Annotated in this window: 44 protein-coding genes and 2 pseudogenes (1 of these 46 running past the window's edge); 13 read left to right on the top strand and 33 right to left on the bottom strand. The window is 73.2% G+C overall.

Going from position 1 to position 57,671, the window contains the following annotated elements; genetic code table 11:
- From ACFVIU_RS12225 to ACFVIU_RS12165, 13 genes are all read right to left on the bottom strand, one after another.
- Positions 1-934 carry the beginning of a glycosyltransferase family 4 protein gene (locus ACFVIU_RS12225; RefSeq protein WP_385842270.1) on the bottom strand. Its footprint begins 1,379 nt before the window's first position, so 934 of the gene's 2,313 nt are visible here — the first part of the coding sequence; it begins with the start codon at positions 932-934; its stop codon lies off the left edge, out of view.
- On the bottom strand, positions 931-2,193 hold the full coding sequence (locus ACFVIU_RS12220) for a polysaccharide pyruvyl transferase family protein (RefSeq protein WP_385842269.1): 1,263 nt from the start codon (positions 2,191-2,193) through the stop codon (positions 931-933). The genes ACFVIU_RS12225 and ACFVIU_RS12220 overlap by 4 nt, the downstream gene beginning before the upstream one ends.
- The gene (locus tag ACFVIU_RS12215) at positions 2,190-3,323 is read right to left on the bottom strand and encodes a glycosyltransferase family 4 protein (RefSeq protein ID WP_385842268.1); all 1,134 of its coding nucleotides are present in this window, start codon (positions 3,321-3,323) and stop codon (positions 2,190-2,192) included. The genes ACFVIU_RS12220 and ACFVIU_RS12215 overlap by 4 nt, the downstream gene beginning before the upstream one ends.
- The gene (locus tag ACFVIU_RS12210) at positions 3,320-4,657 is read right to left on the bottom strand and encodes a lipopolysaccharide biosynthesis protein (RefSeq protein ID WP_385842266.1); all 1,338 of its coding nucleotides are present in this window, start codon (positions 4,655-4,657) and stop codon (positions 3,320-3,322) included. The genes ACFVIU_RS12215 and ACFVIU_RS12210 overlap by 4 nt, the downstream gene beginning before the upstream one ends.
- Positions 4,654-5,124 carry a hypothetical protein gene (locus ACFVIU_RS12205; RefSeq protein WP_385842265.1) on the bottom strand — a complete coding sequence of 157 codons (471 nt, stop codon included), beginning with the start codon at positions 5,122-5,124 and terminating at the stop codon, positions 4,654-4,656. Before ACFVIU_RS12205 ends, ACFVIU_RS12210 begins: the two co-directional genes overlap by 4 nt.
- On the bottom strand, positions 5,112-6,266 hold the full coding sequence (locus tag ACFVIU_RS12200; protein WP_385842264.1) for a glycosyltransferase family 4 protein: 1,155 nt from the start codon (positions 6,264-6,266) through the stop codon (positions 5,112-5,114). The genes ACFVIU_RS12205 and ACFVIU_RS12200 overlap by 13 nt, the downstream gene beginning before the upstream one ends.
- Complete coding sequence (locus ACFVIU_RS12195; RefSeq protein WP_385842263.1) at positions 6,263-8,593, bottom strand: hypothetical protein; 2,331 nt, start codon at positions 8,591-8,593, stop codon at positions 6,263-6,265. Before ACFVIU_RS12195 ends, ACFVIU_RS12200 begins: the two co-directional genes overlap by 4 nt.
- The gene (locus tag ACFVIU_RS12190) at positions 8,590-9,681 is read right to left on the bottom strand and encodes a glycosyltransferase family 4 protein (protein ID WP_385842261.1); all 1,092 of its coding nucleotides are present in this window, start codon (positions 9,679-9,681) and stop codon (positions 8,590-8,592) included. Before ACFVIU_RS12190 ends, ACFVIU_RS12195 begins: the two co-directional genes overlap by 4 nt.
- On the bottom strand, positions 9,678-10,406 hold the full coding sequence (locus ACFVIU_RS12185; RefSeq protein ID WP_385842260.1) for a polysaccharide deacetylase family protein: 729 nt from the start codon (positions 10,404-10,406) through the stop codon (positions 9,678-9,680). Before ACFVIU_RS12185 ends, ACFVIU_RS12190 begins: the two co-directional genes overlap by 4 nt.
- Positions 10,403-10,768 (bottom strand): hypothetical protein, encoded by a 366-nt coding sequence (locus tag ACFVIU_RS12180; protein WP_385842258.1) that lies wholly within the window; start codon positions 10,766-10,768, stop codon positions 10,403-10,405. The genes ACFVIU_RS12185 and ACFVIU_RS12180 overlap by 4 nt, the downstream gene beginning before the upstream one ends.
- A 158-nt stretch (positions 10,769-10,926) precedes the next feature.
- Positions 10,927-11,679 (bottom strand): glycosyltransferase family 2 protein, encoded by a 753-nt coding sequence (locus ACFVIU_RS12175; RefSeq protein ID WP_385842257.1) that lies wholly within the window; start codon positions 11,677-11,679, stop codon positions 10,927-10,929.
- An 808-nt stretch (positions 11,680-12,487) separates the two neighbouring features.
- Entirely contained in the window at positions 12,488-13,909 is a 1,422-nt protein-coding gene (locus ACFVIU_RS12170; RefSeq protein ID WP_385842256.1) for a DEAD/DEAH box helicase, read from the bottom strand.
- Between the two features lie 284 nt (positions 13,910-14,193).
- Positions 14,194-14,826: a TetR/AcrR family transcriptional regulator gene (locus ACFVIU_RS12165; RefSeq protein WP_385842254.1), complete on the bottom strand. Its 633-nt coding sequence runs from the start codon at positions 14,824-14,826 to the stop codon at positions 14,194-14,196.
- Between the two features lie 36 nt (positions 14,827-14,862).
- Here ACFVIU_RS12165 and ACFVIU_RS12160 point away from each other — a divergent pair, with 36 nt between their 5' ends.
- Complete coding sequence (locus ACFVIU_RS12160; protein WP_385842253.1) at positions 14,863-15,663, top strand: alpha/beta fold hydrolase; 801 nt, start codon at positions 14,863-14,865, stop codon at positions 15,661-15,663.
- Positions 15,664-15,674: 11 nt separating this feature from the next.
- On the opposite strand, the gene ACFVIU_RS12155 is transcribed toward ACFVIU_RS12160, so the two are convergent.
- The 19 genes and pseudogenes from ACFVIU_RS12155 to ACFVIU_RS12065 all read right to left on the bottom strand — a co-directional run bounded on the left by ACFVIU_RS12155 (position 15,675) and on the right by ACFVIU_RS12065 (position 34,697).
- Positions 15,675-16,892 (bottom strand): VWA-like domain-containing protein, encoded by a 1,218-nt coding sequence (locus ACFVIU_RS12155; RefSeq protein ID WP_385842251.1) that lies wholly within the window; start codon positions 16,890-16,892, stop codon positions 15,675-15,677.
- A 140-nt stretch (positions 16,893-17,032) separates the two neighbouring features.
- Complete coding sequence (locus ACFVIU_RS12150; protein WP_385842250.1) at positions 17,033-18,247, bottom strand: AAA family ATPase; 1,215 nt, start codon at positions 18,245-18,247, stop codon at positions 17,033-17,035.
- Positions 18,244-20,037 (bottom strand): ankyrin repeat domain-containing protein, encoded by a 1,794-nt coding sequence (locus ACFVIU_RS12145; protein ID WP_385842249.1) that lies wholly within the window; start codon positions 20,035-20,037, stop codon positions 18,244-18,246. The genes ACFVIU_RS12150 and ACFVIU_RS12145 overlap by 4 nt, the downstream gene beginning before the upstream one ends.
- Positions 20,034-21,167: a gala protein gene (locus tag ACFVIU_RS12140; protein WP_385842248.1), complete on the bottom strand. Its 1,134-nt coding sequence runs from the start codon at positions 21,165-21,167 to the stop codon at positions 20,034-20,036. Before ACFVIU_RS12140 ends, ACFVIU_RS12145 begins: the two co-directional genes overlap by 4 nt.
- Before the next feature lie 109 nt (positions 21,168-21,276).
- Positions 21,277-21,349 (bottom strand): annotated as a pseudogene (locus ACFVIU_RS12135).
- Between the two features lie 132 nt (positions 21,350-21,481).
- Positions 21,482-21,766 carry a hypothetical protein gene (locus ACFVIU_RS12130; RefSeq protein ID WP_385842247.1) on the bottom strand — a complete coding sequence of 95 codons (285 nt, stop codon included), beginning with the start codon at positions 21,764-21,766 and terminating at the stop codon, positions 21,482-21,484.
- Complete coding sequence (locus tag ACFVIU_RS12125) at positions 21,763-22,389, bottom strand: SigE family RNA polymerase sigma factor (RefSeq protein WP_385842246.1); 627 nt, start codon at positions 22,387-22,389, stop codon at positions 21,763-21,765. Before ACFVIU_RS12125 ends, ACFVIU_RS12130 begins: the two co-directional genes overlap by 4 nt.
- A gap of 34 nt (positions 22,390-22,423) precedes the next feature.
- Entirely contained in the window at positions 22,424-23,980 is a 1,557-nt protein-coding gene (locus ACFVIU_RS12120; protein ID WP_385842244.1) for a sodium:solute symporter, read from the bottom strand.
- Positions 23,981-24,128: 148 nt separating this feature from the next.
- Positions 24,129-24,245, bottom strand: a pseudogene (locus tag ACFVIU_RS12115) (3-oxoacyl-ACP synthase); the annotation flags it as partial.
- Positions 24,246-24,298: 53 nt separating this feature from the next.
- Positions 24,299-25,078 carry an enoyl-ACP reductase FabI gene (gene fabI / locus ACFVIU_RS12110; protein ID WP_385842243.1) on the bottom strand — a complete coding sequence of 260 codons (780 nt, stop codon included), beginning with the start codon at positions 25,076-25,078 and terminating at the stop codon, positions 24,299-24,301.
- Between the two features lie 4 nt (positions 25,079-25,082).
- Positions 25,083-27,041: an anthranilate synthase family protein gene (locus ACFVIU_RS12105; protein WP_385842242.1), complete on the bottom strand. Its 1,959-nt coding sequence runs from the start codon at positions 27,039-27,041 to the stop codon at positions 25,083-25,085.
- Positions 27,038-27,661, bottom strand: coding sequence for an isochorismatase family protein (locus ACFVIU_RS12100; RefSeq protein ID WP_385842241.1), 624 nt, complete (start codon positions 27,659-27,661; stop codon positions 27,038-27,040). The genes ACFVIU_RS12105 and ACFVIU_RS12100 overlap by 4 nt, the downstream gene beginning before the upstream one ends.
- Positions 27,662-27,697: 36 nt before the next feature.
- Positions 27,698-28,468, bottom strand: a complete 771-nt coding sequence (locus ACFVIU_RS12095) for a 2,3-dihydro-2,3-dihydroxybenzoate dehydrogenase (RefSeq protein WP_385842240.1) — start codon at positions 28,466-28,468, stop codon at positions 27,698-27,700.
- A 26-nt stretch (positions 28,469-28,494) separates the two neighbouring features.
- The gene (locus ACFVIU_RS12090; RefSeq protein WP_385842472.1) at positions 28,495-29,676 is read right to left on the bottom strand and encodes a 3-deoxy-7-phosphoheptulonate synthase; all 1,182 of its coding nucleotides are present in this window, start codon (positions 29,674-29,676) and stop codon (positions 28,495-28,497) included.
- Between the two features lie 49 nt (positions 29,677-29,725).
- Positions 29,726-30,508: a 3-oxoacyl-[acyl-carrier-protein] reductase gene (gene fabG, locus ACFVIU_RS12085; RefSeq protein WP_385842238.1), complete on the bottom strand. Its 783-nt coding sequence runs from the start codon at positions 30,506-30,508 to the stop codon at positions 29,726-29,728.
- A complete protein-coding gene (locus ACFVIU_RS12080; protein ID WP_385842237.1) occupies positions 30,505-30,765 on the bottom strand; it encodes an acyl carrier protein in 261 nt (86 codons plus the stop codon). The genes fabG and ACFVIU_RS12080 overlap by 4 nt, the downstream gene beginning before the upstream one ends.
- A gap of 31 nt (positions 30,766-30,796) precedes the next feature.
- Positions 30,797-31,768 (bottom strand): beta-ketoacyl synthase N-terminal-like domain-containing protein, encoded by a 972-nt coding sequence (locus tag ACFVIU_RS12075; RefSeq protein WP_385842236.1) that lies wholly within the window; start codon positions 31,766-31,768, stop codon positions 30,797-30,799.
- Positions 31,769-31,800: 32 nt separating this feature from the next.
- Positions 31,801-32,928, bottom strand: coding sequence for a beta-ketoacyl synthase N-terminal-like domain-containing protein (locus ACFVIU_RS12070; RefSeq protein WP_385842235.1), 1,128 nt, complete (start codon positions 32,926-32,928; stop codon positions 31,801-31,803).
- The gene (locus ACFVIU_RS12065) at positions 32,925-34,697 is read right to left on the bottom strand and encodes an AMP-binding protein (RefSeq protein ID WP_385842234.1); all 1,773 of its coding nucleotides are present in this window, start codon (positions 34,695-34,697) and stop codon (positions 32,925-32,927) included. Before ACFVIU_RS12065 ends, ACFVIU_RS12070 begins: the two co-directional genes overlap by 4 nt.
- Before the next feature lie 333 nt (positions 34,698-35,030).
- Here ACFVIU_RS12065 and ACFVIU_RS12060 point away from each other — a divergent pair, with 333 nt between their 5' ends.
- From ACFVIU_RS12060 to ACFVIU_RS12040, 5 genes are all read left to right on the top strand, one after another.
- Positions 35,031-36,587: a class I adenylate-forming enzyme family protein gene (locus ACFVIU_RS12060; RefSeq protein ID WP_385842232.1), complete on the top strand. Its 1,557-nt coding sequence runs from the start codon at positions 35,031-35,033 to the stop codon at positions 36,585-36,587.
- Complete coding sequence (locus ACFVIU_RS12055; RefSeq protein WP_385842231.1) at positions 36,584-37,045, top strand: PaaI family thioesterase; 462 nt, start codon at positions 36,584-36,586, stop codon at positions 37,043-37,045. Before ACFVIU_RS12060 ends, ACFVIU_RS12055 begins: the two co-directional genes overlap by 4 nt.
- Entirely contained in the window at positions 37,042-38,517 is a 1,476-nt protein-coding gene (locus ACFVIU_RS12050; protein ID WP_385842230.1) for an MFS transporter, read from the top strand. Before ACFVIU_RS12055 ends, ACFVIU_RS12050 begins: the two co-directional genes overlap by 4 nt.
- Positions 38,518-38,782: 265 nt before the next feature.
- Positions 38,783-40,594 (top strand): LuxR C-terminal-related transcriptional regulator, encoded by a 1,812-nt coding sequence (locus ACFVIU_RS12045; RefSeq protein WP_385842229.1) that lies wholly within the window; start codon positions 38,783-38,785, stop codon positions 40,592-40,594.
- 229 nt (positions 40,595-40,823) lie between these two features.
- Positions 40,824-41,744, top strand: a complete 921-nt coding sequence (locus ACFVIU_RS12040; RefSeq protein ID WP_385842228.1) for a BTAD domain-containing putative transcriptional regulator — start codon at positions 40,824-40,826, stop codon at positions 41,742-41,744.
- Between the two features lie 199 nt (positions 41,745-41,943).
- Here ACFVIU_RS12040 and ACFVIU_RS12035 read toward each other — a convergent pair whose 3' ends face one another.
- The gene (locus ACFVIU_RS12035; RefSeq protein ID WP_385842227.1) at positions 41,944-42,714 is read right to left on the bottom strand and encodes a thioesterase II family protein; all 771 of its coding nucleotides are present in this window, start codon (positions 42,712-42,714) and stop codon (positions 41,944-41,946) included.
- Positions 42,715-43,523: 809 nt separating this feature from the next.
- Between ACFVIU_RS12035 and ACFVIU_RS12030 the strand changes: the two genes are divergently transcribed.
- The 7 genes from ACFVIU_RS12030 (at position 43,524) to ACFVIU_RS12000 (ending at position 57,575) form a co-directional block, all read left to right on the top strand.
- Positions 43,524-44,750, top strand: a complete 1,227-nt coding sequence (locus ACFVIU_RS12030) for an MFS transporter (RefSeq protein ID WP_385842225.1) — start codon at positions 43,524-43,526, stop codon at positions 44,748-44,750.
- Between the two features lie 173 nt (positions 44,751-44,923).
- Positions 44,924-51,472 carry an amino acid adenylation domain-containing protein gene (locus ACFVIU_RS12025; RefSeq protein WP_385842224.1) on the top strand — a complete coding sequence of 2,183 codons (6,549 nt, stop codon included), beginning with the start codon at positions 44,924-44,926 and terminating at the stop codon, positions 51,470-51,472.
- Complete coding sequence (locus ACFVIU_RS12020; RefSeq protein ID WP_385842223.1) at positions 51,472-52,197, top strand: thioesterase II family protein; 726 nt, start codon at positions 51,472-51,474, stop codon at positions 52,195-52,197. Before ACFVIU_RS12025 ends, ACFVIU_RS12020 begins: the two co-directional genes overlap by 1 nt.
- Positions 52,194-53,861 carry an acyl-CoA dehydrogenase family protein gene (locus ACFVIU_RS12015; RefSeq protein WP_385842222.1) on the top strand — a complete coding sequence of 556 codons (1,668 nt, stop codon included), beginning with the start codon at positions 52,194-52,196 and terminating at the stop codon, positions 53,859-53,861. The genes ACFVIU_RS12020 and ACFVIU_RS12015 overlap by 4 nt, the downstream gene beginning before the upstream one ends.
- Before the next feature lie 35 nt (positions 53,862-53,896).
- Positions 53,897-55,231: a crotonyl-CoA carboxylase/reductase gene (gene ccrA / locus ACFVIU_RS12010; RefSeq protein WP_385842221.1), complete on the top strand. Its 1,335-nt coding sequence runs from the start codon at positions 53,897-53,899 to the stop codon at positions 55,229-55,231.
- Between the two features lie 20 nt (positions 55,232-55,251).
- Positions 55,252-56,598: a crotonyl-CoA carboxylase/reductase gene (ccrA, locus tag ACFVIU_RS12005; protein WP_385842471.1), complete on the top strand. Its 1,347-nt coding sequence runs from the start codon at positions 55,252-55,254 to the stop codon at positions 56,596-56,598.
- 107 nt (positions 56,599-56,705) lie between these two features.
- On the top strand, positions 56,706-57,575 hold the full coding sequence (locus ACFVIU_RS12000; protein ID WP_385842220.1) for a hypothetical protein: 870 nt from the start codon (positions 56,706-56,708) through the stop codon (positions 57,573-57,575).
- Positions 57,576-57,671: the final 96 nt, after the last annotated feature.

Genomic DNA, 57,671 nt, shown 5'->3' with positions numbered 1-57,671 from the left:
TGACGACGGGGCGACGGGCGGCCATCGCTTCCACCAGAACGCTGGGGAAGCTGTCGTAGGACGTGGGCAGAGCCAGGACCCGCGCGCGCCGATAGGCCGCGGCCAGGTCCGCCCCGTGTAACCGCCCGCTGAAGGTGACCGTGCCGCCGAGTCCGAGCCGGTCGGCGGTGCGCCGGTAGCTGCCCGCCGCCGTGCCGTCGCCGACGACCTCCAGCCGTACGGGACTCCCCTGCTTCTTCAACTCCGCGACGGCGGCGAGAAGTTCGGAGAGGCCCTTGTAGGCGGTGTGCTGCTCCAGTGAGCCGACGAAAAGCACCCCGGGCTCGGCCGGTACCGGACCTGGTGTGAACAGGTCCAGATCCGCGCCGGGCTGGATCGTTGTCGCGCGGCCCGCGAAGAGGCGGGCGAGGTCGGCCACCACGTAGTCGGACGAGCAGATGACCTCGCGGGCCCGTCGCGCGGTCCCGGCCAGCACGGTCCGTTCGTACGCGACCAGCACGGCGTCGGTCGTGGGCCTGCCCTTGCGCATACGCCCGGTGTGGTAGGTCAGGACGAACGGCCGGCCGGTGTCCCCGGCGGCCCGGGCCGCGGCGTCCGCGAACAGCGGCACCGGTGCGTGCCCGTTGACCAGGTCCACGCCCTCCCGTTCGATGATCCGCCGCAGCTGCCGCCGCCAGCCCGCGCCGACGGGCGTGCGCGACAGAATCACAGGGGCCTCCAGTCGGTACACGACGCAGCCGCCGGGCCCGTCCTCGGAGCGGCCCGGCCGACCGCCCATCGGCCCGCCCGTCGTCGCGATGACGACCCGGTACCCGTGATGGGCGCCCAGTTCGCGGGCGAGGTGCCAGACGTACTGCTCCACCCCGCCGAGGGACGGCGGCAGGTACGGCGTCGCCAGCAGCACCGTCGGTGTGGTGGGCGCGTGCGCGGTCACCGGGCCACCGCCGTGCGCAGTACGCCGACGAAGTCCCCGGCCTGCGCGGTGTAGGCGGGCAGAACCGCCCGCAGACGCTTGCTGTAGTCGTCGCCGGACAGCAGGAGCCGGTCGAGCAGGTCGGCGACGACCGCGCCCTGTGCGTCGGACATGCGCACCACCCACTCCTCCAGTCCGAGGTCCGCCATGATGCCGCGCGTCTTGTGGTCGTACTCGACAGCGGCGCACGGCACGCCCGACGTCAATCCGAAGATGACGGAGTGGAAGCGGGTGCCCAGGATGAAGTCGGCGGTGCCGTACAGGGCGTGCACGTCGTGGTGGTCGATTCCGGCGTCGTCCAGGACGTGCAGGGCCGGGTGCGGGCCCACGTGCGCGGCGATACGAGCGTTGACCGGCCTGTCGTCGTCGCCCTGGAAGGCGCAGGTGACCTGCGGGACGAGTACGACGTGACTGCCGTCGTCGAGAACCCGCCGCACGGCGCCCGCCATGGCCGCCTCGTAACGCTCCTGCTGACGGCCCGGCAGGTGTCGGCGCGCCGTGACCAGGACGAGCCGCGCATCCCCGGGCACGCCCAGCTCGGCCCGCCACGGCCGCCGGGACCGGCTGTGGAAGGCGAAGGCGCTGTCCACGCCGCGTCGGACGGTCGGCTCGGTGACCCCGGCCTCGGCCAGCCGGGCCACGCTGATGTCCTCTCGGGCCACGGCCGCTACGGCCCGGCCCACCACCCGCCGGACCATCCACCGCTGCCGTCGGCGCGGGAACGGCCCGAACGACTGCGGCCCGAGCACCGTGGGGACCCCCGCTCGCTGGGCGAGCCACAGCGGCAGCAGGAGGAAGGCGATGTTGAGGTCGGAGGGGAGGTCGGGGCGGGCGTTGAGGTGACCTCCGCCCACGGACAGCACGAGATCGGCGCTCATGACCGCCCGGATCTCGGTTCGCATCTCCTGTGGCAGCAGCACGGCAAGACCGGAGGCCAGCCGCCCGCCACCCGGTAGCGCGGCGACCGCACCCAGGCCCAGGACCGCTACCTTGCGTGCGACCCTCGCCGCACGTCCCGCGGTCTCCTCACCGACGTAGCGGCGCACCGAGCCGATGTTGCGCACGCCCTCGAACTCCGGCCATGTGGCGGGGTCCTCGAACGCCGCCACGAGCACATGGGCACCGGGAAAAGCCTCCTGCACCTGCTGGACGGCCACGCTCAGCAGAGCCGCGTCGCCACGATTCCCCCGGTCGAAAGCGTCCACTATGACGACCTTCATTCCCCGACCACCTCTTCGTAATGCCGTTCCAGCCCGTCGAGGAACACCTCGACGGTATAGCGATGCGCCCGTGCCGCCGACGCCGCGCCCATGCGGGCGAGCGTCTCGCCGTCGCCGAGCAGGCGGTCCAGTACGGCGGCGAGCGCGGCCGCGTCCCCGGCGGGGAACAGTGCCCCGTTGTCGTCCCCGACCAGTTCGGGAAGGCCGCCGACTCGAGAGGCGACCAGGGGGCGTCCGGTGCGCAGGGCCTCCAGGGCGACGGTGGGGAAGTTCTCCGGCCACACCGACGGCACCGCCACAACGGACGCCCCCACCAGATGCCGGGCCACGGCGTCGGCCGCCTGCCAGCCCGTGAAGGTGACGCGGGGACCGGCGAGTGCCTCCAATCGCGCTCGGTCGGGGCCGTCGCCGACGACGGTCAGCCGACCGCGGCCGAGCCGCGCGAAGGCCTCCAGCAGCACGTCGACGCCCTTGACGCGGTCCAGGCGCCCGACATACAGCACATGGTCAAGCTCGCGCAGCGGCTGTGCGACGACCGTGCCGGGGACCCCGTTGGGCAGCACGTGCACAGGGACGCGGGGGCCGACGTCGGGGCGAACGGCTGCGGCGAAGTACGCGCTGGGGGCCAGGACCCGGTCCAGGCGGCGCAGTCGTGGCAGGTACGCCGGACGCTGCACGTACCGCAGGTAGGCGTAGCGGGCGGTGTCGGCGGGCGAGAGCCGGCCGTCGGGGGCGCTGGGCAGGTTCCACCGCAGCAGGTCGCGGGTCCAGTCCTCCGGGCCGTGCACGGTGAGCACGCGCCGGGTGCGGGCGGTGGCGTCCAGGACGGCGGGGCTGAACTCGCCGATGGTGTGCAGATGGACACAGTCGGGCGCGAAGTCGCGTACGACGGCGCTCACCTGGCGGTGGGCGCGCTGGTAGAACAGCTTGCGGGCGAAACGGCGTGGCGCGGTGCCGGTAATGGCCGGCACGAGGTGGTCCGCGAACACCTCACGGTCCTCGGCGAGCAGGTCGGTGGCGACGACGTGGACGCGGTGGCCGCGCGCGCCGAGGCCGTCGGCGATGAGGCGGACGCTCTTCTCGGCGCCCCCCGCCTCGTGGCCGATGTTGACGATCTGAAGGATCTTCATGCGGTGCTCCGTTCCTTCCCGGTGCGCCGGTGCCGTCCGGTGTGCAGTGCGCGCCTGCGGGTCAGCAGAGCGACGCCCGCCGCGGCTCCGGAGGCGAGGTTGCCGACGCCCCAGGCGACTCCGGCCCACGGCAGGCCCTCGTGCAGCCGGGTCAGGGCGACCGCGAGGACGACGGCGACGAGGACCACGTTGGACACGACCATGGCGACGAGTTGCCGGGTCAGTTTCAGCAGGAAGCTGACCCAGGTGTTGAAGGCGACGGCGAGGGAGCCGAGCGTGAAGACCGTCAGCGTGGTGGTGCCGTGGGCCTCGTACGCGGATCCGAAGACGTGCAGGACGGGCCGGGCCAGGACGGTCACCAGTGCCACGGCGGGGACGGTGGCCAGGGCGATGGCCTTGCCCGAGCGGACGGCGACCGGGCCCAGGGCGACGCCGTGCTGGGAGCCCTCGGCGAACAGAGCCTCGCCGATGGCGTAGGAGGCCGAGTTGACCAGGTTGGCGATCTGGAAGGCGACGAAGTAGGTGGCGGCGGGGACCGGTCCGAGGGTCTGGAGGACGACGATCGGCAGCACGATCTGCGGGATCAGGTTGAGGCTGCCGGACAGGTAGTTGCCGAGCGAGTAGCCGAGGGTGGCGCGGAAGGCGCGCCAGGAGAACCTCGGCCGGACCTTCAGGCGCAGGCCGCGGCGGATGGCGAGCACACTGGCCGCGGCGGCGACCGTGGAGGCAACGGAGCTGGCGGCGAAGATCCCGAAGGGGCCCGCGGAGACGAACAGCACCGGCAGGGCGAGCTTGACCAGACTCATCAGCACGCCGTTGACGGCCAGGTTGACGCGGGACGCGCGAAAGGCGACGAAGACGGAGTCGGTGAGCAGGTTGACGGCCGCGCCGGCGGCGAGCACGACGAAGCCTGCCGCGTACCAGAACGAGGCGTGCAGGAAGCCGAGTTCGGGCGCCACCCACGGCACCAGCAGCACGAAACCGCCGGAGATGGCGCAGGAGCATACGACGACGGTGCTGAGCGCGGTGCTGACCTCTTCCACCCGCCGGTCGCTGGTCGGCAGGTGCCGGACCAGAGTCGAGCTGAGCCCGAACAGGCTGAAGTACGACAACAGGGACAGGCTCGACAGCAGCGACGAGGCGCGGCCCACGTCGGCGGCCGGGTAGAGACGGGCGACCAGGATCCAGAAGACGAATCCGGCACCCGCGCCCAGTGCGGTCGTGGCCATGAGGAAGAGGGAGTTGGCGATCAGTGGGTCGCGCACCATGGCCCGGGCGCGGGCGAGGCGGGCCACGACCTGCTGGGGCGGGGCAGGGCGGGCGGTCAGACTCATACGGGCTCTCCTGCCGGGCGGTCGAGCCGGGCCTGCGCCCGGGCGAGCAGCAGGGTCACCGCCGTCACGGCGAACGTCCACGACGCGGTCTGCCCCTCCCGGGGCACGTCGGCGAAGTGGGTGAGCGGGCGGGCGAGAGTCTCGGGGTGGGTGAGGGAGTTAACGCACAGGTACGCCCACATGAGCAGGCCGTAGACCGTGCCGGTGCGCAGGAGTGCCGCCCGAAGGCCACGCCGGGGGCCGGTCCGCAGCCACCAGCGTCCGGTGGTCGTGTGGAGCAGCGTCGCCGACAGCGCGGACAGCGCGAAGCAGGCGGCGCCGAACGTGTCGCGCCGCACCGGCACCAGCGAGCTGATCGGCACGGTCAGATCGGACGGCCGTACGGCGGCGACGGCGGCGACGTACAGCCAGCCCAGCAGCCCGTGGACGAGCGCGGTCTCCAGCGCCGCCCGGCTCACCCGCCGCACGCCGCCGCCTCCCGGGTCGGCGATCCGTCGGCGCCCATGTAGTGGGCGCGGAGCCGGACGGTGTGCTCCGGCCAGGCGAAGCCCTCCGTGGCACAGGTACGGGAGTAGCGGCCCATGGCAGCGCGCAGCTCCTCGTCCCCGGTCAGCTCCGACAGGGCGGAACGCAGCGCGGGCACCTCCCGCGGCAGCAGCCGGACCCGGGTGCGGTCCAGGCCGTAAGGAGCGTATCCGGGGTCGTCGGTGGTGACGACAGGCAGGCCGGAGGCCATCGCCTCCTGGACGGTGAGCGGGAATCCCTCGGCGGCGGACGGCAGCGCGAAGACATCCGCCGCGCGATACAGCTCGGCCAGCTGTTCCGGCGGCAGGGCGCCGAGGTGGTGTACGCCGGGCCGGTCGCTGGTGGAGACGCTGCCGTCGCCGGCGAAGACCAGGTCGTAGGCGGGGTCGGCGGCGGCCAACAGCAGGTCGTAGCCCTTCTTGGGCACCAGCCGGCCGACGAACAGCACCAGGACACGGTCCTGGGGCAGGCCGAAGCGCAGTCGGGCGGCCCGGCGTTCCTGGTCCGAGGCGGGCGGCCGGAACGTGTCGGTGTCGACTCCGTTGGCGAGGAGACGAACGGTCGAGGGGCGTGCGCCGTGGTCGGTGACGAATTCGGCGACTCGGTCGTTGACGACCAGCACCCGCCGCGCCCGCCGCAGCAGGCCCCGTCCGGCCAGCCGGTACACGCCGTGCTGCACGGCGCGCACGACGCGGGAAGGGTGTTCGACCACCGCGACATGCTGGGTGAGCACATGAGGAGTGCGGGTCAGCCCCGCCGCCAGGCCCGCCGCCCACGAGGTCACGTACAGGCAGTCGTGCACGTGGACGACGTCGGCCCAGCCGGCCCAGCGCACGGCGGTCGGCCACACCCGCGGCGACAGCAGAGGGAACGGCACGCCGGCCCGCGTCTCCAGGAGGTTCCAGGCGGCGATGCGCACCACCCGCACCCCGTCGTCGTCCTCGGTGACGGTCCTGGCACCGCTGGTCAGCACCGTCACCTCGACGCCGGCCCGGCGCAGGTGACCGGCCTCGTTGCGGACGACGTTCTCGATGCCGCCGATGTGCGGCGGATAGTAGTGGCTGACGAGCAGCACGCGCTTCATCGGTAGATCTCCGCTCCCCCGTTGCTGTACAGCTTGTTCTTGGTGACGTCCAGCAGCCCGATCGGATAGCGGTACGTCACCAGGTCCCCGCGGTAGAACGTGGTGGCCTGGTCCTTGGTCACCGTGGTCGTGCCGAGGAAGACATAGGTGCGCGAGCCCACCAGCACCGGGAAGATGTCGTTCTGCGCGCGGCCCCGGATCAGCGACTGGAGACGGCTGAAGGTGTAGCGGTCGGTCTGCACCTCGGACTGGACGTCGGCCCGCTGTGCCTCGGTGGCGCGGGACTGCACCCAGCGGATGGCGGTGCGCTCCTCGGGGTGGACGTAGTAGATGTCGTAGTACTGCCCGGAGTCGGCCAGGTGCAGTTGCGCCGGGTAGCCGCCCAGCACCTTGGGTACGACCCCGGTCAGGTCCAGCAGCAGGCCGAGAGCCAGTACACAGGCAGCCGGAACCGCCCATCGACGCGCCCAGCGGAACAGCCACAGCGAGGCGCCGGCGACGAAGGGCGCGAAGAAGAACAGACCCTGCTGGAAGGCGCGCAGCACCCCGTAGTCGACGGAGAGCTGGGGCAGCGCCGTCAGCAGGGCGATGACGCCGAGCATGCCCAGGGACAGCGTGATCTGGTCACGGCTCGGCCGGAAGCCGGGCCGGGCACGCAGGCGTCCGGTGCGCCGGGGCCACAGGACCAGGGCGAGACCGACCAGCAGCAGTACCTGGAGCAGGGCGGCGGCGCAGGCGCGCAGCAGACCGTTGGCCGCCGCCACGTCGACGCCGGCGGCCCGCAGGGCACGTCCGACAGCGGTCAGGGGAAGCCTCGCCTGCTCGGAGACGACGGGGACGGCATACCGGTCGATGGTCTTCAGGGGCAGGTAGACGCCCTGCTCCCGACCGCTCTCGGTCTGCCGCACGACGTCGGCCCGGTAGTCGACGAGCCGCTGCTCGGCACTGACCGACGCGCCGCTGAACAGGCTGTAGGACACGTCCGAGGACGCGGTGTCGGTACGCTGTCCGGTCAGCTCCCGCGCGGTCAGCGACAGGGTGCTGTGCAGCTGCCCGGTCGTATGCGTGACGGGTCCTGACCACACCAACGCCGCCGCGGCGGTGGCGGCCACCATCCACCACGTCAGGAATCCGCGCCCGGCCGGCCGCCGACGGCGCAGTCGGGTGAGGAGCCGCCAGGCCAGATCGGCGGCGAGCGCCAGGGCCAGGACGGCGACCAGGACGTAGGTGGTGGAGTAGTGCGACAGCACGATGCCGACCACCAGCACCGTGAAGAGGGCACGACGTCGCGCGAACGGCCGGGCGGTGTCGGTGACCACGACCGTCGCGCAGCCCATGAGGAAGAACGCGACCTCCTGCCGGCCCAGGAAGGTCATGTCCGTGAAGAAGGTCGGGAACATCATCAGGTACACCGCGGACAGCAGCGCGACGATCTGCGGCGCCGTGTTCCGCACGGACCGGTACACCAGTACGGGTGTCAGCGCGAACAGCAGCGGCAGCAGCACCTTGAAGACGTAGGTGCCCTCTACGCCGGTCAGCCTGGTGAGCGCGGCCGGCAGCAGGGTGATGCTCAGGCAGGCGTTGTACGGGTCGCGGAAGGTGCCGATGTTCCAGCGCCCGGCGTCGGCGGCCAGCCGGAAGACCTCGTACTCGCGCTGGATGTCGTGCCCGGTGATGTACCAGCCGCGCAGACTGGTCAGCAGCAGGATTCCGGCGGCCGCGCACCACAGGCCCAGCTCCAGAACGCCGGTCGTGTACCGGCCTCGCCGCGCGATGAGCAGCGCCAGCAGCGCGGTGACCACGACCAGCGCGGTGACGGCGACGCCGCCACCCAGGCCGTTGTTGAGGCGGACGGGACCGGCGACGCACAGCGCCAGGACGAGCGCGCCCAGGCCGCCGACAGGGGCCAGCCCCACCGGTCGGGAGACCGGCGGGCGGTCGCCGCGCAGGGGCGCCCCGGGCAGCAGTGAGCGCCATCCGACGGAGGCGCGCCACGCCGACACCCCTGCGAGCGTCACCACGTACAGCGCCGCCGCCAGGACCAGCGGCACCCGTTCCAAGGGCCGGTCCTCGCCGAGAACGGGCAGCAGCGTGTTGAGCGCCAGCAGGAGCGCAAGGGCTCCGACGACGCTCAGACCCAGTCCGACGAGCACGCGGCCGTCCCGGGTCGACAGCGCCCGCTCGGTGAGCGCGGTGAACAGCAGGGTGGGTGCTCCCAGCAGCAGCCACAGCCCCGCAGGGACCAGCAACACGACCGGGGTGCCCGGCACGCATTCCAGCAGGGCCGCCACCAAGGCCGTGGTGACGGACCAGGAGCGTATGTTCACGACAGCACCTCGGTGTAGATGTCCTCGACCTGGCGGACGACCGCGTCCCACCGGTGGCGCCGGGCGGCCTCTGCGCTGCGCCGCCCGAGGTCCGCCCGGAGCCCGAGGTCGGCGGCGATCGCGTCGATGGCCTCGGCGAGCCGGGCCGGGTCGGGCTCTGCCAACAGGCCGACGCCGTCGAGGAGTTCGATGGTGCCGGGAACGCGCGTGGCGATCACCGGCAGGGCGGCGGCCATGGCCTCCAGGGCGACGAGCGGCATCCCCTCCTTGTCGGACGGCAGCACGAACGCCTCGGCATCGGCATAGGCGCGCACCAGGTCCGCGCCCAGGGCCGGCCCGTCGAAGCGGACGTTCTTCAGACCCAACCGGTCGGCATGGGCCGTGAGTTCGGCACGGTCCTCGCCGTCGCCCACGATGCGCAGCCGCACCGGCCGCGTCACCAGGGCCATGGACTCCAGCAGCCGGTCGACGCGCTTCTGGGAGCTGAGCCGGCCGACGTAGAGCAGATCGAGGGTGCCTTCGGCGGGCTCGCGTACGGGCATGAAGTACTGGGCGCCGACCCCGTTGGGAACGACGAATATGCGCTCGGCGGGCACCCGGTAGGTGGCAGTGACGAAGTCGGCCTGGGCCGGGGTGAGCACCAGCACGGCGGCGGCGGCGCGCAGCACCCGCCCGAAGACGTGCCGCTTGTAGGCGGGGAGCAACCAGCCCAGCCGACCGGAGGCGTCGACGTCCAGGTGGAAGTGGAGCACGAACCGCTGTCCGCGCAGCCGGGCCAGCAGGGCGACCATCTCCGGCAGCAGTGCGTGCGCGGAGTGCAGGTGCAGCACCGAACGGCGCGGGCTGCGCAGCAGAGTCCGGGCCATGCCGGGAGCGATCGGCGTGTGGGCGACCTCGAGCGACCGATGGCGTACGACGCCGACCCCACCCTCCCGGCTCAGGCGCGGGGCGCCCTCGGAGCCGATGGTGGTCGTGACCACGCGCACGTCGTGCCGCTCGGCGAGGCCCGCGGCGAGGCTCTCCACGACCCGTTCGAGTCCACCCAGGTGAGGCGGGTAGTAGGGGGTGATCTGTAGCACCGTGCTCATGCGACACCTGCCCCGGTCAGCGCTCCGTTGGTGACATAGCGAACGTCCGACCGGCCGCCGATGTGGTCCAGCACCCGCTCGAGCCGGGCCCAGTCGCCTCGCGCCTCGACCTCCCAGCTGTGCCCCCACAGATGGTAGACACCGCCTCGCTCCAGGCACAGGTCGAACCAGTGGATCGCCAACTCGTCCCAGTGCAGGTACAACTGGGCCGCGCGGCCGGGTCTGCCGCCGGCGAGACGCAGGGCGAGCGGGACGTCGACCCGGTGGGCGTAGGCATTGACCGTCGTGGTCATCTCCAGCAGCGGACCCGTGGCCAGGGAACTGCGCCGCACGGTGCGGGCGAGGTGGAAGCCGGCATCGGCGACGTGCCGTACGTGCACCGGACGGTACTCGCCGCGCGGGTAGCAGAAGCTGACGACGGGGCCCCCGAGTATGCCCTCCAACTCGGCCTTCCCTGCGCTGATCTCCTCGCGAGCCGCTGCCTCTTCGATCAGCGGCAGCCTCAGGTGGCTGAGGGTGTGCCCGCCGATCTCGACGCCGTCGCGCGCGGCCAACTCCCGTATGCCTTCGGCGGGGAGCCGGTCGGCGGGAGCGAACTCGATATTGCGGGGCGCGATGTAGAACGTTCCCGGTATTCCGTACCGGGCCAGCAGGTCCGCCAGGCGCGGGTCGAGCCGGTGTCCGTCGTCCCAGCTCGTGGTGACCACCATCTGGCGCTGCGTCACGAGGTGCCCTCCGGTGTGTCGTCCAGGGTGTAGTGAAGCGTCTGAGGCTGCCCCAGGAGGGCGACGTGCACCACGGTGCGCGCCGCCGCGCCGTGCCCCGCGCGGGGGTACGGCAGCCGGACTGTCGTCCGCAGCGGCACCTCGGGGCGCGAGGTGAGGCCGACTGTGCGGGAGATCTCGGTACGGCCGGACGCCGTGGCCAGCCATACGCGCAGCCGGTACGTCCGCGGGGCGGCTCCGTGCGCGACCACGGTGACCGGCACCACGGCCGTGCCGTGCACGACGTCCGGGGTGCCGTCGAAGTACAACTCCGTGTAGGTGCTGGGCAGGCGGGTGAACGAGGCGCGCAGCTCATGTCGCACCCACGGCACGGTGCACGCGGCCGTCACCAGCACGAACAGGGCAGCTATGGCAGCGACGGCGCGGTTCCGGCGCCCTCGCGCGGCACGCGTCCGCCGACGGCGGCGGTGCCCCGCGGGGGGCACCGCCGACCGCCGGACGGGCGCGTCGACCAGTCGGCTCATGCGATGGTCCCGAGTCCCTCCACGCCGGAGGGCTGCGGGGGCAGGGAGACGGTCGGCACGACAAGGGATCTGCGGAAGCGGTGGTGGAACAACTGGCGCAGGTTGGCCATGCCGTCCGGCAGTGCGTTGAGCTTCACCTCGCCGCCCCGCTTCCGGTATTCGATCGGCACCTCCAGGGTGCGGTAGCCGGCCAGCGTGGCGGCGTTCTTTATCTCCTGCGAGAAGGCCATACCGGTGGACCGCACGTCGATGCCCTGCCACACGTGACGCCGGAAGACCCACATGCCCGACTGCGAATCGCGCAGCCCGTTGCGGAACAGCATGCGGCTCACCCCGCTGAGGGCGCGGTTGGCGATGGTGTGCGAGCGCTTCATCGCCGCGGCGTTCTCCCGGCCCAGCCGGTTGGTGGTCATGAACTCGATGTCGTGCTCCTCCAGCGTCGCCAGCAGCTCCGGCAGTGCGTCGAACGGGTACGTGCGGTCCGCGTCTCCGGTGGCGATGACGTCGCCGGCCGCCGCGTGGAACCCCGCGTGGTACGCGTTCCCATAGCCCCGGGCCGGCTGATGCACCACTCGGGCGCCCAGCTCGCGTGCCACGTCGCCGGTGCCGTCGGTCGACGCGTTGTCGACCACGACGACCTCTGTGCTCCAGCCGGCTGCGGCGAGTTCGGCGACCGGGACGGTCTCCATCACCGCAGGCAGATTGGCCGCCTCGTTGAGTGCGGGTATGACAATGGACAACGCCTTCATGAAAGCCCCCCTAGGCATAGAAGAACGGAGTCTGCGGGCAGCCTGAACAAGCCCGTCGCCGCAGGACGGAATGCCGTTTCCGGGCAACCCGAAAATGGCGTCGTCGAGCGTGCGGACTCTGCCGCGCGGATATGGGTGCTCCCCAGCACCCGGAATGTCAGAAAGAATTCAGTGAAGCCGACCACATCGCCTGAATCGATGCGGACGCCGTCTCAGCCGAGCCGCGCTGAACGCGGGCCGGATGCCAGCGACTTGATGTCCCCCTCTCGGCGCTCCGGCATCCCCTCATCGCCGAAACGGAAGGTGACCATATCAATGTGCAGGGGGGAGGGAAGATGTGTGACCAAGATGTGAATACGGTGCCCGGTGGCCGGTTACGTCGTGCCGCAGGCACCCGCCCCGTCGAACGCCCCACGGGCGCAACCGGAACGAACACACCCCGCGTGTCGGCACGCGTCACGTTGTCGCAGGTCGGGTTCCAATTCCCAAGGTGACATCAGAACCCGCCACCACTCGTGGTCCATACCAGTTCAGGGTGAGGTAGGCCATGGCAACCCCGACGACGGACGCGTCGGATCGGCTCCGCCGATTACTTGAATTTTACATAGCTCTGGCCAGGGATTACGCCCAGCGCAACCGGTGATGTCACGTCAGCTTGATGGGAACGTCACCTTCCAACCGCCGCGCGAGCCACGCTTCTTACGGTTGCGGTAGCGCAGACCTTCTCCGGCCGGGTGCGCGGCCGGCCCAGGCCGAGGCGGGGCGCCCGGATGGCTTCCAGGACTGCGGGTAGTCGTGCCGCTGAATCTCAGGCGCCGCGACGCACCCGGGCCGACTTGCGGGCCTCCGCGAGCTTGCGGGCCTCGGTGCTCTTCCGGGACGACCTGCTGCCGGAGCCGCCCTTCGTGTCCTTGGTGCTGCCCAGTCCGCGGAAGGGGGCGTTGTGGTTCTTGGGGCGCGGTACGGCCGGGCCGCCGTCGAGAGGAATTCCGGAGGGGGCCCTGGCGCCGGTGATCCGGCTCAGTTCCGCCTCGCCGGACCGCACTTTCGTGACCTTGGGATCGACGGCGGCGTCCGCCATGACCTGGCTCGTCTCCCGGCGCTGTCCCGACAGGACGAGTGTCACGACGGTGCCGGAGCGGCCTGCACGGGCCGTGCGGCCGGCGCGGTGCAGATATTCCTTCGGGTCGGTGGCCGGGTCGACGTTGACCACGAGGTCGAGGTCGTCGACGTGCAGGCCGCGTGCGGCGACGTTCGTCGCCACCAGCGCGGTGACCTGCCCGTCCTTGAACTGGGCCAGGGTCCGGGTGCGCTGCGGCTGGGCCTTCCCGCTGTGCAGGGCTGCGGCGGCCACGCCGCTGGCCCGCAGGTGCCGCGTGAGCTGGTCGACGCCGTGCTTGGTGTCCAGGAACAGCAGGACGCGGCCGTCCCGAGCGGCGATCTCCGTGACCACGGCGTACCGGTCCGGGCCGTGCACGACGAAGACGTGGTGCTCGATCGCGGCGACCGCGCTGGACGAAGGGTCCACGGAGTGGACGGCGGGGTCGCGCAGGTAGCGCTGCACCAGCTGGTCGACGTCGCGGTCGAGGGTGGCGGAGAACAGCATCCGCTGCCCGTCGGGACGCACCTGGTCCAGGATCTCGGTGACCTGCGGCAGGAACCCCATGTCACACATCTGGTCGGCCTCGTCCAGGACCGTGATGCGCACCCGTCCCAGCCGGCAGCCCTTGCTCCCGACGAGGTCGTGCAGCCGGCCGGGCGTGGCGACGACGATCTCGGCGCCGTCCCGCAGCGCGGCGGCCTGCCGTCCGATGGACACACCGCCCACCACGGTCGCAAGCCGCAGCCGCAGCGCCTCGGCGTACGGGGTGAGCGCCGCACCGACCTGCTGCGCCAGTTCCCTGGTGGGCACCAGAACGAGCGCCAGCGGCTCTTTCGGCTGCGCCCGCCGCCCGGCCGTCCGGGCGAGCATCCCCAGGCCGAAGGCGAGCGTCTTGCCGGATCCTGTGCGGCCCCGGCCCAGGACGTCGCGTCCCGCGAGCGCGTTCGGCAGCGCCGCCGCCTGGATGGGGAACGGCACGGTCACACCGTGCTCGTCGAGCGCCCGCAGAATCTCGGCCGGCAATCCCAGCTCCGCGAAGGACACCGCCGTACGCGCTGCCGAAGTGGCGCTCGTCACCTCGGACACATCGTTCTGGTGCCGGGCATCGGCGCGTGCTGATTCGCTCACAGAGAGCCTTCCTCCGAAGGGACCGTACCGGGGAAGGCGCGGCAGGGACGCGGCCACCAGCCAGAGCCACCCCGAACGGAGCACCGGCACAGCGACGCCGCAAACGCGCAACGCTAGCACAGGTCACACCGCCCGGGCCTCCCGGCCACCAGGACCCGGACCGGGAGCGGACCGGCTTCGCGCACCCTGGCCCTGGCGCTCACGGTGGACCGAAACGGTCTGGGCGCGGGCGCATGGCTGTACTGCCTGTTTCCGGCACGCGGGGGTGACCGTGCCGACCGCGGTCACGGCGTGGAGCGGGACGCCCTGTCCGTGAGGTGCCGGCTGATCAGGGTGTGTGCGAGCCGTGCCGTGTCCATCAGATCCGCCCGGGACGCGCCGAGGTTGGCTCGTACGGACAGGCCGTGCCAGAGGGTCTGGACGAGGCCGGTCAGTACGGCCGGGTCGGTTCCGGCGGCCAGTTCGCCTTCCTGGAGCGCTCGTTCGAAGCGCCGCAGGAGCGCCTGCTCGTTCGCGCGGTGGAGTTCGGTGACGTAGGCGCTGATGTCGAGCGTGCTCGTGCTGTCGGTCATCACGGCACTGGTGACGAGGCATCCGGGGTGCGTGTCGCCGGGCTGCGTGAACTCGTCGACCGAGCCGGTCAGGACGCGGTCGACGACGGTCCTGATGTCCGGCTCGGCCACGGCCTGCCGGTAGATCTCGCTGTACCGCCCGGCATAGGTCCGCACCGATTCCTCGAACAGGCCGGCCTTGCTGCCGAAGGCGGCGTAGAGGCTGGAGGTGGAGAGCCCGAGGGCCGCGGTCAGCGCGCGCGTCGAGGTGCCGGAGTAGCCCCGGTGCCAGAACAGGCGGGCGGCCTCGAGGATCACGCGGTCGCGGTCGAAGGCGCGTGGTCGTCCACGGGTGCGTTCGGTCACCCTTGCATCTTAGAGCGTTCGCTCCATAATGACTTTATGGAGCGAACGATCCAGAAAAAGATACCGGTCGGCGGGGGCAGTTGGGTCACCGTCGACGTGTACGGCGAGCCGGATGCCCCGGGCCTCGTCCTCGTCCCGGGCGCGATGAGCGATGCGCACACCTGGCGCCATGTCGCCGGCGCCGTCGGCGCCTGGCCCTCGGTGGTGGTGGTGAACCGCAGGGGCCGCGCTCCCTCGGGGCCGTTGACCGACGCGTACACGCTGCGCACGGAGGTCGAGGACCTCGGCGTGGTCCTGGACGAGTTCGACCGCACGAGCGCGCTCTTCGGCTGGAGTTACGGCGGTCTGATCGCCCTGCTCTGCGCCGACGAGCGTCCGATGCGCCATGTGATCGCCTACGAGCCGGTGATGCGGCCGTTCGGCCGCGATGCGCTGCCGGACCTGCGGGCCGCACAGGAGGCAGCGGACTGGGACCGCTGCGTCGAGATCGTCAATCGGCAGATCTCCGGCTTGTCCGCCGCGCATGTCGAGCAGCTCCGGGCCGATCCCCGCGGTTGGGCCGCCCTGCGCCGCCTGAGCGAACCGCTGTACGCCGAGCTCGCCGCCATCAACACGGTTCCGCCCCCGGACGCACTGGCGCGGCGGGCGGAGCGCGTCGACCTGATCATCGGCCGGCACAGTCGCGGAAAGGAGCCCTACGGCACCTCCTTCGAGGACGTGCGGCAGCGCATCGCGCACGCCGGGGTGCACGAGCTTGCCGGCCAGGGCCACCTGGGCCACATCCAGGCGCCGGCCCTGCTCGGCCGGCTCCTCGACGACCTCGCCACGGCCGGCTGAGGGAAGCGGGGTCAGGTGGGGATGCGTACGGTCTCCACCCAGCTCGGCGGCTGGGGTGGGGCCTGGCCGAGCAGGGCCGCGATGACACGGCAGGGCGGGTGCTCGTCGGGCCAGGGGGTGTATCCGTCGGTGAGGACGACGACGATGCCGGGGCGGTCCGGCATCCCGACCGCCGCTTCGATGCCGACCCGCAGGTCCGTGCCGCCACCGCCGCCCAGGGTGATCTGCTCGGTGGCCACCACCCGGGACACGGCGTGCACATCGGCGTCGCACGCGAGCACGGTCACCCGGTTGCCCCGTATCCCCACCTCGCGCAGCACACCCGTCACCTCCGCGAGGGCGGCGGCCAGTTCGGCCTCACCCATGGAGCCGGAGGTGTCGATGACGACGGCCACCCGCGGCAGCGGGCGGCGCAGGCTCGGCAGGACCACGCCGCGCAGCGCAGGGGTACGGCGCGAGGGGCGGCGGTAGGTGTAGTCGACGGCCCCGCCCGCCCATGCGACGGCCTCCCGGACCGCGCCGGACAGCGCCTGCCGCCAGTCCACCGTGGGTTCCAGGATCTCCTCGGCCCAGCGCTGCCAGCCCGCGGGCAGGGTGCCGCGGGTGCGCTGATGGGCGCGCATCGCCTCGGCGGTCTGCCGGCGCAGGGCCTGCGCCTCGACCTCGCCGAGCCGGGCGGGGGCGGCGGAACCGGGCAGTTCCCAGGGGGCGGCGCGGCCGTGCGCGCCCGAACCGCAGTCCGGCGTCCGCACCTGCGGCGGCAGCCGGTCCAGGTAGGCCTCGAACAGCTCGCCCTCGGGCAGGCCGAAGAGGCGGGGTTCCATGCGTCCGTCGGGCAGCCGCAGCCCGTCGGCGAGCAGGTCGTCGTTGATCTCGCAGTCCTGCGCGACATTGACCCGGTGCCGGTCGCGCTGGGCGGCGGCGGGGAGCCGGTCCGCCCGGCCGTGGTGGTCGCGCAGCAGGTGCGCCGCCTCGTGCACCCAGACGCCCGCCAGCTCGGGCACCGGTGTCGCGTCGACGAAGGCGGGCGACACATAGCAGCGCCAGTGCCGGTCCACCCCCATCGTCGGGACCTCGGTGCTCGGTACGACGGTGAGGGCGTACAGCGCCGAGGCCAGATACGGCCGGTCGCTCGCCGCCCGGTACCGCGCGGCGAGAAGCTTGGTCATGTCCAGCGCACGGCGGGCCTCCTTCGCGGCAGCCGGGGCAGTGCGCGCAGCCTCCGCCATGCCCGGGGTACCACCTGCGTCCTCCGCCGCACCCGGGGCACAGCCCCCGTCCCCCGCCACACCCGAGGCGCGACCCCCATCCCCCGCCACACCCCGCGTATCGCCAGCGCCCTCGCGGTCCTCCGGCATCCTTCTGCGCCTCACCGGCCGGTGCCGGGCAGCGCGCCGGACAGCTGGAGGAGGTTCAGGAAGGCGTCGATGCCGGGCGGTACGGGCCAGTCGAGGTGGCGCATGGCCGCGAGGTCGGTGGCGGCGCGGGCGGCCACGTCGGGTACGCCCGCGTCCACGGCCTTCGCCAGCACCGCCCAGCCGGCCTCCCAGCGGGGCCGGGTGAGGTCGCCCTGGATGGCGGCGACCACCGCGATGAGGAAGGCCAGTTGCCGGTCGCCGCGGTCGGGCAGGGCGAAGGCGTCCGGATCGGCGAGGACCCGGTCGGGGTCGGGCAGATCGAGGTGTTCGAGGTAGGACAGCAGCTCGATGCCGGCCCCGTCCCCGACGGCGCCGGTGAGCGCGGCGGCCAGTGCCTCCCGGCCGGCGCCGGCCGCGTACCCGGTGGCGAGCAGCTTGAGCGCCATCTCCCACGTGCGCGGGGACGGCCAGGAGCGGCCACGGCTCTCGGCGTCCCCGGGGATGTGGTGGACCAGGCCGGGCCGGGCCGTGAGAAAGCCGGAGATGGCGCCGCGGGCCCGGGCGACCGCACCGGGCACCCGGGCGGCGTCGACGACGGGCACGGCCGCCTCGGGCCAGGTGCCGGCCAGGCCGCGGGCGACCGTCCGGGGGTCGTGGGTCCACTGGAGGTGGACGAACCGGTTGGCGAGCGGCGGGCTGAGATGCCAGCCGTCCGCGGCGCTGGACGGCGGGTTGGCGGCGGCGACGATCCGTATCGCCTCCGGGAGCACCAGGCTGCCGACCCGGCGTTCGAGCACCACCCGCAGCAGTGCCGCCTGCACGGCCGGCGGGGCGGACGACAGTTCGTCGAAGAAGAGCAGGCCCTGTCCGGCCCGGGCGAGGCGGACCGCCCAGTCCGGTGGGGCCATCGGCACGCCGGTCACGGCCGGGTCGTCGCCCACGACGGGCAGTCCGGCGAAGTCGGACGGCTCGTGCACGCTGGCGATGACCGTCTCCAGCGGCAGGCCGAGTCCGGCCGCGAGCTGTTCCAGGGCGGCCGACTTGCCGATGCCCGGCTCTCCCCACAGCAGCACGGGCTGATTGGCGGTCACGGCGAGGGCGAGCGCCTCCAGCTGGGGGTTGGCGGCGGGCTCGGTCCGTCGTACCCGAAGTCTGCGGTTGAGGTCGTCCGCGGCCGCCAGCGGGCCCGGGGACGCGGCGGCGGTGGCGGTGCGGTCGGTGGTCACAGGGACAGCCCTTCCTCGTCGTCGGGGTCGTCCCCGTCGTACTCCTCCTGGTCCTCCCACCACTCGTCCCACCAGTCGCCGCCAAGGCCGGGGTGTTCCGACTCCACGCGTTCCCGCAGGAAGGCCAGGTCTCGGCGCTTGTAGCGGCGGACGAGATGGGCGAGGGACAGCTCGTCCTGGTCGATCACGTCGAGCCGCGCCCCGGCGGCGACGAGCGCCTCCACCAGCGCCTTCGAGCCGAGGTCGTTGACCGCCGTGAACAGCGGTGTGCGCTCGCGCTGGTCGCGGGCCTCCAGGTCGACTCCGGCCGCCAGCAGCCGTGGCAGCAGCTCCTCGTGGTCGAGGAGGTTCAGGACGTGCAGCAGGGTGCGCCCGTTGGCGTCCCGGACCCGGGGATCGACACCCGCGTCCAGCAGTTCCAGCACGCCGGGGGTGTCACCGTGCTGGGCCCGCTGGAACAGCTCCTGGCGTTGCGCCCGCAGCGCCTTCGGCAGGCGGCCCGCTCCGGAGGTCCAGGTCTGCTCGACCGCGAAGCATCCGGCGACGGCACCGCCGAAGGCGCGCAGGGCTCGTTCGCGCTGCTGTTCCTCGTCGGTGTGCGGCATCCGGAGCAGGCCACCGGGCCGGAACGCCACCTCGTGCCACTCGCCGCGGCAGCGGACCCGCACGGGTGCGGGGGCCGTCGGCCCGGGCGGGCCGGCCTCGCCCGGCGCCACCTTCAGGGCCGGGAACAGCGCCTCGCGGACGAGGGGATGCAGGTGCTCCGGCGCGACGCCGCCGAGACACAGCAGGTCGAGGTCGGGGAGTCTGCGCCACAGGGCCTCGGCGAGGAAAGGCAGGTCCTTGACCTGGTCCCGGTCGACGATGCGCACGCGCAGCCCGCCGGCGTCCGCGGGCTCCAGCAGGGCGTACTCCCGCCAGTTGGCGGCGATCAGGAAGGCGTCGGCGACCCCCGCGGCCGCCTGCCGGTGCACCTCGGGCGCCAGTCGGGTGTGGTTGATCGCGAGCCCGGCGAGGATGCGCTGCGTGTCAGCCTGGAACCGGCGCCGGCTGGGCGGCGGTGTCAGGTCCAGCTCGATGCCGGCGGCGGCGAAGGCGGCCGCCGGCTCACCCCGGTGCTGGAGCAGAGCGGCCCATTCGGTCCGGGCCGCCGGGTCGGTGTCGCCGGGGTCGGCCGCCGGCAGTTCACCGGGGCCGAGCGGGGTGGCGTCGGCGTGGAAGAACGGCGGCCGGTGCGGGCTGCCGCCGCACCGTTCCCTCAGTTCGGCGGCGTGCCGTGCGTCCCACAGGTGCCGTGCATGGCGCCAGTCCTCGGTGCGCCGCCCGAAGACGCCGGCGGTCTGCTCGGTCGCGACCCTGCCGAACCGCAGGGCGATCCGCTGCGGCCCCTCGGTCATCGGCGGCGTGGTGACGTAGAGGTACGGCGTGCTCCGGGCGCCCTCGTCCGGCGCCTTCGGGAGGTAGCGCGCGAGGACGACCGTGACGCCGGTGTCGAGTGTGCTCCGTCCGCCGAGCAGCCGGGGCAGGTGCCAGCGCAGCAGGTCGGGGGCGAGGTGGCAAAGGTCGTCCTCGAGCGCCGCGGCGACCTCGGCGCCGCAGCGGGCGGCGACGGCGCGGAGGTCGACGGCGACGTCGACCCGGGCCGCCGCGCAGGCGGCCCGCCAGTCACCGGCCAGCCGGGCGGCTGTCGCATGTTCGATCATCCAGCGGGGCACCGCGTACCGGCGGACCCGGCTCCGGCTCGCCGCCTCCCCCGCGGGGAGCGAGGGGAACTCGCCCGGGGCGCTCACCGGTAGACACTTCCTATCGCGCGCAGGTCGGGATGCGCCCCGCCGGCCGGCCGCAGCCGCTCGGTGAAGGACCGCTTGACCTTGCGGGGCAGGCCGGGCCCCAGACCGACGTACTCCAGGGGCGAGTTGTCGTCCACCGCCGCCAGCAGGGTCTTCGCGCCCCGGCCGGTCAGGCCGGTGTGGCGCAGCTCCAGCCGGCGCAGCGGGCTGCCCGGCAGGGCGGCGGCCAGGGCGTGGGCACCGTCGTCGCCGGTGGTGTTGGCGGGGGCGCCGAGGCTGCGCTCCGACAGCGGCCGGCCGAGGTCGAGTGCCTCGATGCCGTCCAGCGAGCCGGCGAGGGCGCGGGCGCCGGCGGGGCCGATCCCGTTGCCGCCCAGGCCGAGGCGGACCGGACGGGCGGGGTCGGCCGCGGCGGCGAGGATCGCGGCGCCCTCGTCGCCGAGGTGGTTGGCGGGCAGGTACAACTCGCGCACCCCCGCCTCCCGGATGAGTGCCGCCAGCAGCGGGGCGGCGGCCGCGGTCAGGCCGTTGCCGCCGAGGAAGAGGCGCTCCACCGGGCTCGGCCGGCCGGTGAGGGCGTCGCACAGGGCCCGCAGACCGTCGAGGGTCAGGCCGGTGTTGACCAGGTCGAGGGTGCGCAGGGCGGTGTTGCGGCGGAGCATCGCGGCGAGCGTGCGGGCGCCGTCCTCGCCCAGCGGGTTGCGCTTGAGCCACAGGGCGCGGACGGTGCCGTCCGTCGTCAGCGCGTCGGCGAGCGCGCCGACGCCCGCGCGGCCGATGCGGTTGCAGCCGAGGTAGAGGGTGTGCAGACCGTGGCCGTCGGTCAGCGCGCCGGCGACCGTGCGGGCGCCCTCGTCCCCGATGGCGTTGGTGCCGAGCAGGAGGTGCACGGCGTGCGGGGAGGCGGCGGCGACGGGCATCAGCCGGGCGGCGCCGCCGGGTCCGAGGCCCTGCTTGCACAGGTCGACCCGGCCGTCCGCGCGGACCGTGCCGAGCGGGAAGGCCTCGTCGGTGTCGACCGCCGGCGCGGCCCGCAGTCGGTCGAGCAGCGGCTCCAGGGCGGCGGGGTCGCTGACCGGGATGTCCGGGTGCTCGATCGCGGGGCAGCGTACGGGTGTCGGCTGCGTCATCACCACTCCACCGGTCCATCGCCGGTGCCCGGCTCGCCGAGGGCGGCATCGCCCTCCGCCCGCCCAGGACGAACCGACGCCAATCGACTTTCCTCCACGACAAGGGCGGCAAGGCTGGTCGGATTCGAACCGACGTCCTCCAGCTCGATGCGTGGGCGCGACGACCTCTGCGCTACAGCCTTGCCGCGGTGATCATAGCGACTTTCGGCCGCGCGTTCGACGGCGGATGGCTGAGGGCGCCCCTGACGATCGCTCAGGGGCGCCCCTGAGGGGGAACAGGCCGGTGACGGCCGTCGTGTGTGGGCGCGGGTGCGTCAGGGGGACCCGGGCGGGAAGATGCTGCGGTCCCGTGTGGTGTCCTGCCGGCCGCCGTTGAAGATGACGTGCCGGGCCGGGGAGGCACCGGACAGGGCCCAGATGCCGACTCCGCACGCGATGACGACCATGACCAGCACGATCGCCACGGTGAGGGCGCGGCGCCGCAGGTCCCGGCGGCGCCACTGCCGGCGCGCCCGGTGGTAGGCGTCGGGTGGCTCCCGGACGGTGTCCGCGAGCCCGGCGAGAGCCGACCGCAACCGTTCCTCCGTCCCTCCGTTCACGCCTCGGCTCCCTTCAGGATGCTGCTGAGTTTCGCCATGCCTCTGGATGCGTGGGATTTCACGGCGCCCGGGGAGATGCCCATGGTCCGGGCGATCTCCGCTTCGCTCAGATCCAGCCAGTATCGCAGCACGAGCACCTGGTGCTGCCGGGCCGGCAGGGCGCGCAACGCGCTGACCACGTGCCGGTGTTCGTCGCGGAGTAAGGCGTGCTGTTCGGCCGAGTCCTCGGTGAACTCCACGTTCTGCTGGGCGTGCCGGCGCACCACGCGCAGATGGCGGAAACGCATCCGGGTCAGGTTGAGGATCACCCCGCGCAGATAGCCGACGGCGGCGTCCTTGTCCCGTATCCGTCCCCAGCGGCGCTGGAGTTGGTAGAAGGCCTCGGCCACCACGTCCTCCGCGTCGGGCCCGGCGCCGAGCAGGACGGCCAGGCGGAGCAGACCGGCGTGGTGGGTCTCGAACAGGGCGGCGACGGCGGTGTCCCGGTCGGTGTCCGGGTCAGGGTCCGGGTCGTTCTCCGGGTCGGGGTCCGGCGCGACCGCGGCGGTGTGCTCGGCCACCGCTGTCGTCTCCTCCGCTTCCCCGCGGTGACCGGCACGGGTGAGTGGTGGGGTGGGGGTCATCCGGTACTCCTCCTGTTCACTGCGGCTCGATGGGTCAGTCGATGCGAAAGGCGAAGCGGGAGCCGCGCCGCGCCACGGGGTCGCCGGGGGCGAGCGCGTCGGGGCCGCGGACCACGCCCAGGCGGTCCAGGACCGGGGTGAGGAGCACGGCCACGGCCAGGTTGAGGGCGAGTGCGACCAGGGCGGTGTAGAGCGAGATCCGTCCGGTTCCGGAGCCGAGGGTCACCACGGAGTCGAAGCCGTGCACGACGGTCAGCAGGGTGCCGCTCGCCATGCCGGCCGCCCAGCCGGCCAGCAGGGCCCGGTGGTGGAACCAGCGGGTGTAGGGCGCGCATCCGACGGCGGGCACCGTCTGGATGATCCAGACGCCGCCCAGCAGATGCAGGTTGACCGCGTCCTGCGGTGGCAGCAGCAGCGCGAAGACGAGGGCGCCCAGGACGACGGCGGTGGCGGCGAAGCGGGCGATGCGCACCTCGTGCTTGGGGGTCGCCGTCGGGTTGAAGTACTCGGTGTAGACGTTGCGGGTGACCAGCATGGCCAGCGAGACGGCCATCACGGCGCCGGGCAGCAGGGCGGCGACGGCGAGGCCGCCGAGGAGGAGTCCGGCCAGCCAGGGTTCGGCCAGCCGGCGCAGCAGCTCCGGCGCGGCGAGTTCGGCGTGGCCGGGCGGGGTGGTCACGCCGAAGGCGAGCGCGGCGAAGCCCAGGTAGGCGAAGAGGCCGAGGGCGAACGTCCACAGGGGCAGGGCGAGGACCGCCCGCCGGACGGTGTCCGCTCCGCGGGCGGCCAGGGCGACGGTGAGCACCTGGGGGTACATCAGCTGGGCGAGCACGCTGCCGACGGCGAGCGTGACATAGGCGGCACGGGTTCCCACGGGCGGCACCAGGCTCATCCCCTGGCCGGCCAGGCGCCGTCCGGCCTCCTCGAAGACCCGCCCGGCGCCCGCGCCGCCGTGCACCACCAGCGCCAGCGAGACGACCAGCAGCACCGTCATGAGGACCGCCTTGAACCCGGCGACGCGCACGCACACCCGCAGGCCGCGCGGCAGCAGGGCGGCGGTCACCAGGGCGAACAGGAGCACGATCCCCAGCACCACCCGGGGGTCGGCGAGGTCGACGCCCATCGCCCGCAACGCGGCTGCCAGGCCCACGACTTGGAGCGCCAGATACGGCATGGTGGCCAGCAGCCCGGACAGCACCACCGCGAGGGACAGGGCGTGCGAGCCGTACCGGGCGAGGGCGAAGTCCGCGGTGGTGAGCAGGTCGTACCGGCGCGCCATGGCGTGCAGGCGCGGCAGCACGAAGAGGGCGGCGGGGGTGAGCAGCAGGGTGTAGGTGAGGGCGTAGAGCCCGAACCCGCCGGTGGCGTACGTCAGTCCGGGCACCGCGACGACCGTGTACGCCGTGTAGACCGTGCCGCCGAGGAGTACCGCCGTGGCGACGAGGCCCAGGCCGCGCCGGGCCAGGGCCCAGCCGGCCGGGTCGGGCAGCTCCTCGTGGCCCCGGCTGCGGGAGAGCGCCCGTGCCGCGATCGCGACGCCCGTCACCACCAAGGCGAAGAAGGGGAACGGACTGCCACTCGGAGACGCCATGGCGGTTGACGCTAGGGGTTCCCCTGCACCCGGCGCAAGCTGCTTCGGAAGTAGTTTTCCGCATAACGGACATCGAGCCGCCTCCTCAGGGGAGGACCACCACGTGCGCGGCCAAGGAGAGTCCGGCTCCGGAGCCCACCAGCAGCGCCGTCGCCCACACCGTCGGTCCGATACCGGGCTCGGCGGCCGGGCCGACCACGACCGCGCCCGCCCCGTCCCCGAAGAGGAAGGCCGTGGACCGGTCCGCCGGGTCGATCAGATCGCTCGTCGTCGGGCGCCTGGGGAAGGTCCGCCGCGGAGCGCGCGGGGAGTCCCTGCTCACGCCCCCGCCATGTGGGTGCCGCCGTCGACGTGGACGATCTCGCCGGTGGTCCGCGGGAACCAGTCCGACAGCAGGGCGACCACCCCGCGGGCGGCCGGCTCGGGGTCCTCCAGGTCCCAGCCGAGCGTCGCGCGCGAGGTGCTCGCCTCGGCCAGTTCCGTGAAGCCGGGGATGGACTTGGCGGCCATGGAGCGGATCGGGCCCGCCGAGACGAGGTTGCAGCGGATGCCCCGGCCGCCCAGATAGCGGGCCAGATAGCGGTTGACGGCCTCCAGCGCCGCCTTGCTGACGCCCATCCAGTCGTAGTGCGGCCAGGCCTGCCGGGCGTCGAAGTCCATGCCGACGACCGCTCCTCCGCGGCGCTCCAGCAGCGGCAGCACCGCGACGGTCAGGGCCTTGAGCGAGTACGCCGACACCTCCAGCGAGGTGGCGACCGAACTCCAGCCGGTGTTCAGGAAGTTGCCGCCCAGGGCGTCCTGCGGGGCGAAGGCGATGGAGTGCACCACGCCGTCCAGCGCCGGTTCCTCGCCGAGGTGCTCGGCGACCCGGTCGGCGAGGGTGTCCAGGTGCTCCTGGTTCTGCACGTCCAGGTCGACGACGGGCGCGGGCTCGGGCAGCCGCTTGGCGGTCAGCTCGACGAGGCTGCGCCTCCCGAACGCGGTAAGGACCACCCGCGCGCCCTCCCGCTGGGCGAGCCGTGCCGCGTGGAAGGCGATCGACTTCTCGCTGAGCACCCCCGTGACCAGGATGTTCTTGCCGTGGAGTATTCCGCTCATGTCCTTAACGGTCCTTGCTCGGTACGCCGTCGGCGGCTGCGACGGCCAGGGATACGGGGGTCCGGCGGGACGCGGGCGCGGTGTCCCGCACGAGGCCTGCCAGGAAGCTGCCGATGATGCGCGGGCCGTGCCGGGTGAGCACCGACTCCGCGTGGAACTGCATCGAGGCGAAGCGTTCCGCGCGCAGCGCGTGCACCTCGCCGGTGCGCGGGTCCCGGCTGACCTCCACCCGGGCGCCGTACGGCCCGTCGATGACATCGCGGGCGCTGCGGGCCGCGAAGGTGTTGTAGAAGCCGACGTGTTCACGGCGGCCGAAGAGGTCGATCTCCCGCTGCACGCCCTGGTTGGGCACCGCCCTGCGGATCAGGTCGAGGCCGAGCGCCCGGCCGAGCACCTGGTGGCTGAGGCAGACGGCGAGGAACGGCCGCCCGGTGCCGAGGAGTTCACGGACGGCGCCGTCCAGGTGGGCGATCTTCGGATCGGCCGTGGCGCGTGGATCGCCGGGGCCGGGTCCCATGACGACGAGGTCGTGCTCGTCGAAGACGTACGGCTGGTCGAAGCGCCGTACGGTCACCTCCAGGCCCAGCGACCGCAGATGCTTCTCGATCATCGAGGTGAACGTGTCCTCGGCGTCGACCACCAGCACCCGCCGGCCGTCGAGCAGGGCGCCCTCGGCGGCCGGCTCCACGCGGCCGGCCAGCCAGAACCCGCCGAGCGGGTCGTTGCGCCGGAGCAGCGCCGAGCGGACCTGCGGGTGGTCCCGGAAGCCCGTCGGTGCGGCGTCCCGCAGCGCGGCGACCAGACCGGCCGCCTTGGCCCGGGTCTCGGCCACCTCGGAGGCCGGATCGGAGTGGCGTACGAGGGTGGCGCCGACGCCGATCGCGAGCCGCCCGGTGCGGTCGATGTCGGCGGTGCGGATGAGGATCGCGGAGTCCAGGGTGCGGGCGCCCCGCGCGTCCCGGCCGATCAGCGCGGCGACGCCGCTGTAGTAGCCGCGGCCGCCGGGCTCGTACCGGGCGATCACCCGGCAGGCGCTCTCCAGCGGGCTGCCGGTGACGGTGGGGGCGAACAGCGTCTCGCGCAGGATCTCCTGGGGGGCGCGGGTCGTACGCCCCTCGATGAAGTACTCGGTGTGCGCGAGCCGGGACATCTCCTTGAGGTAGGGGCCGACGACGCGCACCTGGTCCGGGCAGACCCGGCTCATCATCTTGAGTTCCTCGTCGACGACCATGTACAGCTCGTCGGCCTCCTTGCGGTCGGCGAGGAAGTCCAGGACGCCGGAGAGGGTGGGTCCGCCCGCCGGATAGCGGTAGGTGCCGCTGATCGGGTTCATCACGGCGGTGCCGTCGCGCAGGCTCACATGCCGCTCCGGCGACGCGCCGACGAAGGTGCGCCCACCGGTGTGGATCAGGAAGGTCCAGTACGCGGCCGACTCGCGCTCGAGCAGCCGCCGGAACAGGGTCAGTGCGTCGGCCACGCCGTAGTCGGCGATCTCGGCGACGAACGACCGCTTGATGACGAAGTTGGCGCCCTGGCCGGTGCCGATCTCGTCCGCGACGACCCGGCTGACGATGTCGGCGTACGCCTCGTCGGACACGTCGAAGTCCCCGCCGGACAGCCGGATCCCCCGGTCGGGGACGCGGGTGAGGACGTCGGCGAGCGGTACGGCCGCCTGCTCGCGCACCTCCAGCGCGATGAGCGGCGCCCCGTCGTCGGCGCAGGCGTAGCCCCGCTCGGCGACCTGCCGGAAGGGCACGACGGTGAGCAGTTCGTGGTGGGCTCCGGGCTGCCGGGGCGTGGTGGGCAGCGGCAGTGCGGCGAGCGTGCCGGGGGTGGACACCTCGCCGAGGAGCACGTCCACGACACCGGGGTCGGCCGAGCCGGGACGGTGCAGCAGCGCGAAGGGTCCGGGCTCGGGCGCCAGGACGCGGCCGAGCGGATCGGCCGGGGGCACGCCGGTCATCCGAGGACCTCCTTGGTGGTGGTGACGACGGCGCAGGTGCGGGCCGCGTACTCCAGGGCCATCCGGTGGTCGGCGGCGCTGAAGTCCGCGACGGCGTCGGCCACGAGGAAGGTCTCGATGTCGTGGGTGTAGGCCTCCACGGCGCTCATCAGGACCCCCACGTGGGCGTACACACCGCAGACGATCAGCTGGTCGCGTCCGGCCGCGCGCATCCGCTGCAACAGGTCGGACTTGAAGAAGGCGCTGTAGCGCCACTTGGTGAACACCCAGTCGCCGTCGGCCGGGGCCAGCGGTTCGGTGATCTCCCGGTCGGCCGGGCTGACCTGCATGCCCGGTCCCCAGAAGTCGTTGAGCAGTCCGCGCTCCTCGGGGGTCATCCCCCCGGGCTGCGCGGTGTAGGCGACGGGCATGCCGGCGCGGGCGCAGTGGTCGCGCAACGCGGCGGTGTTGCGGACCAGTTCGGCGCGGAGCGGGTCGGGCAGCGGGCGCAGGAAGTACCGCTGCATGTCGTGCACGAGGAGCACGGCGCGGGCGGGGTCGACCGTCCAGCGCGGGATGCGGGCGGGCAGCTCGCCGCTGGTCGGCATCGGGTAGGGCGCGATGGGCGGGATGCCTGGCATGGCGGTCCTCTCGGAGGGCGGGCGGGGAGCGGGGCGCTAGGCGCCGAGGCTGGCTCCGCCGTCGACCGTCAGGTCGTGCAGCGTGATGTGCGCGGCGGCGTCGGACAGCAGGAACAGCACGGCGTCGGCGATGTTCTCGGGCCGGGCGATGCGGCCCAGCGGGATGCCGAGTCGGTAGGTCTCCGGGCGGCCGCGCAGGGTGGCCTCGCGGTCCGACTCGTCCCGCCACATCGAGGTGAGCATCGGCGTGTCGGTGGAGCCCGGGCCCACCACGTTGCAGCGGATGCCGTACGGCGCCAGCTCGACGCCGAGCGACTTGGTGAAGTGGGCGGCGGCGGCCTTGGAGGCGGCGTAGGCGGCCATCTCGGCGCGCGGGGTGCGGGCCGCGTTGGAGGCCACGGTCACGATCGCGCCCGAGCGGCGGGGCACCATCCGCTCGGCCACCGCACGGGACATGAGGAAGACGCCGGTGGCGTTCACCGCGAAGGTGCGGGCCCACTCCTCGTCGCCGTATCCGACGACGGGTCCCAGGTGCAGCACCCCGGCGGCGTTGACGAGGAAGTCCACGGCGCCCAGCGTCCGTTCGACGGAGTCGACCAGGTCGCGGACGGCGCCGGAATCGGTGACGTCCGCGGGGTACGGCGTGACCGTGGCCGGCCCCCCGGTCGCCTCGTCGGCGCACTTGTGAAGCCGGTCGGCCTCGCGGTCGACGGCGGCGACACGGACGCCGGCCCGGGCCAGGGCGGCGACGACCGCGCCGCCGATCCCGCCCGCGGCTCCGGTGACGATGGCTGTCTTGTCCTGCATGCTCTTCCTTTCGCTGCCGGGATGTCTCAGGGCCGCCAGGCGGCCACGACTTCCAGCGCCTGGGCGGGATTGAGCCGGGGGTCGCACAGGCTGGTGTACGGGCCGCGGGCCGGCGCGCCGGGGGCGGTGTACGGGCCGCCGGGCAGGCATTCCAGGACGTCGTCCGGGGTGGTCTCCAGGTGCAGCCCGCCGGCCACACCGCCCGCCTCGCGCACGGCCGTCTGGAACGCCTCGATCTCCCGCCGGATGGTGTCCGTGTGCCGCCGCTTGCGCCCGTCGGGGCCGGTGACGGTGTTGCCGTGCATGGGGTCGGTGAGCCAGATCGCCGGGTGCCCCTCGGCCCGGACGGCGGCGACCAGGCGGGGCAGCACGGCCGCGGCCCGGTCGGCGCCGGTGCGGGCGATGAGGGTGAGCCGGCCCGGCTGCCGCAGCGGGTCGAGCCTCTCGCACAGGGCGACCAGCTCGTCGGGGGTCATGCCCGGACCGACCTTGCAGGCCACCGGGTTGACCACTTCGGCGAGCAGGGCGACATGGGCGCCGTCGAGCCCGCGGGTGCGTTCGCCGATCCACGGGAAGTGCGTGGAGGCGAGCAGCAGGGCGCCGTCCTCGGTGCGGCGCAGCAGGGGCAGTTCGTAGTCGAGCAGCAGCGCCTCGTGGCTGGTCCACACCACGGCCTCGGTGCCGGCCGGCCGCGGGCCCGCCGTCCAGCCGAGGTGCCCCATGATGTCGGCGGCGGCCATGTACCCGGTGAGCAGGCGCAGCGGGTCCGGGCGGCGGCTCTCCGGGTCGGGTTCCGGTCCGTTGACCAAGTGACCCCGGTACACGGGCAGTTCCCGTCCGGCGACGATCTCGGTGGGCTGCGAGCGGGGCTTGGCGAACTGTCCCGCCAGCCGCCCCACCCGGACCACGGGCCGGCCGGTGGTGAGTTTCAGCGCCCCGGCCAGCAGATCGAGGACGGCGCTCTTGCGGGCGACGTGCCGGTCCGTGCAGTCGTCGGGGTCCTCGGCGCAGTCGCCGGCCTGGACGACCTCGGCCTTGCCCGCGGCGACGTCGGCGAGCAGCCCGCGCAGGACGGCGACGTCCTCGGCGCGGACCAGGGCGGGGCGCTGGGCGAGGGCCCGGCGCACCCGGGCCAGTTGGGCCAGGTCCTCCCAGGGCGGCTGCTGCCGGGCCTCCTGGTGACGGAGGTCGAGCAGGGCGTTGTCCACTGATGTCTCTCCCATGCGAGGTGCGGGCGTACGACGGTCGGGGGGCCGGTCACACGACCAGTCCGCCGTCGACGCCGAGGACCTGGCCGGTGATGTACGCGGCGCGGTCGGAGGCGAGGAAGGCGACGAGGTGGGCGACGTCGTCGGGCCGGCCGAACCGGGCGAGCGGGATCCGCTCCCGGAGCCGCTCGCGCACGGTGTCCGTCAGCGCCGCGGTCATGTCGGTGTCGATGAAGCCCGGCGCCACGACGTTGGCGCGGACGCCGTAGGGGCCGCACTCCTTGGCCAGGGCCCGGGTGAAGCCGATGATCCCGGCCTTCGACGCCGAGTAGTTGGTCTGGTGGGCGTTGCCGTGGACCCCGGCGACCGAGGACAGGGTGATGACGCAGCCGGCCTTGCGGCGCATCATGCGGGTGATCACGGCGCGGCAGACCGCGTAGGTGCCGTCCAGGTTGGTGGACAGCACGTCGTGCCACTCGTCGTCGGACATGAGGGCGAGGGGCCGGTCCCGGGTGATGCCGGCGGCGCTGACGAGCGTGCGCACCGGGCCGAGTTCGCGTTCGGTCTCGGTCACGAACCGCCGGACCTGCTCGGCGTCGGCGATGTCGACGGTGCGGTGCAGCACGCGGGCGCCGGCCTCGGCCGCGGCGTCCGCCGCCTCCTTCGCGGCGGACTCGTTGGAGCGGTGGCAGAAGGCCACGTCGTGTCCCTCCCGGGCGAGCCGTGCCACGACGGCGCGCCCGATCCCGCGGGAGCCGCCGGTGACCAGGGCCACGGGCCGGCCGGTGTCCTCCGGGGCGGCCGGGGACGTGGGGGCGGTCGGCGCGCTCATGCGGCGGCGAGTTTCTGCCGGACCAGCTCGTGCACGCCGGCCAGGGTGTTGATGGTCTTCAGCTCGTCGTCGGTGACGTCGATGCCGTAGCGGTCCTCCAGCCGGGTGGCGATCTCCAGCGTGATGAGGGAGTCCATGCCCAGGTCCTCGGTGAAGTGGGCGTCGTCGGTGACCTCCTCGGGCGACAGCTCGAAGGTGACGGCCATCAGGGCGCGCAGCTCTTCCAGGTCGACGGAGACGGAGGTGGTGTCGGGCACGGTCGGGTTCCTTTCTCGGGAGGCTGTGGGGTCACAGGGCGGTGCGGGCCGCCGCCCGGGGCGGCAGGAGGGCCGCCACGGCGGACGCGTCGGTGCCGTGGGCCGTGGCCAGCACCAGGCCGTCGCCGCCCTCGTCGTAGTAGGCGACCGCGGCGGCGCACTGGAGCACGCCGAGGGCTCCGCCGCACTCCCCCAGCCGGTCGGCCAGGCAGGCGAGCCGGACCCGTTCGGGCAGGTGCGGCCGGTCGTCCTCGGGGGCGCCGGTCAGCCACAGGCCGATCGGCTCGGCCCGCGGGTCGGCCGCGGCGCGCAGGACCTCCGCGTGGTCGTGCCCGCGGTCGTATCCCCGCCACCGGGCGCGGACCCGGGCGCCCCGCCCGGCCGCGTGCGCGGCGGACTCCAGGACGACCGTGGCGGCGCCGTCCACGGGGTCGGCGCCCAGCAGCTTGGCCACGACCTCGTTGGCCGGTTCGACGCCGGTCACGACGACGGTGTCGGCGCGGCCCGCGGCGATCAGGTTGCGGCCCCAGTGCAGGGCGTCGAGTCCGCTCGTCGCTCCGTTGCACAGGGTGACCGCGGGCCCGCGCAGCCCGTAGCCGGCCGCGATCCAGCCCGCGATGGCGCTGGTGGACGTCTGCGGCAGTCCGGTCGCGCTGATGGCCCGCGAGGTCTGCCGGGCGGCGGTGTCGACGTAGCCGCAGACGCTGTCGTAGTTCCCGGTGTTGGAGCTGACGACGGTGGCGGTACGGGCGCCGTCGAGGTCCGGGCCGTCCGGGCCGTACAGCCCGGCGTCGCGCAGCGCCGGTTCGACGGCGCGCAGCGCGAGGCGGGTGGCGCGGTCCTTGTGCCGCAGTTCTCGGCCCTTCAGGCCGGTCTCCGGGTCGAACGGCGTGCCGCCGCGGTCGCGGTGCAGGAGGTCCGCGGGTCCCGCGAGGCCGGGTACGGCGAGCCCGGCTCCGGTGACCACCACCGCCGAACGGTGTGCCGTGGGTTCGCTGTTCACGCCTGTTCCCACCCCCGCTGTCGGTTCGCTGTTCACGCCTTCTCCACCACCGCGACGGCGTTGATCCCGCCGAACCCGAACGCGTTGACCTGGGCGAGTGCGATCGGGGCGGGCGCCGCGGCGCCCTGCACCAGGCGCAGTCCCGCCGCCTCCTCGATGGGGTCGGTCAGTCCGATGACCGGCGGTACGGCGCCGTGCCGCATGCTCAGTACGGCCGTCACCAGGCTCAGCAGCCCGGAGCCGCCCAGCGTGTGCCCCACGCCCGACTTGACGGCCGTCATGAGCGGGCCCGGGGCGTCGGTGAAGAGCCGGGACATGACCGCCGCCTCGGTCTCGTCGTTGCGGGCGGTGCCCGTGCCGTGCAGCATCACCAGGTCGATGTCGCCGGGGCGCACCCCGGCCCGCTGGTGGGCGTCACGGATCCCGGCCTCCACCCCCGCCGGGTCCGGGGCCGTGGGGTGGCCCGCGTCGCAGTTGAGGCCGACGGCGCGCAGCCGGGCCGCGACGCCCGTCCGCCGCGCTCCGGCCCGGGTGAGGACCACGGCCACGGCGCCCTCGCCCATGACCATGCCCTTGTGGCCGCGGTCGAAGGGGCGTGCGGCGTCCGGTACCAGGGTCTGTGCCCGGTCCATGGCGGCGAAGGTGGACTCCGCGATGGAGTCGGCGCCGGCCACGACGACGGTGTCGGCCTGGCCGAGGGAGATCAGGTCGGCGGCCATGCCGAGGGCGTACAGGGAGGCGGCGCAGGCGTTGGCGAAGGTGTAGCTGGTCCGTGCGTGGAAGCGGCGGCGCAGCGCGCTGCCGAAGTGCAGCTCGTCGGTGGCCACTCGGGCGCCCTCGCGCCACCACAGCTCCACGCTGCGCTGCTCGCGCAGGGTGGTGCCGACGAGCACGGGGACCTCGCTGAGGTCGTCGTCCAGTCCGGCGTCGGCGAGGGCCTGCTCGACCGCGGTGAGGAGCCAGCCGGTGGCGCGCAGCGGGCGGTCGCCGCCGGGGCCGCGGTCGTCGATCTCGTAGGCGTGCCGGGCCTGGTAGAAGGCCGGGTCGAAGACGCGGACCGGGGCGCGGCCGTCGCGGCCCGCGCACAGCGCGTCGTAGGTGGCGCGGGCGTCGGCGCCGACGCTGCTGACCGCGCCCAGGCCGATGATGTCCCAGGTCATGCCTCGGCCACCCGGGTGCGCAGGGTGTGGGCCGCGGTCTTGCCGCTGACGGTCGTCGGCAGTTCGGGGAACAGCTCCACCCGGGAGGGCCGCTTGTGCGCGGGCAGTCCGCGCCGCGCGGCACTGATCACGGCGCGGCGCACCCGGGCCGGGTCGGCGCCGTCCGCCGGCTGGACGCAGGCCACCGCCTGCTCCAGGCCGTCGGCGTCGCGGCCGGCGACGACCGCGCAGGCCGCGACGCCCTCGACGGTGCGCAGGACGCCCTCGATCTCGGCCGGAACCACCTTGTAGCCGCCGATGTTGAGGATGTCGTCGGCCCGGCACAGGTAGGCGAAGGAGCCGTCCGGGGCGCGTCGTACCAGGTCGCCGGTGTAGGCGCCGCCGTCGGCGAAAGCCGCCCGGTCGGCCTCGGCCCGGTTGACGTAGCCGAGGGCGACGGTGGGGCCGGCGATGTGCAGCCGGCCCTCCTGCCCGTCGGGCAGTTCGGTGCCGTCGGCGTCGCGGACGGTGGCCCGGACCCCGGGGACGGGGAAGCCGAGCGCGCCCTCGGGGGTGCGGTCGGCCGGTGCGACCAGGGCGACATGCATCAGTTCGGTGGCGCCGAAGCAGTTCACGAGCGGGGCGCCGAAGGCCGCCCGGATGCGCTCGGCGAGCGCCGGCGGGCAGTTCTCGCCGGCCGTGGTGCACAGCCGTACGGCGTCGTAGGCGGCGCTGTCCTGGCCGGGCAGCTGGGTCAGGGCGGCGTAGAGCCGGGGTACCGAGCAGAAGACGGTGGGCCGGTGGGTGGCGAGGGCCTCGGCCGCGGTGTACGGGTCGACCACGCCGCGGATCAGGGCCGCGCTCGCGCCGGCCGCGAGGACGCAGAGCACCGCGTTGCCGAAGCCGTAGCCGAAGGACAGGCGGGCGGTGGTCAGCAGCGTGTCGTCGGGGCGCAGCCCCAGGACGCCGCCGAAGCCGTCGATCATGGCCAGCAGGCCGGCCGCCGAGTGCCGTACGCCCTTGGGGGTGCCGGTGCTGCCGGAGGTGTACTGCACGAGGGCCTCGGCGTCGGCGGGCCCGGTGTGCGGCGGCGGGGTGTCGGCGGCGGGCGCGTGACCTTCCGTCATCCTGCGGCGGGTGTCCTCGCCGTCGAGGCGCGGGAGGTGCGCGAGCGTTTGGTGCAGGGCGGCGCGCTTGGCGTCGGAGCCGTCGACGTGCACCACGCGGGCCCCGCAGTCCTCGACCGCGAAGGCGATGTCGGCGTCGTCGAGGAGCGGGCTCACCACGACCGGCACGGAGCCGAGCCACCAGTGGCCGAGGACCGCCGCCACGGTGGCGACGGAGTCCTCGGCGATCACCACGCCGCGCTCCCCGGGCCGGACGCCCGCCGCACGCAGCTCGGCGGCGTAGTCACGGGCCGCCGCGTGCAGCCCGGCGTACGACACCCGGCCCACGTCGGGGTCGGTGTAGGCCGTCCGGTCGCCCTCTTTGGCGTCGATCCGGTGCCGCACCAGACGCCCGACCAGGTCGGCCTGCCCGGCCGCGGCGTCCGCCGGGGCGAGGACGGCGAGCGCGTCGGCCACCGAGCCGATCGCCGCCGCCTGCCGCGGTGTCAGGGCGGTGCCGAAGTTCTCCTGAATGCGGGTGATGGCCTCGACCTTTTCGAGGGACGTCATGCCGAGTTCATCCACCCAGGGGTCGGACTCGCCCACGTCGGACGGTTCCAGTTCCAGAACGGTCGCCACGATCTCGCGCAGCTTTTCGCTTGCGAGCTTTCTCTGCGTGGTCACTGGTGGATTCCCTTCTGCCGATGGCCGAAAAGCTAGCCCGGCAGTCGGTGCCCGCACACCGCGCGAACGAGTAGGCACCCCACCGACTCACCTACTCGTTCGAGTAGTTACGGCCGCCACGGGTCGGCGTCTACCGTCGTCACCGACGTGGCGCGCCCCCTCGCCGCGCATCTGTCTGCACCCGACCAAGGCCAGGTGAACATGCCGCTCACGACGCGATCCATGCTCGATCAGGACGCCCGCCGGCGCATTTACGAAGACACGTCCGTGGGCGGCGGGAATGCGTGGAGAAAGGCGCTCGAACTCAGTCCGCATCCGGATCTGACCTGCCTGGTGGCCGATCGTCCGGTCATGAATGTCGACGGTGTGCCGCAGTCGGAATTCAATCTGCGGCAGCTCGACGAACTGGCCGAGTCCTGGGCGTCGTTCTACTGGGACCGCGGGGTGCGGCGCAGCGACCGGGTCGCGGTCTACATCGAGGACTCCTTCGACGACCAGGTCCATCTGGCGGCGCTGGCCCGGATCGGCGCGATACCGCTGCTCGTCAACGGGCGCATGGAACCGGACCTCGCCCTCGGTCTGATGGCGCGCACCGACCCGGTCGGGCTGTTCACCGACGCGGCCCACCTGGCCCTGCTGGACGGCCGCCAGGAGAAGCTGGCGACGCTGCGCTGGACCGTCACCGCCGACGACGCGCGGATCCTCGGCCGGCGCAGCCTGCCCGACCGGGCGCTGTACCGGCACGGCGACGACGACCCGGTGTTCCTGTGCCACTCCTCCGGCACCACCGGCATCCCGAAGCCGGTCATCTGGGCGCACCGGCAGAGCCTGTACGGTCCGGGCTGGCGGCTGTCCGTGCCGGAGGACCCGACGGTGATGCTGTCGGCGGCGCCGCAGTCGCACTCGTCGGCGATCGCGTACACCTTCTACTCGCTGCTGTGCGGCCTGCCGCTGATCTCCTTCTCCGACCAGTCCGGGCCCGGAGTGGCGCGGGGCGCCCGGGAGCACCGTCCGACCCGCATCCTGGCGTTCAACCAGACGTACTCGGAGCTGGCCTCCATGGAGCTGGACCCGGAGGACTTCACCTCGGTCCGGGAGTGGCAGAACACCGGTGACTCGGCGCACGACGCGCACATCCGCAAGCTTATCCGGTACGGCCACCATGTGGTGGACGGCGAGCGCCGGCCGGGTTCGGTGTTCAGCGACGGCCTCGGCTCCTCGGAGCTGGGCTGGGCGACGCTGCGCCGCTACATCACCCAGGACACCCCGGCGCGCCCCCGCTTCCTGGGCAACCCGGTGCCGGCCGGCGAGGTGGCGGTGCTGCGCGAGGACGGCACCCCGGCCGCCGACGGCGAGGTCGGCCTGTTCGGGCTGCGCAGCAAGTCCGTCATCCCGGGGTACTGGAACGACGCCGACACGTACTACCGCAGCAAGCTGGCCGGTTACTGGCTGTCGGGCGATCTCGCCTACCGGGAGGGCGAGGACTTCTTCCATGTGGACCGCGCGGTGGACACGATCCACACCCCCGAGGGCCCCGGTTACTCGGTGCTGATGGAGGAGATCCTGCTGCTCGCCCTGCCGGAGGCGGCGGACTGCGCGGTGGCTGCGGGCAGGCGCGCGGGCGTCCCGGCGCCGGTGGCCGTGGTCCGGGCGCCCGCCGACGCGGACCCGGCCGAGCTGCTGGCACGGGCCAACGCGGCGCTGCGCGAGGCCGGCCAGCCGCCGCTGGCGCTGCTGGAGACGACCCTCGACAAGGCCGCCATCCCGACCGGCCCCACCGGCAAGGTGCTCAAGCGCAGGCTGCGGGAGAAGTACGCGGACCTCGACGCCTACACGGCCTCGGCCACCGGCCGGTTCGCCACCGAGACGAAGGACGCGGCGGCCCTATGACCCAGTCCTCCGCCGCCGGGCCGGAGGAGAGCGCCGACCTGTCGGCGTGGATCACCCGGCCCGGCGGCCCCGAGACCCTCGCCGCGCGCATGGGCATCGAGCTGGTCGAGGCGTCGCCCGAACGGCTCGTCGGCACCATGCCGGTGAACGGCAACAAGCAGTTGTACGGCATGTTGCACGGGGGCGCGTCCGTGGTGCTCGCCGAGACCCTCGGGTCCATCGGCGCGGCCATGCACGCGGGCGGCGGCCATATCGCCCTCGGGGTCGATGTCAACGCCACGCACCACCGGCCGGTGCGCAGCGGTGTGGTGACCGCGGTGGCGACTGCACTGTCCCTCGGTCCGACCCTTGCCTCGTACGATGTTGTGATCACCGATGAGGCGGGCCGGCGTACGTGCACCGCACGGATCACCGTTGCCCCCAACACCGCTCAGCGCATGCAACGAGGAAAAAGATGACCGAAGCGGCTTCTTCCACCCCTGCGCACACCCGCTCGGCCGACGGGACGTCCCCGCGCAGACCGTCCATCGCGGCCGTGCTCACCGTTCTGCTGGCGGGCACCTTCGTCACCCAGTTCGACTTCTTCGTCGTGAACGTGGCGGCGCCGTCGTTAGAAAGCGACCTCGGGGCCGGTGCCACGGCCCTCGAACTCATCGTGGGCGGCTATGCGTTCGCCCTCGCCAGCGGCATGGTCACCGGCGGCCGGCTCGGTGACCTGTACGGCCACCGGCGGCTGTTCACGATCGGCATGGCCGGGTTCGGCCTCGCCTCACTGCTGTGCGGCATCGCCGTGAGCCCGGGGCAGCTCATCGCGGCCCGGCTGCTCCAGGGACTGACCGCGGCGCTGATGGCGCCGCAGGTGCTGGCGACCATCACGGCGACGTTCGCTCCGGCGGAGCGGCCCCGGGCGATCGCCGCCTACGGGGTGACGGCGGGCATCGGCTCGATCGCCGGACAGCTCCTCGGCGGGCTGCTGCTCAACGCCGACATCGCGGGACTGGGCTGGCGTGTGATCTTCCTGGTGAACGTGCCGGTGTGCACACTGGTCGCGCTGTGCGCCCCGCGGGTGCTGCCCCCGGCCCACTCCGGACGGGGCGCCGGCATCGACCCGGTGGGCGCGGCCGGTCTCAGCGCCTCCCTCGCCCTGCTTCTGGTGCCGCTGGCGCTCGGTCACTCCTCGGGCTGGCCGGTGTGGACCTGGCTGTCCATGGCGGGCGGTGTGCTGCTCGGCGCGCTGACCCTGTGGTGGGAGCGGACGCTGGGGGCGCGCGGCGGCTCCCCCGTACTCGACCTGACGCTGTTCCACGGCTCGTCGTTCCGGGCCGGCATCATCGCGAGCGCGGCCTTCTACATCTACTTCGGCAGCTTCATCTTCACGCTGACGCTGCTGCTCCAGGGCGGCCTCTCGCTCAGCCCGGTCGAAGCCGGTCTGACGTTCACGCCGATGGGTGTGAGCTACATGGTGTCGTCGCTGGTGGGCAAGCGCCTGACGGCCCGTTTCGGCATGAACGCCCTGATCGGGGGTTCGGCGGTGACCGCCCTGGGGCTGCTGGCGCTGCTGCTGCGGGTGCGGGCGGCCGGTGCGGACACCGAGGTCGCCTGGATCTGCGGCTGCCTGTGCCTGGTCGGCCTCGGCAACGGTGTCGTGCTGCCCTCGCTGATCGGCGCGGCCCTGCTGCGCGTGCCGCCGCAGAAGGCGGGCATGGCGTCGGGTGCGCTCACCACGGCGCAGCAGTTCTCGAGTTCGGCCGGCGTCGCGGCCGTCGGTGCGGTGTTCTTCGCCGCCGCGGGGAACGGGCGGCCGGGTACCGCCTACCCGCACGCGATGGTGGCGGCCACCTCCGTGTGTCTGGCGATGGTGCTGGTCGTGATGGGCATGATGGGGGTCTTCCGGCGGATCGCCGCTCAGGAGAAGACCGCCGAGGCGTGAGACGGGCTCCTCCGTCCGTCCGCCTGTTGGTTCGTTCGTCCGTTCGTCTACGACCCTGCGGGCCACCGTGTTCTCCCCGTGCCGCCGGCACCGGGTGACCACGGTGGCCCGGTGACGATCGCGTATCCGCCGTGTATCACGGGCGTATCACCGCGGCATCCGCGGCGCCCGGTACGGCCGTTCCGGCTTGTCCGGCTTCCCCGCCGGCCCGCAGACTCTCGGGACGACCCAGGAGTTCGGCCGAGCGAAGCTGATGGAAACCCGCATGCTGGACCACGCAGCCCCCCACGAAGCACCACGCGACGCGGCCCCGGTCTACGGTGAACTGTCCGAGTCCGCCTGGCAGTTCGCCCAGGCTGCCGCGCTCGTCGGCGATGTGTTCACCTTGCAGGAGATCGCCCGGGTGCAGTCGGTGACAACCTTGTCGATGCTGCCCGCCCTGGAGGAGACGGTCGAGGCCGGGCTCATCCGGTTCACCGGTGACCGCCTCGCCTTCCGGTCCCCCGACGTCCGCCAGGCGCTGCACGCCCGGATCCCGGCACCGGTGCGCCGGACTCTGCTGCGCGGGGCGCCGGCCGCCCGGCCGGCGGGGCAGCCGGCCACGGAGGCGCACGCGACCCCGGACGCCCTGGTGTCCGCCCTCTTCCTGTCGCACGACAACCCGAGCGGCCCACTGGACCCGCGGACCGCGGAGGCGGCCCACCTGGCGCTGGCCGAGATCCTCTCCCCCACCGGTGACCCCGCGTCCGCGCAGGCCGAGGCGTCCCGGGTCCTCTCGCTGTTCGGCCCGGACGAGCAGGGGCGGCGGGAGCGCGCCCGGGCCATGGTCCGGGCGGGCGGACCGGGGGCCGTCCCGGTCGTCGCGGCCGTGGTGCTGTCCAACCTGGAGTGGGCGGCGGGACATCTCGACGAGGCGCTCCGCTGCGGCCGCGAGGCGCTGGCCGGGGACCACGCCGTCCTGCCGCCCGGCTGGCGGCCGTACCCCTCGCTCGCACTGGCCGTGAAGCTGACCCAGCTCGGCCGGTTCGCCGAGGCGGAGGCCGCGTTGACCCGGACGAGCGAGCTGGCCGAGCGCCTGGGGCACCAGCGGGCCCGGGCCGAGGCGGCGGTCGTACGGGGCCGGCTGCTGCTCGGGGCGGGCCGCACCGAGGCCGCGGAGGCCGAGATCTCCTCCGGGGTCTCGCTCGCCCAGCGCACCCACGCCCGGCTGCCCGCCTCGCAGGGCCTGTCCCTGCTGTCGCTGCTGTCGCTGGCCCGCGGCCAGCGGGGCGAGGCCGCCGACCAGGTGTGGCGGGCCCGGATGGAACTCGTCGCCCAGCCCGGCTCGTTCCTCTCCCTGCGGCACACCTGGGCCGACTTCCAGGTGGCCACGGCCGGCATGGACGCGCGCGGCGCCGTCGGCCTGCTGGTGGAGCGCTACCCCGATCTGCTGACCAGGCCGTCGCTGTTCGTGCGCGACCCGGCAGCCGCGGCCCGGCTGGTGCGGCTGAGCCTGGCCGCGGAGGAGAACTCCCTGGCCGCCGCGGTCACCCGGCGCGTCGAGCGGCTCGCGGAGCGGAACCCCGCGCACCCGGGCCTGGCCGCCGCCGCGACCCATGCCCGGGGGCTGCTGTACGAGGACCCCGACGCCCTGGAGCACGCGGCGACCGAGCACCGGGCACCCTGGGCCGCCGCCGCGGCGAGCGAGGACCTGGGGACGCTGCTGCTCGGCCGGCCCGGCAGCGACACCGGCGCGGCGCGCCGCCATCTGCGGGCCGCGGCCGAGCGGTACCACGCGATCGGCGCACACGCCGCCGTGGCCCGCCTGGAAGCGCTGCTCCGGGAGAGCGCGCAGGGCCGGCAGCGGCCCGCCGACGCCGAGCCCGCGGCCCGCCCGGAGCGGGCCGACGCACCGGCCGGGAGCGCGCTGACGGCGGCCGAGCAGCGGATCGCGCGGCTGGTCGCACAGGGGCTGACCAACAAGCAGGTGGCGACGCGGGTGTCGTGCTCGCCGCACACCGTCAACTACCACCTGCGGCAGATCTTCCGGAAGCTGGGCGTGGCCTCCCGGGTCGAGCTGGCCCGGCTGCTGGGCTGAGCCGCGGCCGGCCACCTCTTCCGCACCGGCACACGTCTCCACCGAACACGGACTCCGATAACCGGTACATTGCTCTTCCTGCACCTCACCCGACTTCACGTTGCCCGACCAACCCATTCGGTTTACCGCACCACGCAACTTTATTTCGTGGCGCTCGTCACAGGCTGTTACCGACTGGTACGGAGGTAGCGTTGCGTCGCCCAAAGCATCGCCAAGGAGGGGGAGTTGAATGCGACTGGACATCGCTGACGGCACGTTTTCCTTCAATATCCTTGGCCCATTGGAAATCATTGCGGCAGGTACGGAGATCACTGTCGCGGGGGCCCGCCAGCAGACGCTCCTCACGCTGCTCCTGCTGGACGTCGGCAAGACGATCACCGGCGCGCGGCTGATCGACGGCATCTGGGGCGGCCGGGCTCCACAGACCGCGGAGGTGCAGCTGAGGATCTGCGTCTCCCGGCTGCGGCGCGTGCTGGCCGAGGGCGGGCTGCCGGATGTGATCAGCACCGAGAGCCAGGGCTATCGCCTCACCGTGCCCGAAGACCGCGTCGACGTGCGGCGTTTCACCGCCCGGGTGGACCGGGCCGCCCGGGCCGAGGCCGCGGGGGACGACGCGGAGGCGGTACGGCTGCTGCGCTCGGCACTCGGCCTGTGGCGCGGCCCCGCCGCCGAGGGGCTCACCGGCCCACTCGTCCGGGCGGCCGCGGCCCGGCTCGACGAGGAGCGCATGAGCGCACTGGAGCGCTGCTTCGGACTGGAGCTGCGACTGGGCCGGCACCATCGCATCATTCCGGAGCTGATGGCGAGCGCCGCCGAGCACCCTTTCCGGGAGACTCTCCAGTCCCAGCTCATGAGGGCGCTTTATCACGCGGGCCGGCAGGCGGACGCGCTGAATGTCTACCGGGATGTGAAACGGCGCTTCGCCGAAGAACTCGGAATAGACCCGTCGCAGCGCCTTCGGGCCCTGGAGCAGAGAATTCTGGAACAGCATCCGGAACTCGGCGGCCACAAAACCGCGCTGCCGCAGGACGCCCACATCCGGCTGGCCGCGCTGGAACGCGAGAACGCCTCGCTCCGCGCGGAACGGAAGCAGATCGACCACCTCATGGTGCGTCTCATGCGGCGGCACGACCTCCGCGTCCGCTCCTGAGCACACCGGAAGCGCACTGGCACGTACCACCGTGGCGGACGCGGCGTGGGTCCGGTACCGGGCGCTGAGGTCGCCCGAGCCGCTGCCGACCGCGGAGACCCCCAAGGTCGCGCGCACCGCGTACGGCCCGGGAGAGGGAACGCTGTTGCTGATGCGCGGCCGGGTTCACGGCGGCGCCCCGGGCCGGGGAGCAGAGCGGCTAGGACCGGGACGCGCCGGTGGTGGACAGCAGTCGGCCGGAGATCTCGCGGGCGACCGCGTCGGTGTGCCGGGTCAGGTAGAAGTGGCCGCCGCCGTAGACCTTCAGGGCGAAGTCCCCGGTGGTGTGGGCGGTCCAGGACCGGGCCTCGTCGAGCGTCACCCGGGGGTCCTCGTCGCCGATGAGGACGGTGACCGGGCAGCTCAGGTCGGGGCCGGGGACGTAGCGGTAGGTCTCGATCGCCTTGTAGTCGCTGCGGAGCGCCGGCAGGACCATGTCCAGCAGCTCGGGATCGGCCAGCAACCGCGCGTCCGTGCCGCTGAGTTCGCGGACGTCGCGGACCAGGACGTCGTCGCCCTGCTGGTGCAGGAACTCCTCCCGGTGCTCGGAGGGGGCCCGCCGCCCGGAGGCGAACAGCGCGGCCGGGACGACGCCGTGCTCGTGCTCCAGGAGCCGGGCGACCTCGAAGCCGAGCGAGGCGCCCATGCTGTGTCCGAACACCGCGAACGGCCGGTCGGTCAGCGGCAGCAGCTCGGGAACGAGCCGGCGGGCCAGCTCGGGAAGGGAGTCGATACAGGGCTCCCGGTGGCGGTCCTGGTGGCCGGGGTACTGGACGGCCAGAGCCTCGACGTCCGGGGCCAGAGCCGCCGAGAGCGGGTGGTAGTAGGTGGCGCCGCCGCCCGCGTGCGGCAGGCAGACCAGCCGGATGCGGGCCTCGGGGGACGGGTGGAAGCGCCGTATCCACGGGCTGTTGTGCTCGGGGGTGTTCAACGTCCGCCACTCCTTTGCTTCTTCGCTTCGCCGCACCGGTTCGGATCGGCCGGCCGCGGACGGGGTGCGGAGAACGGCGTACGCCGCCGCGTCGTGGAGTGTACATTCCGCGCGGGAGATCCGCTCGGCATTTATTGGGGACACGGGCATGGCCGTACGGCGTCCCGGAGGGCCCCCGGAGGGCCCCCGGAGGGCCCGACTGCAAACAATTGCACCTCACCCCCGGCCGTTTTAGCGGCGCGACCGCGTGTGAGGTGAAACTTTTTGCAGATCATCCCGATGTGCAATTTCCTGCACCTCCCGGATCGCCGCTCCACGCCTCGTCTCCGCAGGTCAAGTGGGCGATGCGGGCACTGAGTTCCGCGTCACAATGCGGTCGTCCGCCCCAAGCTTGACTCTCTTAGTGAGCCGAGGCTAACTTCAGTGCTGCCGCAAAACCGGCATCATCTTGCGGGGTTTACGGGGGAGTGAAACGGGGGTGGGACAGAGATGAGCCGCAGAGTATCGGCCGAGTCCGCGTAACCTTGAATTCACGTGACACCGGGTTTACCGACGGCGCTTATCGCCGGTCACGGATATCCCTTTTCGGTCCGTTTCCCGGATCATGTACAGACCTGTTCCGCACACAGCCGGGCGGCGCCGCCGTCCGGCCGCCCACGCACGCTCCCGCCCGGCTCCCGCCCCCTGCTGCCGTCCCCCCACCTCAGCCAGCCCCCAGCCCGATGGGATCCGAAAGAACATGCCCCCCAGAGTCCTCACCGGCATCGGCCCGCAGCATCGCCCGTCAGCAGAAGAGAGGATCTAGCCAGATGCCGAACCGGATTCTGCTGCTGGCGCTGAGCCTCGGTGCGTTCAGCATCGGCACCGACGGCTTCGTGATCAGCGGCCTGCTCGACCGCATCGCGCGGGACTTCGACGTCACCACGTCCGTGGCCGGACAGCTGGTGACGGTCTTCGCCCTGCTCTACGCGATCAGCGCGCCGATCCTCGCGGCCATGACCGCCCGGGTGCGGCGCAAGCAGCTGCTGGTGGCCGCCCTGATCGCGTTCGTGGTGTCCAACGTGCTGGGCGCCGTCGCCCCCACCTACGAAGTCCTCATGCTCGCGCGGGTGCTGGCCGCCTTCGGCGCCGCCCTGTACATCCCCTGCGGCATCGCGGTCACCGTCAGCGTCACCACCGAGGAGTGGCGCGGCCGGGCGATCGCCCTGGTGGCGGGCGGCATGTCCGCCGCCACCGCGCTCGGTGTCCCGATCGGCACGCTGGTCGGCGCCATCGGCAGCTGGCGGATCACCCTGGTCCTGGTGGCGGCGATGGCGCTGCTGGCGACGATCGTCCTGATGGTGGCCCTGCCGGAGGTGCCGACCCCGCCGTCGGTCACCATCCGGGAGCGGCTCGGCGTGGCCGCGCACCCGCGGGTGCTGGCCGCCCTGCTGTCCAACGCGCTCGCATGCGCCGGTGTGTTCACCATGTTCACCTACATCGCACCGCTGGCGATGAAGACCACGAAGGTCGACTCCACCGGAGTCAGCGTCTTCCTGCTGGTGTGGGGCGTCGCCGCGGTCGCCGGCAGCGCGGTGGGCGGCCGGGCCGCCGACCGCTGGGGCGGCGACCGCGCCTACTTCGGGTCCGCCGCGGTGCTGTCCGTCGGACTGCTGGTGCTCGCCCTGTTCACGCTTCCCACGCCGAGCGGTTCCTGGGTCGGCCGCGGGCTGTTCGGGCTGATCCTCGCCGTCATCAGCGTCTCCTGCTGGTCGCTGCCCACCGGGCAGAACCACCGCATCGCGAGCCTGGACATCCCGGCCCCCACCGTCGCCCTCTCCCTCAACAGCTCCTCCACCTACCTGGGCATCGCCGCCGGCGGCGCCCTCGGCGGTGTGGCGATGGGCGGCGGTTCGATGACCGCGCTGACGCTGACCGCCACCGGCATCGAGGTGCTGGCGGTCATCGTGCTCGCGGTGGCCGCGGCCCTGTTCGCCCGCCGGCGCGCCGCCGCCGGCCCGAAGAGCGCGCAACGCGACCTGTCCGCCACCAACTGACCGCCGCGACCCGGCGGTCACGCCGAGCCGCCCACCGGCCACCGACCGCCCCGGCGGCCGTACCACCCACGCGACGACCGCCGGTCACCCCGGCGGTCGTCACCACCGCGCGCTCCCCCGGCACCCCGCGCGGCACCCGTTCCGACGTCCGACCGTGATCCGGAGTTACCACTGTGCGTTCCGCCGAGCAAAGCCCCGGCAGCCGGCAAGACCCCACCACCGGCACATCCCTTCCCTACGACCCCGCGTCCGGCAAGGAGACGCTGGGCTCGATCTGGCGCGAGGTGCTCCAGATCGAGCGGTTCGACCCCCAGGAGAGCTTCTTCGAGCTGGGCGGCGACTCCCTGCTCGCCGCGCAGATCGTGGTGCGCGTCCGGGAACGGCTCGGTGTCGAGATCCCGGTGCGCGACATCTTCGTCCACCCCACGCTGGACGAACTCGCCGATGCCGTGGCCGCCGCCGCGGCGGCCGGCGAAGCCGCCGTCACGTCCACTCCGGCCGCGTCCCACCCCGGGCGCGGTGCGGCCGGGGACGGCACCGCACCGCGGGTGATGTCCGCCAACCAGGAACAGATGTGGTTCCTGCACAAGCTCACCCCGGACGACCCCGTCTACAACGGCTCCCGGAGCATCCGGGTGCGCGGCGCGCTGGACCTCGACGTCCTGGAGTGGGCCCTCACCGAGGTCTACCGGCGCCACGAGGCACTGCGCACCAGCTACCGGGAGGAGAACGGCACCCCGGTGCCGGTCGTCCACGAGCCGCGCCCGGCCCGCATCGAGCGGGCGGACCTGTCCGGACTCCCCGAGGACGAACGGGAGTCGGCTCGCGCCCGCCGGGTCTCGGCGGAGCTGGCCCGGCCGTTCTCCCTCGCGGACTACCCGCTGGAGCGCTGGCTGGCGATACGCCTGGGCCCCGACGAGCACGAACTGCTGGTCGTGGCCCATCACATCCTGCACGACGGCTGGTCCTTCGCCGTCGAGCTGCGCGAGGTCGAGACCCTGTACAACGCCCGCGCGGCAGGCCGGGACGCCGCTCTGCCGGCCCCGGCGCTCCAGCACGGCGCCTACGCCCGGCAGCAGCGCGCGGAGCAGGACGGCCCCGCGATGCAGCGCCATCTCGCCTACTGGCAGCAGCAGTTGGCCGACTACTCCGGTGTGCTGAGCATGCCGACCGACCGGCCCCGGCCGCCGGTCCAGACGACCCGGGGCCGCCGGGTGTACAGCGAGGTCCCGGCCTCGCTCCTGAACGGCCTCGGCAGGCTGCGCCGCAGCGACGGGGTCAGCCCGTTCATGGCGCTGTTCGCGTGCTTCACCGCCGTCCTGCACCGCTACAGCGGTGACACCGACATCTGCGTCGGCACCCCCCTGGCCAACCGCCGCAGCCCGGCGGAAGAAGAGATGGTCGGGATGGTGATGAACAGCGCCGCGCTGCGCACCCGGGTCTCGGCCGAGCTGCCGTTCAGCCGGCTGCTGAAGCAGGTGCGGGACACGGTCCTGGACGCCGCGGCGCACCAGGCGTGCCCGCTGCCGGTCGTCATCGACGCCCTCGGTGTCCCCCGCACCCCGGCGCACCCCCCGCTGTTCCAGACCATGGTCACCGCGCACGACCACACCGAGGCCGCGCCCCGGTTCGGTGACTGCGAGTCGTCCATCACCGAGCCGTTCAACGACACGGTGAAGATGGACCTGCACCTCATCGTGGTGCCCCAGGACAAGAAGCACGCCTCCGGTGAGCGGGCCGGCGACGAGGGCATCGCGCTGATCTGGGAGTACAACGCGGACCTCTTCGACGCCGGAACGGTGGAGTCGATCGCCGCGGCCTTCCAGGAACTGCTGGCCCACGCGCTGGAAGCCCCGGACACCCCCGTCGGCGAGCTGCGGCTGCTGGACGAGGACCGGGCCGCGGAGCGGCTGCGCGCATGGAGCGCCCCGCAGCCCGTGGACCCGGCCGCGCACGAACTGCCGGTGCACCGCCGGGTGCAGCGGCAGGCGCAGGCACAGCCCGGCAAGGCCGCCGTGGTGGAGGCCGGCCGGACCATGACCTACGGCGAGCTGGACGAGGGCGCCGAGCGCCTGGCCGCCCGGCTGAGGGAGGCCGGGGCCGGCCGGGGCACGGTGGTCGCCGTCTGCCTGCCGATCGGCGCCGACCTGGTCCTCGCGGAGCTGGCGGTGCTCAAGTCGGGCGCCACGTTCCTGCCCGTCGACCCCGGCCAGCCGCAGGCGCGGATGGACGGCATGCTTCAGGACGCCGACGCGCTCGCCGTGATCACGAGCGAGGAGCTGCGGGACCGGTTCCCGGCCCGGCGGTGCCTGACGGTACGGGACGGCCGCGCGGAGGACGGCCGGACCGGGGACGCCGTCGCGGACGAGGCCGGGCCCGACGACATCGCGTACATCATCTTCACGTCCGGTTCCACCGGCCGCCCCAAGGGCGTCGAGGTGCCGCACCGCGGGCTCGGCCATCTGGCCTCCTGGTACGTCCGGGAGTACGACGTCACCCCCGAGGACGCGGCCACCCTGCTGATCTCCCCCGGGTTCGACGTGTCCCAGCTGGAGATCTGGCCGGCCCTGGCGGCCGGCGCGACCCTGCACTGCCCGGACCGGGCCACGGTGCTCGTCGCCGCCGACTACCAGGCGTGGCTGCGGGAGAACTCCATCACCCTCACCGTCCTGCCGACCGCCCTGGCCGCGCCGCTGCTGGACCGGGAGTGGGACGCGGACACCACGCTGCGCATGATGCTGGTCGCCGGTGAGCGGCTGACCGCACGGCCCCGCCCCGGCACCCCGTTCCGCTTCGTCAACGCCTACGGCCCGACCGAGGCCACCGTGCTGAGCACGGCCGGTACGGTCCGCACCCGCGAGGACGAGCCGGGGGACCCGCCCATCGGCCGGCCGCTGCCGGGCTGGACGGTCCGGGTGCTGGACCGCGCGCTGCGGCCGGTGCCGCCCGGCGTGATCGGCGAGCTGTACATCGGCGGCGTGGGTGTGGCGCGGGGCTACCGCAACCGCCCGGAGCTGACCGAGGAACGCTTCGTGGCCGACCCGTTCGCCGCGGACCCCGGCGCCCGGATGTACCGCACCGGGGACCTGGCCCGGCTCCGTGCCGACGGTGAGATCGAGTTCATCGGGCGCATGGACGAGCAGGTCAAGCTGCGCGGGTACCGCATCGAGCTGGGCGAGATCACCGCCGCGCTGCGCACCCACCCGCGGGTCGGCGACGCCCATGTGCTGGTGCGCGCGGCGGGTGACACCCCGTCCGACGACCCCGCCGACCGGCAGCTGGTGGCGTACGTGGTGCCCGCGGACCCGGACACCGAGCCGGCCCCGGCCGAGCTGCGCGAGCATCTGTCCCGCGCGGTGCCCGAGTACATGGTCCCGGCCGCGTTCGTCACGCTGACCCATCTGCCGCTCAACCCGAGCGGCAAGGTCGACGCCAAGCGGCTTCCGGCGCCCGTCCGGCAGGCGGCGGCCACGGTCCGGCCGCCCGCCGGTGAGCTGGAGCGGCGGATCGCCGGCATCTGGCAGGAGGTGCTCGGGGTCGAGGGTGTCGGCTCGCACCAGAGCTTCTTCGACCTGGGCGGGCACTCACTGCTGCTCACCCGGGTGCAGCACCGGCTGGAGGCCGATCTGGGCATCAAGGCACCGCTGATGACCCTGTTCGAGTTCCCCACGGTGCACTCCCTGGCCGCGCATCTCAGCGGGGAGGCGGCGGAGCCGCTCGTCGCGCCCGGCCAGCGCGCCGGCGGCACGGGCGGTCCCGAGCCGATCGCCGTGGTCGGCATGGCCGGGCGCTTCCCCGGGGCGGCCGATGTCGGCGCGTTCTGGGAGAACCTGTGCGACGGCGTCGAGTCGATCACCTATCTGGGCCCGGTCGAGCCCGACGGGGAGGGGCTCACCGCGTTCGGTCTGCTGGACTCCCCCGCGGAGTTCGACGCGGCCTTCTTCGGCTACTCGCCGCGTGAGGCCCTGCTGATCGACCCCCAGCAGCGCGTCTTCCTGGAGGTCGCCCACAGCGCGCTGGAGAACGCCGGTCTGGTGCCGGAGCCGGACGGCCCGTCCGTCGGCATCTTCGCCGGCGGCAGCATGACGACGTACTACTCCACGCTCCAGTCGCAGCGCGGCAAGCTGCCGTTCGCCGACGACTGGCAGTTCCGGATCTCCACCGCGCCCGACTACCTGACCAGCCGTGCCGCCCACAAGCTGGGGCTGAACGGCCCCGCGGTGACGGTGGCGACCGCCTGCTCCACCTCCCTGACGGCGATCCACCTGGCCGCGCAGGCGCTGGCGTCCAGGGACTGCGACGTCGCGCTGGCCGGCGGTGCCGGGGTGCGGGTGCCGCTGCTGCCGGTGCGGTACACCGAGGGCGGCCCGTTCGCGGTGGACGGCCACGTCCGGGCGTTCGACGCGGACGCCGACGGGATCGTCGGGGGCAGCGCCGCCGCGGTGGTGGTGCTCAAGCGGCTGTCGGACGCGGTCGCCGCCGGTGACCACATCCACGCGGTGCTGCGCGGGTCGGCCGTCAACAACGACGCGGGCGAGAAGATCGGCTTCACCGCGCCCAGCATCGACGGCCAGGCCAAGGTCATCCGCGCCGCGCACCTGGCCGCCGGGATCGAGCCCGACTCGATCGGCTACGTCGAGGCGCACGGCACCGGCACCCGGCTCGGCGACCCCATCGAGGTGGCCGCGCTCACCAAGGCGTTCCGGGCCGGGACCGACCGCTCGGGGTTCTGCTGGCTCGGCTCGGTCAAGACCAACATCGGGCACACCGACGCCGCCGCCGGTGTCGTCGCGTTCATCAAGGCCGTCCTGGCGGTGGAGAAGGGCGTCATCCCGCCGAGCCTGAACTTCGAACGCCCGAACCCGGAGATCGACTTCGAGACGAGCCCGTTCCGGGTCAACACCGAGCTGCGCCCGTGGCAGCCGTCCGCCGGCCCACGGCGGGCCGGGGTCAGCGCGCTGGGCATCGGCGGCACCAACGCCCATGTCGTCGTCGAGCAGCCGCCGGCGCGCGAGCCCGCCCGGCCCACCGGCACCCCGCAGCTGCTGCCGCTGTCCGCCGCCTCCGAGGCGGCGCTGGACCGGCTGACCGAGGACCTCGCCGAGCGCCTCGCCGGGGAGCCCGGGCTGCCGCTCGCCGACGTGGCGTTCACCCTCCAGCGGGGCCGGCGTACCTATCCCTTCCGCCGGTTCGTGGTGGGCCAGGACACCGCGGAGGTCGCGCGGGCCCTGACCTCCGGGAACGCCCGCCGGGTGCCGACGTCCGCCGGTGCGCCCGCCGAGCGGCCGGTGGCCTTCATGTTCCCCGGTCAGGGCGGCCAGCACGTCGGCATGGCGCGGGACCTGTACGAGCACAACGCCGTGTTCCGCCGCCATGTCGACGAGGCCTTCGAGGCGGCGCACGAGCGCCTCGGCCTGGACCTGCGCAGCATCGTCTACCCCGACCCGCGGGACGCGGAGGCGGTGGCGGAGGCCGGGCGCCGGATCAACACCATCACCGTCGCCCAGCCCGCGGTGTTCATCCTGGAGTACGCGCTGGGCCGGCTCTGGCAGCACTGGGGCATCACGCCGAGCGCCCTGGTCGGCCACAGCCTCGGGGCGTACGCCGCGGCCTGCACCGCGGGGGTGTTCTCGCTCGCGGACGGCATCTCCCTGGTCGGTCTGCGCGGGCAGCTGCTGTCCACGGTCGAGGCCGGGGCCATGCTCGCCGTCAAACGGCCCGAGGCGGAGGTGGTACCGCTGCTGCCCGACTCCGTCACGGTGGGGGCGGTGAACGGCCCCGGGCAGGTGACCGTGTCGGGCCGCGAGGCCGACATCGACCTGCTGGCCGCGCAACTGACCGAGAAGGGGATCGACTTCCGCAAGCTGAAGATCTCCGGTGCCGGTCACTCGCCGCTGGTGGAGCCGGTCCTGGACAAGTTCGGGGCCGCGGTGGCCGCGATCGAGCTGCACGAGCCCACCGTGCCCTTCGTGTCCGACATGACGGGCACCTGGGCGGAGCCGGGACAGCTGACCGACCCGGCCTACTGGATGGCGCACATGCGCAACGCGGTCCGGTTCGGGGACGCGGTCTCCACCCTGCTCGCGGACCCGGAGCGGATCCTGCTGGAGGTCGGGCCGGGCATGACGCTGACCACGCTGTCGCGTCAGCACCCCGAGCTGAGCGACCACCAGCTGGTGCTCCAGTCCCAGCCGCACCCCACCGATCCGGCCTCCGCGCTGTCCGTCGCCCTGGAGGCGCTCGGCAGGCTCTGGCTGACCGGTGCCCCGGTCGACTTCGGCCGGGTGCAGGACGCGGCGGGCCGGCGCCGCGCCAAGCTGCCCGGCCACCCGCTGGACCGGCGCCACTTCCTGGTGGAGCCGGCCGATCCCGGCACCGCCGGAGGGACCGCGCAGGCCACTCCGGACGCGTGGCTGGGCCGTACGCCGGGCACCGCCTCCCCCGCCGCCCGGCCGCGGACCGAGGCCGCGGCGGCCGAGCCGGGCACCGAGACCGAGGAGCGGATCGCGGAGACCTTCCGGCAGCTCCTCGGCCTGGACGAGGTCGACCCGGACGACAGCCTCTTCGACCTGGGCGGTGACTCCGTCCTGGTCACCCGGCTGGCCGCCTGGCTGCGGGACACCTACGGCATCCCGCTGGAGGCCCGGGAGATCTTCACCACCCCGACCGTCGCGGGCCTCGCCGAACTGACCGAGCGCCGGCTGAAGGAGAGCGAGCACTGATGGCCGACAAGTCACCCTGGCTGGTGCGCCGACGGCGGCGCCCGGAGGCGTCCCTGCGCCTGTACTGCTTCCCGCACAGCGGCGGTTCGCCGGGCGAGTACGTGCGCTGGGCGGACGAGCTGCCGGACGTGGAGGTCTGGGGCATCCAGCCGCCCGGGCGCGGCACCCGGGTCATGGAGACCCCGCTGGACTCCATCGACACCTTCGTCCAGAGCCTCGTCGAGTCCGTCGACTTCGCCGGTCCGTTCGTGTTCTTCGGGCACAGCCTCGGCGGGCTGACCGCCTTCGAGACGGCCCGCGCGCTGCGCGCGGCGGGCCGTCCGCTGCCCGAGCGGCTGGTGCTGTCCGCCTACCCGGCGCCGCACCTGCCGCACCCGCGCAGCCCGCTGCACACCCTGGGCGACGACGAGCTGCTCGCCGCCGTCGACGAGCGCTACGGCGGGCTGCCCGCGCCGCTGCTCGCGGACCCGGAGCTGGTGCGGCTCGTGCTGCCCGCCTACCGGGCCGACTTCACCATCTTCGAGACCTACCAGCACGTCCGCCAGGAGCCGTTGGACATCCCGATCTCGGTGCTGGGCGGGGAGAGCGACCTGGCGTCGCCGTATCTGCCCCAGTGGCGGGAGCACACCACGGCCGAGTGCACCGTGGAGCTGTTCCCCGGCGGACATTTCTACCTCCGGGAACATCCGGAGGCGTTCATGCAGGCGCTGAGGAAGCTGATATGACCGTGAGTGTCCTTCAGGAGATGAGCCGGGGCGGGTTCCCCTGGGACCGGCTGCGCTCCTTCCCCCGGCAGTCCGAGGCGGACCGGCGGGCCGGGGACGAGGCGGTCCGGGCGATGACGCGGGTGCTGGACACCCATGTCCCGGACGGCCTGGACGGCCGGAGCGAGCTGCCCGGCGGGCTGCTCGACGCGCTCCACGAGGCCGGCTTCCTGGCGATGCTGCTGCCCCGCGAGGACGGCGGCCTGGCGCTGTCGGACTACAACGGCTTCCGGGTGCTGGAGACCGCCGCCGAGCGCGCCCCGGCCCTCAGCATGCTGCTGTCCGCGCACAACGCCCTCGGCCCGATCGCCTTCCTGCCCGCGGTGCCCGACGGCGAACTGCGCGAGCTGCTCGCCAAGCACGTGGCCGCCGGCACCGTGGGCGCGCTGGCCAGCACCGAGCCCGAGGGAGCGGGCAACACGGGCCGGTCCACGGTGGCCCGGCCCACCGCGGACGGGTCCGGGTACCTGCTCACCGGCGAGAAGATGTTCATCACCAACGGGGCCGCGGCCGGCCTGGTCGCGGTGACCGCGACCGTCGAGGGCGGCGGGGACGGCGACCAGGTGGGCCTGTTCTTCGTCGAGCTGCCCGCCGAGGGCTTCGAGGTGGTCGCCCACCACGCGTTCATGGGCCTGCACGCCACCCCGATCTCGCATCTGCGGCTGACCGAGGTGTTCGTCCCGGCCGGGCACACGCTGCCCGCGCAGGCCGAGTGGCGCAGGGCCTCGCCGTACGCGGAGATCCACGCGCTGGCCCGGGTCTATGTGACCAGCGCGCCGTCGATGGCGCTCGCCCGGCGCTGCCTGGAGTGGTCCCGCTCCTTCGTCGCCGAGCGGGCCGTGGACGGCCGGGAGCTGGCGTCGTACGAGGCGATCCGGCAGCTGCTCGCCGAGTCCGTCGCGGACGTCTACGCCATGGACAGCGCGGTCCGCTGGGCCATGCTGCACACCGACGCCACCGCCCTGAACTGGGAGCGGGACGCGCTGAAGAACCTCACCTCGATGACGGCGTGGCGGGTGGTGGACCGTACGGTGTCGCTGCTGGGCGCGCGGGGGTACGAGACCGCGGACAGCAAGGCGGCGCGCGGGCTGGCCCCGCACCCCGTGGAGCAGGCACAGCGGGAGATCCGCGGCATGCGGGTCGCCGGTGGCGTCGACTTCAACCTCGACCGGTATCTGGCCGCGCGGATGCTCGCCGGCTACTACCGGGACGGCGGCCAGGAGCTGCCCGGCACCGACGGCGCTCTGGATCCGGGTGCCCTGTCGCCCGGCAACCGCGCCCACCTTCAGGCGGTGCGCGAGGACGTCGGGCGGCTGGCCCGGATCTGCCGCGAGCTGACCGGCGCCCAGCCGGCCGCCGAGCTGCTGGAGCGGCAGCAGACGCTGATCGCCGTCAACCGCATCGCCACCGAGCTGTTCACGATGGCCGTCGTCCTGGCGCGGGCCGCCCAGGCCGACCCGCGGGACGAGCCGAACGCCCAGGACCTCGCGGCCGTCGTCTGCGACGGCGCGCGGGCGCGGCTGGCCCCGCTGTGGGAGCAGGTGGCGAAGGAGCCGCCGGCGGCCTGCGCACGGCTGGCCCGCGCCCTGCTGGACGGCGCGCCCGACCATCTCCTCCACCCGTGATCCCCGACCGACCCCACGAGCACCGAAGGAAGACCATGACGACCCTGACCGAAGCCGTCACGACGGGGAGCAGCGCCGAGGAGCTGCTGCGGCACCCGGTTCCCGAGCAGTACCGGGCCGCCTTCGTCCGCGCCGAGGACACGGAGCTGTTCGTCGGTGTCGAGGACAAGGACGTACGCAAGTCCCTGCACGTCGGCGACGTGCCCATGCCCGAACTGGCGCCGGACGAGGTGCTGGTCGGGGTCATGGCCAGCGCCATCAACTACAACACCGTCTGGTCGGCGATGTTCGAGCCGCTGCCGACCTTCGGGTTCCTCAAGCACCTTGCCTCCCAGGGCGGTTGGCACGCCCGGCACGACCAGCCGTACCACGTCCTCGGCTCCGACGCGTCCGGTGTGGTGGTGCGCGTCGGCTCCGCCGTCCAGCACTGGAAGCCCGGCGACCACGTCGTGATCGCCACGGCCCATGTGAACGACCAGGAGCCGGCCAGCCACGCCGACAGCATGCTCGGCGAGGACCAGCGCGCCTGGGGCTTCGAGACCAACTTCGGCGGCCTCGCGGACTACACGGTGGTGCGCGCCAGCCAGCTGCTTCCCAAGGCCGCGCATCTGTCCTGGGAGGAGGCGGCCGTCAACCCACTGTGCGCGGCCACCGCCTACCGCATGCTGGTCAGTGACCGGGGCGCCCGGATGAAGCAGGGCGACGTGGTGCTCATCTGGGGCGCGAGCGGTGGACTCGGGTCCTACGCCGTGCAGTTCGTGCGCAACGGCGGCGGCACGTCCATCGGTGTGGTCAGCTCCCCGGAGAAGGCCGAGATCCTGGCCGGCCTGGGCTGCGACGTCGTCATCGACCGCACCGAGATCGAGCAGGGCGACCCCGGCAGCCTCCAGCGGCCGGAGGGCTGGAAGCGCCTGGGCAAGGCGATCCGCAAGGCGGTCGGCGAGGACCCGCACATCGTCTTCGAGCACGTCGGCAAGGCGACCTTCGCGGCGTCGGTGTTCCTCGCCCGGCGCGGCGGCACGGTCGTCACCTGCGGTTCCAGCACCGGCTACCAGCACCAGTTCGACAACCGCTACCTGTGGATGAAGCTGAAGCGCATCATCGGCAGCCACGGCGCCAACCTCCAGGAGCAGTGGGAGACCAACCGGCTGATCCAGCAGGGCCGGATCGTCCCCGCCCTGTCGGCCGTCTACCGGCTGGACGAGGTGGCCGAGGCCGCCCGCAGCATCCAGACCAACCGCCACATCGGCAAGGTCGGTGTGCTGTGCCTGGCTCCCGAGCCGGGGCTCGGGATCACCGACCCCGCCACCCGGGCGCGGATCGGCGAGGACCGGCTGCACGCCTTCCGCAGCGCGGACGGTGGCAGGTGAGGGACCAGCTGACGTCGGTCCTGGCGGAGTCCGGCGAGTCCGGACGCCCCAGGCTGTCCGCGCAGGAGGTGGCCGCGCTGCCGGTGCCCGAGTCCTACCGGGCGGCCGTGCTGCTGCGCGAGGAGACGGAGATGTTCGCCGGGATGAGCAGCGCGGACAAGGACCCGCGCAAGTCCCTGCACGTCCAGGAGGTGCCCACCCCGGAACTCGGCCCGGGCGAGGCGCTGGTGGCGGTCATGGCCAGCTCCGTCAACTACAACACCGTCTGGTCCTCGATCTTCGAGCCGGTACCGACCTTCGCGTTCCTGGAGCGGTACGGCCGTACCTCACCGCTCGCCGCGCGGCACGACCTGCCGTACCACGTGATCGGTTCGGACCTGGCCGGTGTGGTGCTGCGCACCGGTCCGGGGGTCAACGCCTGGAAGCCCGGCGACGAGGTCGTCGCGCACTGTCTGTCCGTGGAGCTGGAGTCCCCGGACGGGCACGACGACACGCTGCTCGACCCGGAGCAGCGGATCTGGGGGTTCGAGACCAACTTCGGCGGGCTCGCCGAGCTGGCCCTGGTCAAGTCCAACCAGCTGATGCCCAAGCCCGGCCACCTCACCTGGGAGGAGGCCGCCGCCCCCGGGCTGGTGAACTCCACCGCCTACCGGCAGCTGGTCTCCCGCAACGGCGCGGGCATGAAGGTCGGCGACAACGTGCTGATCTGGGGCGCGAGCGGCGGGCTCGGCAGCTATGCGACCCAGCTCGCGCTGGTCGGCGGCGCCACCCCGATCTGTGTGGTCTCCAGCGAGCAGAAGGCGGAGATCTGCCGGCGGATGGGCGCCGAGGCGATCATCGACCGCAGTGCCGAGGGCTACCGGTTCTGGAAGGACGAGCACACCCAGGACCCGAAGGAGTGGCGCCGGTTCGGCTCCCGGATCCGTGAGCTGACCGGTGGCGAGGACGTCGACATCGTCTTCGAGCACCCGGGACGGGAGACCTTCGGCGCCTCGGTCTACGCGGCGCGCAAGGGTGGCACGATCGTCACCTGCGCGTCGACCTCCGGTTACCAGCACCAGTTCGACAACCGCTACCTGTGGATGTCGCTGAAGCGCATCATCGGCTCGCACTTCGCGAACTACCGCGAGGCGTGGCAGGCCAACCGGCTGATCGGCAAGGGGCGGATCCATCCGACCCTGTCGCGGGTGTACCCGCTGGGGGAGGTCGGGCAGGCCGCCTACGACGTCCATCGCAATCTGCACCACGGCAAGGTCGGCGTCCTGGCACTCGCCCCGCACGAAGGGCTGGGGGTGCGGGACGCGGAGCTGCGCGCCCGCCACCTGAGCGCCATCAACCGCTTCCGCACCGGGACCGGCCCCGTATGAGCCGGCCCCACCGCGGTTCGCTCGACTGAACAGGACCGCCGTCCGCCGGACCCGCCGGCGGGCGGCATGGAACGGTTCGATCCGCGCACGGTGAAGAGAGGTGTCCAGTGACAGGCACACAGCAGGTCGAGGCAGTACTGCGTCGGATCGACGGCCGCGCCGGTCCGCGTGTCGTCCGGGTTCCGGCGCAGCCCGCCCGAGGAGAGATCGCGGACCAGCACGCCGTCGAGTACGTCGAGCTGACGGAGAGTCTGCTGCGGACGGTGCGCAGGGAAGTGCTCTTCGTCAACTGCCAGATGAACGGGTACGGCCGGGAGGAGATCGAGCGGGCCCGGGAGAGCATCACCGCCCTGGCCGGCCGGTCGGTCACGACGTCCGTGATCTGCCCCCCCGACGAGCTGGACGGCCACGGCCGGCTGGAGTTCCTGGAGCGGATCAGCCGGGAGAACGGGGCCCGGGTCCGGATCAGCACCGTGGATCTGCACGGGATGGTGGTGTTCGACCGCAAGCGGATCCTGATGTGGCAGCCCGGGCGGAGCCGCCGCTGTGTCCTGGTGCACTCCCCCGTCGTGGTCGAGCCGCTGGTCGCCCTGCTCGACGCGGCCTGGGACGGGGCCTGCGACCTGGACCGGTTCCTCCACTACCAGCGCAACGTCCTGGACGAGAAGACCCCGCAGATCCTGCGACTGCTCGGCTCGGGCCGCAAGGACGAGGTCGCCGCCCGCCAGCTCGGCATCTCCGTGCGCACCTACCGGCGGTGCGTGGCGAGCCTGATGGAGGTGCTGGGGGCGGAGTCCCGGTTCGAGGCCGGGGTGAAGGCGGCCGCGCTGGGGCTCATCGACGTCCACGCAGACGTCGACCTCGATCACGAGCCCGTCGAGCGGCAGCCCCGCGGGTCCGGTTCCTTCGGGCTGGAGCGGTCGCTGCGCGGTACCGCGACGGCGGCCCCGTGGGCGCCCCGCTGGTGCCCGAGGTGACCTAGTAGTGCTTCGTTACGTCGGGTGTTCTCGCCTGGTGGTGGGCAGCTTTCCTGCATGAGGTTGAGGGAAGTGGAACGGCTCCGGGGTGAGTTA

The sequence above is a fragment of the Streptomyces sp. NPDC127190 genome, assembly GCF_042672505.1.
Classification (GTDB): Bacteria; Actinomycetota; Actinomycetes; order Streptomycetales; family Streptomycetaceae; genus Streptomyces.
This window is presented reverse-complemented; position numbering and strand designations above follow the sequence as displayed.

Excerpts from the sequence above, each read along its gene's own strand:
- ACFVIU_RS12220 (WP_385842269.1), bottom strand. The coding sequence starts at position 2,193 with ATGAAGGTCGTCATAGTGGACGCTTTCGACCGGGGGAATCGTGGCGAC.
- ACFVIU_RS12215 (WP_385842268.1), bottom strand. The coding sequence starts at position 3,323 with ATGAAGATCCTTCAGATCGTCAACATCGGCCACGAGGCGGGGGGCGCC.
- ACFVIU_RS12210 (WP_385842266.1), bottom strand. The coding sequence starts at position 4,657 with ATGAGTCTGACCGCCCGCCCTGCCCCGCCCCAGCAGGTCGTGGCCCGC.
- ACFVIU_RS12200 (WP_385842264.1), bottom strand. The coding sequence starts at position 6,266 with ATGAAGCGCGTGCTGCTCGTCAGCCACTACTATCCGCCGCACATCGGC.
- ACFVIU_RS12190 (WP_385842261.1), bottom strand. The coding sequence starts at position 9,681 with ATGAGCACGGTGCTACAGATCACCCCCTACTACCCGCCTCACCTGGGT.
- ACFVIU_RS12175 (WP_385842257.1), bottom strand. The coding sequence starts at position 11,679 with ATGAAGGCGTTGTCCATTGTCATACCCGCACTCAACGAGGCGGCCAAT.
- ACFVIU_RS12160 (WP_385842253.1), top strand. The coding sequence starts at position 14,863 with ATGGAGCGAACGATCCAGAAAAAGATACCGGTCGGCGGGGGCAGTTGG.
- ACFVIU_RS12155 (WP_385842251.1), bottom strand. The coding sequence starts at position 16,892 with ATGGCGGAGGCTGCGCGCACTGCCCCGGCTGCCGCGAAGGAGGCCCGC.
- ACFVIU_RS12140 (WP_385842248.1), bottom strand. The coding sequence starts at position 21,167 with ATGACGCAGCCGACACCCGTACGCTGCCCCGCGATCGAGCACCCGGAC.
- ACFVIU_RS12125 (WP_385842246.1), bottom strand. The coding sequence starts at position 22,389 with ATGACCCCCACCCCACCACTCACCCGTGCCGGTCACCGCGGGGAAGCG.
- ACFVIU_RS12120 (WP_385842244.1), bottom strand. The coding sequence starts at position 23,980 with ATGGCGTCTCCGAGTGGCAGTCCGTTCCCCTTCTTCGCCTTGGTGGTG.
- fabI (WP_385842243.1), bottom strand. The coding sequence starts at position 25,078 with ATGAGCGGAATACTCCACGGCAAGAACATCCTGGTCACGGGGGTGCTC.
- ACFVIU_RS12105 (WP_385842242.1), bottom strand. The coding sequence starts at position 27,041 with ATGACCGGCGTGCCCCCGGCCGATCCGCTCGGCCGCGTCCTGGCGCCC.
- ACFVIU_RS12100 (WP_385842241.1), bottom strand. The coding sequence starts at position 27,661 with ATGCCAGGCATCCCGCCCATCGCGCCCTACCCGATGCCGACCAGCGGC.
- ACFVIU_RS12095 (WP_385842240.1), bottom strand. The coding sequence starts at position 28,468 with ATGCAGGACAAGACAGCCATCGTCACCGGAGCCGCGGGCGGGATCGGC.
- fabG (WP_385842238.1), bottom strand. The coding sequence starts at position 30,508 with ATGAGCGCGCCGACCGCCCCCACGTCCCCGGCCGCCCCGGAGGACACC.
- ACFVIU_RS12070 (WP_385842235.1), bottom strand. The coding sequence starts at position 32,928 with ATGACCTGGGACATCATCGGCCTGGGCGCGGTCAGCAGCGTCGGCGCC.
- ACFVIU_RS12055 (WP_385842231.1), top strand. The coding sequence starts at position 36,584 with ATGACCCAGTCCTCCGCCGCCGGGCCGGAGGAGAGCGCCGACCTGTCG.
- ACFVIU_RS12050 (WP_385842230.1), top strand. The coding sequence starts at position 37,042 with ATGACCGAAGCGGCTTCTTCCACCCCTGCGCACACCCGCTCGGCCGAC.
- ACFVIU_RS12045 (WP_385842229.1), top strand. The coding sequence starts at position 38,783 with ATGCTGGACCACGCAGCCCCCCACGAAGCACCACGCGACGCGGCCCCG.
- ACFVIU_RS12040 (WP_385842228.1), top strand. The coding sequence starts at position 40,824 with ATGCGACTGGACATCGCTGACGGCACGTTTTCCTTCAATATCCTTGGC.
- ACFVIU_RS12030 (WP_385842225.1), top strand. The coding sequence starts at position 43,524 with ATGCCGAACCGGATTCTGCTGCTGGCGCTGAGCCTCGGTGCGTTCAGC.
- ACFVIU_RS12020 (WP_385842223.1), top strand. The coding sequence starts at position 51,472 with ATGGCCGACAAGTCACCCTGGCTGGTGCGCCGACGGCGGCGCCCGGAG.
- ACFVIU_RS12015 (WP_385842222.1), top strand. The coding sequence starts at position 52,194 with ATGACCGTGAGTGTCCTTCAGGAGATGAGCCGGGGCGGGTTCCCCTGG.
- ccrA (WP_385842221.1), top strand. The coding sequence starts at position 53,897 with ATGACGACCCTGACCGAAGCCGTCACGACGGGGAGCAGCGCCGAGGAG.